The 57,671-nt window shown below is 70.4% G+C and carries 40 protein-coding genes and 1 pseudogene (1 of these 41 running past the window's edge); 9 read left to right on the top strand and 32 right to left on the bottom strand.

The window, feature by feature from the left end; genetic code table 11:
• Window positions 1-525, top strand: the 3' portion of a protein-coding gene (locus AC5Y7V_RS26960) for an alpha/beta fold hydrolase (RefSeq protein ID WP_499883102.1). 309 nt of this gene lie to the left of the window's left edge; only the last 525 of its 834 coding nucleotides appear in the window; the start codon falls outside the window, past its left edge; its stop codon occupies window positions 523-525.
• Between the two features lie 26 nt (window positions 526-551).
• Here the strand turns inward: AC5Y7V_RS26960 and xerD are convergent, their stop codons facing one another.
• The 13 genes from xerD to tyrS form a co-directional block, all read right to left on the bottom strand.
• A complete protein-coding gene (xerD, locus tag AC5Y7V_RS26955) occupies window positions 552-1,490 on the bottom strand; it encodes a site-specific tyrosine recombinase XerD (protein ID WP_085200535.1) in 939 nt (312 codons plus the stop codon).
• Entirely contained in the window at window positions 1,487-2,110 is a 624-nt protein-coding gene (locus AC5Y7V_RS26950) for an NUDIX domain-containing protein (RefSeq protein ID WP_499883101.1), read from the bottom strand. The genes xerD and AC5Y7V_RS26950 overlap by 4 nt, the downstream gene beginning before the upstream one ends.
• Window positions 2,103-3,857: a CTP synthase gene (pyrG, locus tag AC5Y7V_RS26945; protein ID WP_499883100.1), complete on the bottom strand. Its 1,755-nt coding sequence runs from the start codon at window positions 3,855-3,857 to the stop codon at window positions 2,103-2,105. The genes AC5Y7V_RS26950 and pyrG overlap by 8 nt, the downstream gene beginning before the upstream one ends.
• 109 nt (window positions 3,858-3,966) lie before the next feature.
• A complete protein-coding gene (locus AC5Y7V_RS26940) occupies window positions 3,967-4,911 on the bottom strand; it encodes a copper transporter (protein ID WP_499883099.1) in 945 nt (314 codons plus the stop codon).
• A 23-nt stretch (window positions 4,912-4,934) separates the two neighbouring features.
• A complete protein-coding gene (gene steA, locus AC5Y7V_RS26935; RefSeq protein WP_499883098.1) occupies window positions 4,935-6,116 on the bottom strand; it encodes a putative cytokinetic ring protein SteA in 1,182 nt (393 codons plus the stop codon).
• A 185-nt stretch (window positions 6,117-6,301) separates the two neighbouring features.
• Window positions 6,302-8,053 (bottom strand): DNA repair protein RecN, encoded by a 1,752-nt coding sequence (recN, locus tag AC5Y7V_RS26930; protein ID WP_499883097.1) that lies wholly within the window; start codon window positions 8,051-8,053, stop codon window positions 6,302-6,304.
• 7 nt (window positions 8,054-8,060) lie between these two features.
• Window positions 8,061-8,984, bottom strand: coding sequence for an NAD kinase (locus tag AC5Y7V_RS26925; protein ID WP_499883096.1), 924 nt, complete (start codon window positions 8,982-8,984; stop codon window positions 8,061-8,063).
• Window positions 8,981-9,790 (bottom strand): TlyA family RNA methyltransferase, encoded by an 810-nt coding sequence (locus tag AC5Y7V_RS26920; RefSeq protein ID WP_499883095.1) that lies wholly within the window; start codon window positions 9,788-9,790, stop codon window positions 8,981-8,983. Before AC5Y7V_RS26920 ends, AC5Y7V_RS26925 begins: the two co-directional genes overlap by 4 nt.
• An 8-nt stretch (window positions 9,791-9,798) precedes the next feature.
• Window positions 9,799-9,984 (bottom strand): hypothetical protein, encoded by a 186-nt coding sequence (locus AC5Y7V_RS26915; protein ID WP_499883094.1) that lies wholly within the window; start codon window positions 9,982-9,984, stop codon window positions 9,799-9,801.
• A 12-nt stretch (window positions 9,985-9,996) separates the two neighbouring features.
• Complete coding sequence (locus AC5Y7V_RS26910) at window positions 9,997-10,995, bottom strand: HAD-IIA family hydrolase (RefSeq protein WP_499883093.1); 999 nt, start codon at window positions 10,993-10,995, stop codon at window positions 9,997-9,999.
• Window positions 10,996-11,787: a tetratricopeptide repeat protein gene (locus tag AC5Y7V_RS26905; protein WP_499883092.1), complete on the bottom strand. Its 792-nt coding sequence runs from the start codon at window positions 11,785-11,787 to the stop codon at window positions 10,996-10,998.
• Between the two features lie 45 nt (window positions 11,788-11,832).
• Entirely contained in the window at window positions 11,833-12,192 is a 360-nt protein-coding gene (locus tag AC5Y7V_RS26900; RefSeq protein WP_499883167.1) for a DUF732 domain-containing protein, read from the bottom strand.
• 48 nt (window positions 12,193-12,240) lie between these two features.
• Window positions 12,241-13,515 (bottom strand): tyrosine--tRNA ligase, encoded by a 1,275-nt coding sequence (tyrS, locus tag AC5Y7V_RS26895; RefSeq protein WP_499883091.1) that lies wholly within the window; start codon window positions 13,513-13,515, stop codon window positions 12,241-12,243.
• A gap of 77 nt (window positions 13,516-13,592) precedes the next feature.
• Between tyrS and AC5Y7V_RS26890 the strand changes: the two genes are divergently transcribed.
• Window positions 13,593-14,522 carry a bile acid:sodium symporter family protein gene (locus tag AC5Y7V_RS26890; RefSeq protein ID WP_499883166.1) on the top strand — a complete coding sequence of 310 codons (930 nt, stop codon included), beginning with the start codon at window positions 13,593-13,595 and terminating at the stop codon, window positions 14,520-14,522.
• Here the strand turns inward: AC5Y7V_RS26890 and AC5Y7V_RS26885 are convergent.
• Window positions 14,519-15,130: a DNA-3-methyladenine glycosylase gene (locus tag AC5Y7V_RS26885; protein WP_499883090.1), complete on the bottom strand. Its 612-nt coding sequence runs from the start codon at window positions 15,128-15,130 to the stop codon at window positions 14,519-14,521. The two genes, AC5Y7V_RS26890 and AC5Y7V_RS26885, sit on opposite strands and share 4 nt — an antisense overlap.
• Window positions 15,131-15,198: 68 nt before the next feature.
• Between AC5Y7V_RS26885 and AC5Y7V_RS26880 the strand changes: the two genes are divergently transcribed.
• Window positions 15,199-16,473, top strand: a complete 1,275-nt coding sequence (locus AC5Y7V_RS26880) for an ammonium transporter (protein WP_499883089.1) — start codon at window positions 15,199-15,201, stop codon at window positions 16,471-16,473.
• Here AC5Y7V_RS26880 and AC5Y7V_RS26875 read toward each other — a convergent pair.
• Complete coding sequence (locus AC5Y7V_RS26875) at window positions 16,470-18,710, bottom strand: NHL repeat-containing protein (protein WP_499883088.1); 2,241 nt, start codon at window positions 18,708-18,710, stop codon at window positions 16,470-16,472. The genes AC5Y7V_RS26880 and AC5Y7V_RS26875 overlap by 4 nt on opposite strands.
• Window positions 18,711-18,962: 252 nt before the next feature.
• Between AC5Y7V_RS26875 and AC5Y7V_RS26870 the strand changes: the two genes are divergently transcribed.
• The 3 genes from AC5Y7V_RS26870 to AC5Y7V_RS26860 are packed head-to-tail and all read left to right on the top strand — an operon-like array spanning window position 18,963 to window position 21,160.
• Window positions 18,963-19,727 carry an ABC transporter ATP-binding protein gene (locus tag AC5Y7V_RS26870; protein ID WP_499883087.1) on the top strand — a complete coding sequence of 255 codons (765 nt, stop codon included), beginning with the start codon at window positions 18,963-18,965 and terminating at the stop codon, window positions 19,725-19,727.
• Window positions 19,661-20,479 (top strand): ABC transporter permease, encoded by an 819-nt coding sequence (locus tag AC5Y7V_RS26865; RefSeq protein ID WP_499883086.1) that lies wholly within the window; start codon window positions 19,661-19,663, stop codon window positions 20,477-20,479. Before AC5Y7V_RS26870 ends, AC5Y7V_RS26865 begins: the two co-directional genes overlap by 67 nt.
• Before the next feature lie 57 nt (window positions 20,480-20,536).
• Window positions 20,537-21,160 carry a TetR/AcrR family transcriptional regulator gene (locus AC5Y7V_RS26860; protein ID WP_499883085.1) on the top strand — a complete coding sequence of 208 codons (624 nt, stop codon included), beginning with the start codon at window positions 20,537-20,539 and terminating at the stop codon, window positions 21,158-21,160.
• Here AC5Y7V_RS26860 and AC5Y7V_RS26855 read toward each other — a convergent pair.
• From AC5Y7V_RS26855 to AC5Y7V_RS26845, 3 genes are all read right to left on the bottom strand, one after another.
• Window positions 21,126-21,353, bottom strand: coding sequence for a Trm112 family protein (locus AC5Y7V_RS26855; RefSeq protein WP_499883084.1), 228 nt, complete (start codon window positions 21,351-21,353; stop codon window positions 21,126-21,128). The two genes, AC5Y7V_RS26860 and AC5Y7V_RS26855, sit on opposite strands and share 35 nt — an antisense overlap.
• Window positions 21,350-24,319, bottom strand: a complete 2,970-nt coding sequence (locus AC5Y7V_RS26850; RefSeq protein ID WP_499883083.1) for an acyl-CoA synthetase — start codon at window positions 24,317-24,319, stop codon at window positions 21,350-21,352. The genes AC5Y7V_RS26855 and AC5Y7V_RS26850 overlap by 4 nt, the downstream gene beginning before the upstream one ends.
• Before the next feature lie 136 nt (window positions 24,320-24,455).
• On the bottom strand, window positions 24,456-24,797 hold the full coding sequence (locus AC5Y7V_RS26845; protein ID WP_499883082.1) for a hypothetical protein: 342 nt from the start codon (window positions 24,795-24,797) through the stop codon (window positions 24,456-24,458).
• Window positions 24,798-25,219: 422 nt separating this feature from the next.
• Here AC5Y7V_RS26845 and AC5Y7V_RS26840 point away from each other — a divergent pair, with 422 nt between their 5' ends.
• The 3 genes from AC5Y7V_RS26840 to AC5Y7V_RS26830 are packed head-to-tail and all read left to right on the top strand — an operon-like array spanning window position 25,220 to window position 29,037.
• Window positions 25,220-25,933, top strand: coding sequence for a PAS and ANTAR domain-containing protein (locus tag AC5Y7V_RS26840; protein WP_499883081.1), 714 nt, complete (start codon window positions 25,220-25,222; stop codon window positions 25,931-25,933).
• Between the two features lie 7 nt (window positions 25,934-25,940).
• Window positions 25,941-27,707 carry an ABC-F family ATP-binding cassette domain-containing protein gene (locus tag AC5Y7V_RS26835; protein ID WP_499883080.1) on the top strand — a complete coding sequence of 589 codons (1,767 nt, stop codon included), beginning with the start codon at window positions 25,941-25,943 and terminating at the stop codon, window positions 27,705-27,707.
• Window positions 27,708-27,753: 46 nt separating this feature from the next.
• Window positions 27,754-29,037: a cytochrome P450 gene (locus tag AC5Y7V_RS26830; RefSeq protein ID WP_499883165.1), complete on the top strand. Its 1,284-nt coding sequence runs from the start codon at window positions 27,754-27,756 to the stop codon at window positions 29,035-29,037.
• Here AC5Y7V_RS26830 and AC5Y7V_RS26825 read toward each other — a convergent pair.
• The 14 genes and pseudogenes from AC5Y7V_RS26825 to AC5Y7V_RS26760 all read right to left on the bottom strand — a co-directional run.
• Window positions 29,020-30,081: a type III polyketide synthase gene (locus AC5Y7V_RS26825; RefSeq protein WP_499883079.1), complete on the bottom strand. Its 1,062-nt coding sequence runs from the start codon at window positions 30,079-30,081 to the stop codon at window positions 29,020-29,022. The genes AC5Y7V_RS26830 and AC5Y7V_RS26825 overlap by 18 nt on opposite strands.
• Window positions 30,082-30,259: 178 nt before the next feature.
• Window positions 30,260-33,340 (bottom strand): type I polyketide synthase, encoded by a 3,081-nt coding sequence (locus tag AC5Y7V_RS26820; protein WP_499883078.1) that lies wholly within the window; start codon window positions 33,338-33,340, stop codon window positions 30,260-30,262.
• 2 nt (window positions 33,341-33,342) lie between these two features.
• On the bottom strand, window positions 33,343-39,678 hold the full coding sequence (locus AC5Y7V_RS26815; protein WP_499883077.1) for an SDR family NAD(P)-dependent oxidoreductase: 6,336 nt from the start codon (window positions 39,676-39,678) through the stop codon (window positions 33,343-33,345).
• Between the two features lie 15 nt (window positions 39,679-39,693).
• On the bottom strand, window positions 39,694-46,023 hold the full coding sequence (locus tag AC5Y7V_RS26810; protein ID WP_499883076.1) for an SDR family NAD(P)-dependent oxidoreductase: 6,330 nt from the start codon (window positions 46,021-46,023) through the stop codon (window positions 39,694-39,696).
• A gap of 133 nt (window positions 46,024-46,156) precedes the next feature.
• Window positions 46,157-47,218 (bottom strand): type III polyketide synthase, encoded by a 1,062-nt coding sequence (locus AC5Y7V_RS26805; protein WP_499883075.1) that lies wholly within the window; start codon window positions 47,216-47,218, stop codon window positions 46,157-46,159.
• 347 nt (window positions 47,219-47,565) lie between these two features.
• Entirely contained in the window at window positions 47,566-48,978 is a 1,413-nt protein-coding gene (gene argH, locus AC5Y7V_RS26800) for an argininosuccinate lyase (protein WP_499883074.1), read from the bottom strand.
• A gap of 79 nt (window positions 48,979-49,057) precedes the next feature.
• Complete coding sequence (locus AC5Y7V_RS26795) at window positions 49,058-50,257, bottom strand: argininosuccinate synthase (RefSeq protein ID WP_499883073.1); 1,200 nt, start codon at window positions 50,255-50,257, stop codon at window positions 49,058-49,060.
• 12 nt (window positions 50,258-50,269) lie between these two features.
• The gene (locus AC5Y7V_RS26790) at window positions 50,270-50,767 is read right to left on the bottom strand and encodes an arginine repressor (RefSeq protein ID WP_499883164.1); all 498 of its coding nucleotides are present in this window, start codon (window positions 50,765-50,767) and stop codon (window positions 50,270-50,272) included.
• Entirely contained in the window at window positions 50,764-51,690 is a 927-nt protein-coding gene (gene argF / locus AC5Y7V_RS26785) for an ornithine carbamoyltransferase (protein ID WP_499883072.1), read from the bottom strand. The genes AC5Y7V_RS26790 and argF overlap by 4 nt, the downstream gene beginning before the upstream one ends.
• Window positions 51,687-52,853 carry an acetylornithine transaminase gene (locus AC5Y7V_RS26780; RefSeq protein WP_499883163.1) on the bottom strand — a complete coding sequence of 389 codons (1,167 nt, stop codon included), beginning with the start codon at window positions 52,851-52,853 and terminating at the stop codon, window positions 51,687-51,689. Before AC5Y7V_RS26780 ends, argF begins: the two co-directional genes overlap by 4 nt.
• Before the next feature lie 14 nt (window positions 52,854-52,867).
• A complete protein-coding gene (gene argB / locus AC5Y7V_RS26775; RefSeq protein ID WP_499883071.1) occupies window positions 52,868-53,755 on the bottom strand; it encodes an acetylglutamate kinase in 888 nt (295 codons plus the stop codon).
• Window positions 53,752-54,966, bottom strand: a complete 1,215-nt coding sequence (argJ, locus tag AC5Y7V_RS26770) for a bifunctional glutamate N-acetyltransferase/amino-acid acetyltransferase ArgJ (RefSeq protein WP_499883070.1) — start codon at window positions 54,964-54,966, stop codon at window positions 53,752-53,754. Before argJ ends, argB begins: the two co-directional genes overlap by 4 nt.
• A pseudogene (gene argC, locus AC5Y7V_RS26765) lies at window positions 54,963-56,022 on the bottom strand (N-acetyl-gamma-glutamyl-phosphate reductase). Before argC ends, argJ begins: the two are co-directional and overlap by 4 nt.
• Window positions 56,023-56,156: 134 nt before the next feature.
• A partial coding sequence (locus tag AC5Y7V_RS26760) for a hypothetical protein (protein WP_499883069.1) occupies window positions 56,157-57,671 on the bottom strand: 1,515 nt, incomplete at its 5' end.

Genomic DNA, 57,671 nt, shown 5'->3' with positions numbered 1-57,671 from the left:
GCGCACGCGCGCAGCCTGGTGATCGTCGAAGGTCCGCTCTTGGGGATGAAGGAGCTCTTCGCGGCGTTGGGGCTGACGCCCGATGACGGCATGGGCGACGAAGGTCGGCTGGCGGCCGGCGTCTTCCGCGGCGATGCGGCCATGTGGGAGAAACGGCTCCTACTGTCGGGTCCACCCGACTCGGTCCTGCGCGCGGTCGCCGAACGCGCCCGACTTCCCGACGCCAACGGCATCTTCTCGGCCCGTCCCGAACCGCCGACCCTGCTCTGCGCGCAGCGATGTCCTTGGCAGCTCGACCCCGCCGCGGCCTACGCCGGCTTGCGGATCCCGGTGCGAATCCTGCTCGGCGAGCAACCCGGCTATCGTGCAGATCCCGAGCGGTTCAACGCCATTCGACGGGCGGCAGTCGAATCACTGCGCCACAATGAGCACGTTCGGATCGACTGGACGGCCGGCGGGCACCATCTTCCGGTGAACTCGCCGGGCGTGGTGGCCGAGCTGATCCTGGCCGTCGCCGGTCAGTAACTATCAGCAAGCCATCAGCGCGGACGCTATTGGGCCCGCGGGTGCGCCCCGGCCCACACCTCGCGCAGCGCGTGCACGGTGACCAGCGTGTAGATCTGCGTCGTCGTCACCGAGGCGTGCCCGAGTAGCTCCTGCACGACGCGGACGTCCGCGCCCCCCTCGAGCAGGTGGGTCGCAAAGGAATGGCGCAGCATGTGCGGCGACACACCCGATGTGATGCCCGCCCGCTCGGCGGCGTCCTGCAGCACCTGCCACGCGCTTTGCCGCGACAGCCGCCCGCCGCGGGCGTTGAGGAAGATCGCCGGCGTGCCGCGACCACGGCGGGCCAGATCGGGCCGGCCGCGCACCAGGTAGGCGTCCAGCGCCTGCACGGCGGGGCGCCCGATCGGCACCAGCCGCTGCTTACCGCCCTTGCCGCGCAGCAACACCGAGCGGGCCTCGGTGTCGATGTCGTCGACGTCGAGGCCGACGGCCTCGGAAATCCGAGATCCGGTGGAGTACAACAACTCCAGCAGCGCGCGGTTGCGCAGCGTCAGCGGGCCGTCGCTCGGGCTGTCGCCGCCGGCGCCCTCCAGCAGCGCCAGCACCTCGTCGATGGTCAGGCTCTTGGGAAGCCGGCGGCCCGGCGTGGGCGGCCGCACGGCCCGCGCCACGTCCAGCTCGGCCAGGCCCTCGGCGGCGGCGAACCGGTGCAGGCCACGCACCGCGATCAGCGCCCGCGCCGCCGACACGGCGGACAGCGCCGCGGCCCCGGTGTCGGGATCGCCGCGGCGCAACGCCACCAGGAACTCGCTGACGTCGTCCTCACCGACCTTGGCCAGGTCGTGGATCCCGCGGTCGGACAGGTGCTTGCTGTAGCGGCGCAGGTCGCGGCGATAGGAGCTCAGCGTGTTCTTGGCCACGCCGCGCTCGATGGTCAGGTGGTCGAGGTAGCCCTGCAGTTGGGTGTCCAGCGCCGCCGTCATTGCGCGGCCTTTCGCGCGGCGAACGCGGTCGGCTTGTCGGTCCACGGGCTGTCCGGCGGGCGCGTCGTCATGCACTCGGTAGTGACGACGTGCGCGGCCAAAATCCCCGCCACCGCAATGGCATTCACGATCTCGCCCCGAAGCACCTTGTCGACGGCGTCTGCCAGCGGATACCACTGCAGCGTCATGTCGGCCTCTTCGTCGTGCGCCTCGGGCCGGTCCACCTGGGTGAGCCCGGTGGCCAGATAGACGCGCACCGATTCGTCGCTGAAGCCGGGCGTGGAGTCGAGGTCGACGAGCACCCGCCAGGTGTCGGCCTTCAGGCCGGCCTCCTCGTGCAGTTCGCGGGCGGCGGTCAGCTGCGCCGGCTCGCCGCCGACGTCGAGCAACCCGGCGGGCAGCTCCCACAGCCGCCGTCCGAACGCGTGCCGGTACTGATAGACCATCGGGATGTTGCCGTCGTCGTCCATCGCCACCACGGCCACGGCGCCGAAGTGCTCGACGACTTCGCGGGTGACGAGCTTGCCGCCGGGCATCCGGACCTGATCGCGGCGCAGCGCGAAAATCCTTCCGGTGTGCAGCGTTTCGGATGACGCCGTCTCGAAGACGTGCTCAGCCACGGGTCGCGGGCTCGGGTAGCGGCCGCTGAACGCTGTCTCGATGCTGGGTGCCGTTGGGCGAGTGCTGCTCGGGGATCTCCACGGGGAGCTGCTCGCCCGCCTTGTAGTCGAGGGAGGCCTTGACGAACGCGACGAACAGCGGGTGCGGCCGGGTCGGCCTGCTCTTGAGTTCCGGATGCGCCTGGGTGCCGACGATGAACGGGTGCACGTCGGGTGGGTATTCGACGAACTCGACGAGGTGACCGTCGGGCGAGGTGCCCGAGAAGCGCAGGCCGCTTTCGGCGATCTTGTCGCGGTAGGCGTTGTTGACCTCGTAGCGGTGCCGGTGTCGCTCGGACACCTCCGTCGCGCCGTACGCTTGGGCCACAATCGAATCCGGCTCCAGCACCGCAGGGTAGGCCCCGAGCCGCATGGTGCCGCCGAGGTCGGCGTTGCCGGCGACGATGTGCTCCTGGTCGGCCATCGTGGAGATGACGGGATCCGGTGTGCCCGGCTCGAATTCGGCCGAGTTGGCCTCCGTTAGACCGGCCGAGCGGGCGGCCTCGATCACGATGCACTGCAGCCCGAGGCACAGCCCCAGCACCGGCAGCCCGCGCCCCCGGGCGTGCCGGATGGCGCCGATCTTGCCCTCGATGCCGCGAATGCCGAAACCACCGGGTATCAGCACCCCGTGCACGTCGGCCAGCGCGGCCGCGGCCTCGCCGGGATTCGCGCAGTCGTCCGAGGGCACCCACACCATCTCGACCTTGGCCTGGTGCTTGAACCCGCCGGCGCGCAGCGCCTCGGTGACCGACAGGTAGGCGTCGGAAAGCTCCACGTACTTGCCCACCAACGCGATTCGCACCGTCTCGTGCGGCTCGTGCACCCGGCGCAGCAGGTCGTCCCATTCGGTCCAGTCGACGTCGCGGAACGGCAGGTTGAGCCGGCGCACCACGAACGCGTCAAGCTCCTCGCGGTGCAACACCTTCGGGATGTCGTAGATCGACGGCGCGTCCGGGGTGGAGATGACGCCGTCGATGTCGACGTCACACGACAGGGCGATCTTGTTCTTCAGGGGCTCGGGGACGTCGCGGTCGCAGCGCAGGATCAGCGCGTCCGGGGTGATACCGATGCTGCGCAGCGCCGCCACCGAGTGCTGGGTGGGCTTGGTCTTGAGCTCGCCCGAGGGCGCCAGGTAGGGCACCAGCGACACGTGCAGGAAGAACACGTTTTCCCGGCCGAGGTCGTGGCGCACCTGCCGCGCCGCCTCCAGGAAGGGCTGCGACTCGATATCGCCCACGGTGCCGCCGATTTCGGTGATGACGACGTCGGGGCGATGCCCGTCGGCGTCCGGCTCGGCCATGGAACGGATCCGCCGCTTGATCTCGTCGGTGATGTGCGGGATCACCTGGACGGTGTCACCGAGGTACTCGCCGCGCCGTTCCTTGGCGATGACGGTCGAATACACTTGCCCGGTGGTCACATTCGCCGAGCCGGACAGGTCGCGATCCAGGAACCGCTCGTAGTGGCCCACGTCGAGGTCGGTCTCGGCGCCGTCCTCGGTGACGAACACCTCGCCGTGCTGGAACGGGTTCATCGTGCCCGGGTCGACGTTGAGGTAGGGGTCGAGCTTCTGCATCGTGACGTGCAACCCGCGGGCCGTCAGTAGCTGCCCCAGGCTGCTGGCGGTGAGCCCCTTGCCGAGCGAGGAAGCAACCCCACCGCTGACGAAGAGGTGCTTGGTGGCGGTTTGGGGGTGCTTGCGCACTGGCGACCTCCGTGAAGACGGGCAGGGCTTGGATTTAACTAGTTGGGCCTGCCGACCCACGGAAACCCACCCTAACATCCACGACGGTGTGTCGCGGGGAACACGCCCGCTACTGCGGCACCGTGATCGACGTGGCGCCGTGACCGGTGCCGTACTGGCCGACGTGGCCGCCGTTGATCAGGTCGTGCAGGCCCAGGACCGTCGTGATCCGGCCAGGCGCGGCCTCGATGTCGTCGACGGTGCTGATCGCCGACGACATGCCGGCGTCGGCGCGGGCGACCGCAACCGCGGCGCCGCCGGTGGCCGAGCCGTCGCGGCCCGCCAGCAGGGTGCCCGAGCCGTGCGGCGCCAGCGCGGCGGAGAACCGGGCAACGCTGACGCCCTGATTGCCGGCGTCCTGGGGCACCGCGCCGCCGGTGACCACCAGCGCGGCGTTGGCCGCCCCCAGGTGGTCGGCGGGCTGATAGGTGATGAAACCGGTGTCGCGCAGCGATGCCAGCACGGTGTCGCGCTGCGGGTCGTCAATGGGCGGGGTGGCCGGGTTGGCGTTGATCAGCAGGGCGATGCCGAGCAGGTCGCCAGCCTGCGAGCCCTGGTCGACGAGCTTGGTGCTCAGTTGCTGACCGGCGGGCAGGATCGAGGAGTTGACCACCGTCCGCAGCTTCTCCGCGGAGTTGGCGTCGACGAACTCCTGGGTGAGCGAGACCGTTCCAGCGACGGTTCCGCCGGCCTGGCCGATGAATTTCGCGATCGCGGCGACGTCGTCGTCGCGGGCGTCCGGGGTGCGGAACATCACCACCGACTTGCCGCCGAGCGCGTCGTGCACTATCCGGCCGGCCAACTGGTTATCGAAATTGTTTGCCGCGGAGAGCTTTTCGTTCATCGTGTTCTTTTGGTCGTTGAGCCCGCTGATCTGTGTGTACAGGTCGCGTTTCTCGTCACGCAGGCTGGACAGCAGGGTGTCCGACAGGAATCCGGACCCCAGCACGACGCCGACGGCCAGCGCCAAAAAGACCGCGGCCAGGGATAAGGCGTGTTGGCGTAACGAGATCATTTACCGCACCGTTCGTCGAGACCCTATGTGAGCAAGTGCTGTGTCCACAGGGTGAAGTGGTTCCAGTAGTGGGTGATCCAGTGCAGCACCACGCCGTCGGTGCGCGACACCCACAGCGCGACGATGATGGCGATCAGCATCGTCAGGGCCAGCAGCGCGATGGCGCCCCCCGAAATGTGGTTGCGGTACAAGGTCGCAACGGCCTTGGCGTCCACCACCTTCTCCCCCACCCGAAGCCGGGTCAGAAACGTCGAGGGGTTGCTCTGGGTGCGGTTGCGGTCGAAGAACGTCTCGATGTTCGCGGTGTGGCCGGCCGTCACCAGCAACGCGGCGCCGTGGTGATCGGCCAGCAGCAGCGCCAGGTCGACCGCGGATCCGGCGGCCGGGAAGGTCATCGCCCCGACGCCGAGGTCCTGGATGCGCTCCAGGCCGGGCGCGTGGCCGTCGGCGTCGGCGGGCAGCACGACCTGGGCGCCGCACTTGAGGGTGTCGGTGCTGATCTGGTCGGGATCGCCGACGATGATCTGCGGGCGATAGCCGTTCTTGCGCAACACATCCGCGCCGGTGCCGACGCCGATGAGCACCGGCTGGTACTCCTTGATGAACGGCTTGAGGGAGCGCAGCTCGTCCTCGGCGCTGGGCTCGTCGGCCACGATCAGCACGTGCCGCCGGCGCAGGTCGACGTCGATGTCGGGGATGCCGATGCCGTCGATGAGCAGCGGGCTCTCGCTCTTGATGAACTCGATCGTGTTGCCGGCGAATGCCTCTAGGTGGGCGGCCAGGCCGCTCTTGGCCTCGCGCATCAGGTCGGCGATGTCGTGGTCGGTGCGCTCGGTGCCGCGGACCAGCCGGCGGTCACCGGAATACACGCCGCCCTCGTAGAGCCGAATCTTGGCGCCGTCCTTGACCTTCTTGAAGACGTCGGGCCCGGTCTCGTCGATCAGGGTGACCCCGTTGTTGACCAGCACCTCCGGGCCGAGGTTCGGGTAGCGGCCCGACACCGACGGTGACGCGTTGACGACGGCGGCGATGTCGGCCTCCACCAGCGCGTCCGCGGTGATGCGGTCCAGATCCAGGATGTCGAGCACCACGATGTCGCCGGGACACACCCTGCGCAGCAGGCGGTCGATGTTCCGGTCGACCCGGGCGGTGCCGGTGAGGCCCGGCCGGGACGTGTTACGCGAAAGCAGACCTGACATCTTCATGGGGGCGATTCTGTCCGCGAAGCCAGGGTGAGGCGTGGAGGCGCGCCGTAACATGCGCCTCATAAGTTATCTAGCGTCACATTGGTAACAGGCTCACAACGGGTTGGTCGCGTCGAGGGTGCGCAGTTGTACGGGCTGCGCGGCGTGTCGGCGGCCAGACACGCACGCTCGCGGGGAGGAAGACGTCAGCCCTGCTCGGCCTGGGCGGTCTCGAGCAGTTCGCGGGCGTGCGCGCGGGCGCTGTCGGAGTCGCCCAGGCCCGCGAGCATCCGCGCCAGCTCGGCCACCCGGTCGTCGCCGCTAGCCCGGCGCACCACGCTGGTGCCCTTCGGTCCGGCGCTGTGCACCACCAGGTGCACGTCGGCGTACGCGGCGACCTGCGGCAGGTGCGTGACCACGATGACCTGATGGGTGCGGGCCAGCCGCGCCAGCCGCCGCCCAATCTGCACCGCCGCCCGCCCGCCGACGCCGGCGTCGACCTCGTCGAACACCATGGTGGTGCCGGCCGCCGAGGCCGCGAGGACCACCTCCAGGGCCAGCATCACCCGGGACAATTCGCCGCCCGACGCGCTCTTGGCCAGCGGCAGCACCGTCATGCCGCGGTGCGCGGCGAAGCCGAATTCGACCTGGTCGATGCCGTCACCGCCGGCGCGGGCCGCCTCACCCGACGGCAGGATCAGGGTGGCGGGATCGTCCGGGTCGGTCGCGACGTCGGTGAGCACGTCGATGGTGAATTCGGCGTCGGCCATCGCCAGCCCGGACAGCTCCGCCGTCACCGCCTTGGCCAGCCGCTTGGCGGCTTTGCGCCGAACCTTGCCGAGATCGACTGCCGCGTCGGCCAATTCGCGCGCCAGCTCGTCGACGCGGCGCGCCAACGCGGTGATGGCCTCTTCGGAGACGTCGAGCTGCGCCAGCCGTTCGCGCGATTCGCGCGCCCACTGCAGCACCCCGTCGATGTCGGCGGCGTACTTGCGGGTGAGCGTGCGCAGTTGGGCCTGGCGGGCCAGCCTGGATTCCAGCGCGCTGGCGTCGACGGGCAAGTCGTCGAGGAAGCCGCCGAGTTCGTGTGCCGCGTCGTCGACCACCGTCAGCGCCTCGGCGATCTGGCCGGCCAGCGCCCGCAGCGTCGCGTCGTCGGTCGATTCGAGTGCGGCCCTTGCCTTTCCGAGGCTGTCGATGGCGCCGTGGGCGAGGCCGTCGCCGTCGTCGGCGGACAACGCGGCCCGCGCGGTGGCGGCGGCCTCGCGCAGCGTGTCCAGCTCGGACAGCCGCAGGACGTCGGCGACCAGCGCGTCGTCTTCGCCGGGTTGCGGGTCGACGGTGTCGATCTCGTTCAGCGCGAACTGCAAACGGTCGGCCTCCTGCGCGAGTTCGCGGGCCCGATCGCGGCGGTCGATGAGGTCGCGGCGCGCCGTCAGCCAGGCCTCGCGCAGCTTGCGGTACCGCTCCAGCGGCGGGCCGGCCTCGGCGAAGCGGTCCAGCGCGCCGCGTTGTTCCTCGGGCCGCATCAGGCGCAGCTGGTCGTTCTGCCCGTGCAGGGTGAGCAGTTCGGTGGTGAAGTCGCCCAGCGATTTGGCGGGGACGCTGCGCCCGCCCAGGGAGGCGCGCGACGGTCCGTCGCGATTGACCGAGCGCAGCGCGATGACGCTGCCGTCCTCGTCGCGTTCGGCGCCCAGGTCCCCCAGGATCGCGTCCAGCTGCGCGGCCGTCTCGTCATCGAGATCGGTTGTGGTGAAACGGCCCTCGACGACGGCGCGGTCGGCGCCCGAGCGGACCCGGTTCGGGTCGGCGCGGCCTCCGCCCAGCAGGTGCAGCCCCGTCACCACCATCGTCTTGCCGGTGCCGGTCTCGCCGGTCAGCACCGTCAGGCCGCGGCCGAACTCCCCGACCGCGGCGCTGATGGCTCCCAGCGACTCGATGCGTATCTCGGTGAGCACCGGGTCATTACTTTCCGCGCCAACCGGTCACCGGCAACCGGAACTTGCGCACCAGGCGGTCGGTGAACGGCGCGCTGTCCAGCCGCGCCCACTTGACCGGGGTGTCGCAGCGCGTCACCTCGATCCGGCTGCCGGCCGGGATCAGGATTTCGCGGCGGCCGTCGCAGAACACCAGGGCGTCGTGACCGCCCGCCTCGGTTTCGATCGCGATGGTGGCCTCGGGGCTGGTGACCATGGGCCGGCCGAACAGTGCGTGAGCGTTGTTGGGCACCACCAGGATTGCCTCGAGGTCCGGCCACAGCACCGGGCCGCCGGCCGAGAACGCGTAGGCGGTGGAGCCCGTCGGCGTCGACACCAGCACGCCGTCGCAGCCGAACGCCGACACCGGACGGCCGTCGACCTCGAGGACCACCCCGAGCACGCCCAGCCGGGGGCCCTTCTCCAGGCTGACCTCGTTGAGCGCCCACCCGTGTTCAAGGACGGCGCCCTTGTGGCGCACCGCGATATCCAGGGTCAGGCGGTTCTCGACCCGGTAGTCGCGGGCCACCACGTGCTCGAGCACGCGGTCGATCGCCTCGGCTTCGGCCTCGGCCAGAAAGCCGATCCGGCCCAGGTTGACGCCCAGCACCGGAATCCCGGCGTTGCGGGCCAATTCGGCCGCCCGCAGGAAGGTGCCGTCGCCGCCGAGCACCAACACCAGTTCGCAGCCCTCGGCCGCGAGCGGGTCCGCGTCGACGACCTCGATTTCGATGCCCATCGCCCGCATGTCGTCCGGGGACAGGTGCAGCGATCCCCGGTCGACGGCCTCGGCCGACAGCACGCGAAGCGCAATCCCGTTGTCGCCCAGCACTTTCTGAACGCGACGCGCGGTCTCGGTCGCCTCGTCGCGGCCGGTGTGCACCACCAGCAGCACGGTACGTTCAGCGGTCATCGCGGGCCCGCTTCCACCGCGTGCCGCACCGCGTCCTCCAGCCCATCAGCAGATAGCCCCCGATCGGTCTCGGCGCGCAACCACAAAAAGTATTCGACATTGCCCGACGGGCCCGGCAGCGGGCTGGCGGTGACGTCGACGGCCTGCCAGCCCAGCTCCCCCGCGCGGTGCGCGACCCGCAGCACCGCGTCGGCGCGCAGGCCGGGGTCCTGGACGACCCCGCCCGAGCCGACCTGGCCCTTGCCCACCTCAAACTGCGGCTTCACCATGGGAACGATATCCGCGCTGGGCCAAGCGCATCCAATCAGCGCGGGCAACACGGTGGCCAGCGAGATGAACGACAGGTCGGCCACCACCAGGTCGACGGGCCCGCCGATGGCCTCGGGCGTCAATTCGCGGGCGTTGGTGCGCTCGAGGACGATCACCCGGGAATCGCAGCGCAGCGACCAGGCCAGCTGGCCGTAGCCGACGTCCGCGGCCACCACCTCGGCCGCCCCCCGATCCAGCAGCACCTCGGTGAACCCGCCCGTCGACGCGCCGGCGTCCAGGCAGCGGCGGCCCGCGACGGGAATGCCGAAGGCGTCCAGGGCTCCGATGAGTTTGTGCGCCCCGCGCGACACCCAGCCGCGCTCGCCCTCGTCGGCGACGGTCAGGGCCGCGGTGACGTCGACGGCGGTGCCGGGCTTGCGCGCGGGCATGCCGTCGATGCTCACCTTGCCGGCGCCGATCAATTCCGCGGCCTGCTGGCGGGATCGGGCGAGCCCGCGGCGGACGAGCTCGGCGTCAACGCGGGCACGTCGTGCCACGGCCGTACTCAGCCTCTCTCCGCCGACTCCAGCGCGGCCAGCAGCACGTCGTGCGCCTCGGAGAGGCGGCGCGCTATCTCTTCGAGCTCGGCGAGCGACGGCTCGTGTTCGGAGTTCTCCGGATCCCCGATATCGGACAGCTGGGCCACCAGGGCGTCTATTTCAGCGCGAAGCTGATCGGGATCGATATTCATCGCGTACCCACGCTAGTCCAGGGACCAGCGCTGCAGCGCGTCCCGGGCGCGCGCGTCGGCCGCCTCGATGCGCACGGCCCCAGCGTCCGGAGCGCCCCACAGCGCGTCGGCGACGGCGCGGACGATCGACAGCCCGTCCCCCTCGTCGGCGCCGTTGGCGCTGACCGTCACCGCCCGGTCCCCGACCTCGACGTGCCAGCCTGGCTGCGGTCCCACCGCGAGCAGCCCACCGCCCTCGTGCAGCGAGCGCAGGTCGTGGGCGATGTAGGTGGGCCGGCGGGCGGGGTCGGCGAAGACCGCGTCGCGGGCGGTGCTGACCCCGGTGAGCACCATCAGGCTGGGCAGCTTGGCGGCGTTGGCGCCCTCGATGTCGGTGTCCAGCCGGTCGCCGACGACCAGCGGCGCGCGGAAGTCGCCACGCGCCACCGCGTCCTGCAGCAGCCGCGGCGCCGGCTTGCCGGCGACGCGCGGATCGGCGCCGGTGGCGGCCCGCAGCGCTGCCACGAACGAGCCGTTGCCGGGCAGCAGGCCGCGCTCGGTGGGCAGGGTGGGGTCGACGTTCGCGGCCACCCACAGCGCGCCGGCCCGGATGGCCAGGGCCGCCTCGGCGAGGTCCGGCCAGCCGATGGTGGTGGACAGGCCCTGCACGACGGCGACGGGGTCGTCGTCGTAGCGGCGCACCGGGCGCAGCCCGACGGCGGCGATCTCGTTGGCCAGCGCGTCGGTGCCCACGATCAGCACGCGGGACTCGGGCGCCAACTCGTCGGCCAGCAGCTTCGCCGCGCTCTGGGCGCTGGTCACGACGTCGGTCGCGGTGGCGGTGAAGCCGAGCTCGCGCAGGTGCAGCGCCACCTCGTCGGCGCTGCGGGAGGCGTTGTTGGTCACATAGAGCTTGCGGCTTTCGACCTCGTCCAGCGACTGGACGGCGCCCTCGGTGGGCTGGGCGCCGCGGAAGACGGTCCCGTCCAGGTCGACGAGAAAGCAATCATATTGCTGCGCAATGGTTTTCATCTACGCAAGCTCGCCGACGCGCTCTTCGGCGTCGGTGACGCCTTCGATGTCCGCGGCCGCCGAGCGCAGGAACCATTCCAGCGCCTCGGCGTTGCGGCCGAGCGCCAGCAGCGTGTCGGCGTAGGCGTAGAACAACCGTGCCGCCGTCGAGCCGCTGCGGCTCGTGTCCAGCTGCGGCGTGGACAGCACGGTCAGCGCCTGCTCCAGCTGCCCGAGATCGGCGCGCGCGCCGGCGGCGACGATGCGCAACTCGTCGGCGTCGTCGCCGGACAGCTGGGCCGCCTCCTCGCCGCGCGCCAATTCGATCGCCCGCTCCGGACGGCCAAGCCCGCGTTCGCAATCGGCGATCAGCGCGAGCAACGGCGACTTGCTGCCCATCCGGCGGGCGGCGCGCAGTTCGGCAAGCGCCTGGGCCCAGTCGCCGCAGTGGTAGGCGGCGATCCCGACGGCCTCGCGGACCGCGGCGATCCTGCTGGCCCGGGCCCGCGCCGCGCGGGCGTGTTTCAGCGCGGCCTCGGGGTCCTCGTCGAGCAGCTCGCCAGCGGCGACCAGGTGACGCGCCACCGCGTCGGCCGTGGCGCGGTCCAGCGTGCTCAGCTCGCCGCGGATGTCGGGCGCCAGCTGTTTGGCGTCCACGCCGGGCGGGATCGGGGGACCGTCGTGTGTGCCCCGGTCCTCTTTGTCCGCGGTGCGCGGCTGCGCCGGTCGAGCGCGGCCGGGACCCGACCAGGAACCCGCGCGCTCCGTGCGCGGTCCCCGCCTACCGCCGCGCGCCTGCCTGTCGTCGACCACGCTGCACAGGATACGGGCGGCCGTCGAGCGCGCGGTGACGGCCGTTTAGGCCGGCGGCCGGTCCGTCAGCAGCGGGGCCAGCACCGCCGGGCAATAGGTGGCGATCGCGACGATGGTGAACACGCCCGCCGCGTCGGGGGACATTCCGTGTCCGTCGCCGACCGTGGCGATCACGGAGTCGAACGTGCCGCCGGGTTGCACGAGCATCGGGCAGACCGACTTGCCGAGCGCCGTCGCGCTGTCCGGCTGCGAAACCGGGACGCCGGCGTTCGCCAGGGCCCTCAGAAACGCGTTGCCCATCAGGTCGGCGTGCACGGGCGCCGCCAGCACGGCGGTCAGGCCGGCCAGGCCCGCGGCCAGCGCCGCTATCCGGAACAGCCGCGTCGCGTTAGTCACCGTGACCACCCTGGTCATCGACGGTCACGTCGGGGGCACGGCGCGATAAAGGTTTGGCTAGGCGACGCGTTCGATGCCGGCGACGTTGCGTTTGCCGCGGCGCAGCACCAGCCACCTGCCGTGCAGGAAGTCCGACGGCTGGGGCGCCCACTCCTCGCTGTCGACGCGGACGTTGTTCACCGACACCCCGCCCTCACCGATCGTGCGGCGCGCGGCCCCCTTGCTGGCCGACAGTCCGCTGGCCACCAACAGGTCCACGATCCCGTCGGGACTGCCGGGCTTGAGCTCGGCGACCGAGGTCTCGCGCAGCGCGGCCGCCAGGGTCGCCTCGTCCAACCGGTCGAGTTCGCCCTGCCCGAACAGCGCCCGGCTCGCATGCTCGACGGCCTCGGTGGCCGCCTCGCCGTGCACCAGGACGGTCAGCTCGCGGGCCAGCCGGCGCTGGGCGGCGCGCTGCTGCGGCCGCTCGGCCGTCGCCGCTTCCAGCTCGGCCAGCTCGTCGGCGGACAGGAAGGTGAACCAGCGCAGGTAGCGGATCACGTCCGCGTCGGCGGTGTTGATGAAGTACTGGTACCACGCGTACGGGCTGGTCATGTCGGGGTCCAGCCACAGGCTGCCGCCGCCGGTGGACTTGCCGAACTTGGTGCCGTCGGCGGCGGTCACCAGCGGGACCGTCAGCGCGTGCACGGTCGCGCCGAGCTTCTGGCGGACCAGGCGCACACCCGCGATGATGTTGCCCCACTGATCCGAGCCGCCGATCTGCAGCGTGCAGCCGTGCCGCTGGTGCAGTTCGACGTAGTCGTTGGCCTGCAACAGCATGTAGCTGAACTCGGTGTAGGAGATGCCCTCGCCGTCGAGGCGCCGCCGGATGGTGTCGCGGTCCAGCATCACGTTGACCGAAAAGTGCTTGCCGATGTCGCGCAGGAACTCGACGGCCGACAGGCCTTGCGTCCAGTCCAGGTTGTTCACGACGACGGCGCCGGTCGGTGAGGTGTCGAAGTCGACGAAGCGTTCCAGCTGCCCGCGGATGCGCTCGGTCCACGCGGCGACGGTGTCGGCCTCGTTGAGGCTGCGCTCGCCGACGTCGCGGGGGTCGCCGATCATGCCGGTGGCTCCTCCGGCGAGCACGATCGGCCGGTGCCCGGAGCGCTGGAAGCGGCGCAACGCCAGCAGCGGCACCAGGTGCCCGGCGTGCAGGCTCGCCGCGGTCGGGTCGAAGCCGGCGTACACCGTCATCGGCCCGCGCTGCGCTTCGGCGGCCAGCGCGTCGAGGTCGGTGGACTGCGCGATCAGCCCGCGCCAGCCCAGCTCGTCAAGGATCCCGGAAGACATCGCGCACGACTTTAGTCGCTGCGGCGGCCTCGATTCGCTCCTGCGCGGCTATATAAGGCAAGCTAACTACGCGGCGCATCGTCGCGCCATCGCTTTCCCCCGTACGCGCACCAACCCCGCGGAGCGTCATGGACAACCGATACTGGCCGTTGGTCGTCGCGATCATCATGCTCGCCCTCGGGCTGACGCTCACCGTCGCCGACTTCAAGCGGGCCACCACCATGCGCAAACCGCTCGCGGTTGCGCTGCTGTGTCAGTCGCTGCTGCTGCCGACCCTGTGCCTGGTGATCGCCGAGGCGTTCCATCTCGAACCGCACCTGGCGGTCGGCCTGATGCTGATGTCCGCGACCCCCGGCGGCACGATGTCGAACATCCTGAGCCACCTGTTCAACGGCGACCTGGCACTAAACCTCACCCTGACCGCAATCAACGCCGTGCTGTCGATCGTCGCCCTGCCTGCGATCCTGGCGGTGGCGATGACATGGTTCCTCGGCGAAGGCCGGTTCCTCCCCCTACAGCTGGACAAGTTCCTGGCGGTGATCGGCCTGGTGCTGGTGCCCATCGCGATCGGCGTCGCCATCCGCCACCGCTTCCCCGAGCTGGCCCGGCGCATGCAGAAGCCGGTCCGCATCGCGGCGCTCACGCTGCTGGTGCTCGCCATCGTCGCGGCCATCGCCGGAGGGCGAAGCACGCTCTGGCACAACATCGGCCTGCTGAGCGGTGCCGTCGTGGTGTTCTGCGCCGTGAGCCTGACGGTCGGCTACCTGGCGCCGCGCCTGATGCGGCTGGCCCCGCGGCAGGCCGTCGCCGTCAGCCTGGAGGTCGGCATGCACAACGCCGTCGTCGCGATGGGCATCGCGCTGAGCCCGCAGCTGCTCAACAGCGCCGTAATGGCCACGCCGGCCGCGGTATACAGCGCCGTCGCACCGCTACTCGCCGTGACGTTCGTGCTCATCGCGCGCCGCGTGGACCCGGCGTTTCGCGTTGCCTCCCCCGCCACCGTCTAGTCGCTCGTCCCGGGCGCGGGCGCCCGCGGGCTGCGCCGGTAGGCCGATACCTCCGGCCTCCCGGGCAGCCACAGCCGCCACGGCCGGTCGGCGGCCTGGCTGACGCCGACGCGGGGGCCTGACGTGGCGGTCAGCGGGGCGTTCAGTTCCAGGGTCACCGGTCCGTCGGGATCGGATAAATCAATCCCGTTGTCGTCCATGGTGATTCCCAGCGCCGAGCACAGGTTCCCCGGGCCGCGCGCCAGCGCCGCGGTGCGGACCAGCTCGCCGCGGCGGGCGCGCGCGACGTCGACGCCGTCCTCGAGGGCCGCGGCGCGCAGCAGGACGGCCGCCGCGGTCCCGTCGGGCCCGCAGGAGACGTTGGCGCAGACGTGGATCCCGTGACTGCGGTAGGTGTAGAGCCGCCCGGGCGGGCCGAACATCACGGCGTTGCGGCCGGACAGGCCGCGGTACGAGTGGGCCGCGGCGTCGGGCCAGGGACCGTCGGGAACCCCGCCGTAGGCCTCCACTTCGACGACGACGGCCCGCACGCCCCTGCCGGTGAGGGTGGCGCCTAGCAGCCGGTGCGCGGCGGCGACCGGATCCACCGACAGCTCCCCTGCGACCACCCACCGAACCTACCGACACACCCGACATGGCAATATCCCGGCCGAAATTGTGTCGAAGGAGCCCGACAATGCATGCGATCGACCCCGCCGCCACGGCGTGGCTGCTGGCCAGCACCGCATTGGTGCTGCTGATGACCCCCGGCCTGGCGATCTTCTACGGCGGCATGGTGCGCACCACCGGGGTGCTGAACATGATCATGATGAGCTTCATCTCCATCCCGCTGGTCACGGTGGCGTGGCTGTTGCTCGGCTACACCATCGCGTTCTCACCGGACGGGGCGTACGGGCTGGCGGGCAACCTGGATCACCTCGGGATGCTCGGCATCGGCCCCGAAACCGTCCACGGGGCGGTCCCCGAACTGCTGTACGCCACCTTCCAGTTGGCGTTCGCGATCATCACGGCCGCCCTGGTCAGCGGCGCCATCGCGGATCGCGCGCGGTTCGCGGCCTGGATGGCGTTCGCCACCGTCTGGACGATCGTGGTGTATTCGGTTGTCGCGCATTGGGTTTGGGGACCCGGCGGCTGGCTGGCGAAGCTGGGCGTGCTCGACTACGCCGGCGGGCTGGTCGTCGAGATCGTGTCCGGTTCGTCCGCGCTGGCGCTGGCGCTGGTGCTCGGGCCCCGCATCGGCTTCAAGAAGGACGCGATGCGGCCGCACAACCTGCCGTTCGTCCTGCTCGGTGTCGGGCTGCTGTGGTTCGGCTGGTTCGGTTTCAACGCGGGATCGGCGTTGGCCGCCAACGGAACCGCCGCGGCCATCTTCCTCAACACGCTCGTCGCGGGGTGCCTCGGCATGCTCGGCTGGCTGGCGGTGGAACGGATCCGCGACGGCAGGCCCACGACGTTCGGGGCGGCGTCCGGTGTGGTCGCCGGCCTCGTCGCCATCACCCCGTCGTGCGGAACCGTCAACACGCTCGGCGCGGCGGTCGTCGGCCTCGCGGCCGGTGTCGTGTGCTCGTTCGCGGTGGCGGCGAAATTCCGCTTCAACTACGACGATTCGCTCGACGTGGTGGGTGTGCACTTCGTCGGCGGCGTGGTCGGTGTGTCGTTGATCGGGCTGCTCGCGACAGCAGTCATGACTTCCGGGCCACGGGGCCTGTTCTACGGTGGCGGCTTCGCCCAGCTGGGCAAGCAGGCGCTGGCGATCGGCGTGGTGGCGCTCTACGCGTTCACGGCGTCATTCGTGCTGGCGAAGGTCATCGATCGGGTGATGGGCTTCCGGCTAAGCCCCGAAGACGAGGCGACCGGCGTCGACCTCACCCAACACGCCGAGACGGCCTACGCCGAAGGCGTGCATGGACATCAGCCGCTGCGCCGCCCGGGGGCCGGATCGGTCGGCTAACCCGCGGGCAGCTTGAGCACGAGACCGTGAGCGTCATCCGGTCCCATCGGCCATATGCCGAACCAAGATCCACCTCCCACGGCGCGGGAGCCCACATGATCGGTGACGTAGACGTTGGTGCCGCTGGGGTCCACCGCGAGGCCCATGGGGTCCACGAAGGGGGGCGTCCCTTGCAGCGGTGTCCAGTTGTCCGCCCCAGGCGCCAGCTTCAGCACGGTTCTTGACGTGATCATGTACACGTTGCCGGCGGCGTCCACCGCGAGATCCTGCTCCCCGGTGCTGAAAGTGTTGCCGGAGTTGTCGCGTGCTTGCGGCAATGCGGTCCAGGTGTTCGACCCGGGCGCCAGCCTCATCACGCAACTGCGGCTGCTTCGTCCGTGGCTGCAGCTGACGTAGACGTTGCCGGCGGTGTCCACGGCCACGTCACCGGTAAAAGTGTGTCGGTCGAGCTTCGGCAGTATGGTCTCGGTGCGCGAGCCGGCCGCCAGCTTCTCGACCTGACCGTCGGAGTAGTTGACGACGTACACGGTGCCGACCGCGTCCACCGCAACACCATGGGGAGATCGCAGAGTCCTGAACGGCAGCGAGGTCTGGGTGCCCGACCGGGCCTCCAACTTCACCACCCGACCGTTGCCTGAGTCGGCAACGTAGACGTTGCCGGCGGCGTCCACCGCCACGCCGGCGGTGGAACCATCGATCACGCCGTCGTCGAAGAGGTCGAGGCCGGTGAACGGCAGCACCGTTTGGGTGTTCGACCCGGGCGCCAGCTTGAGCACCTGATTGGTGCGCGTCTCGGCGACGTAGACGTTGCCGGCGGCGTCCACGGCCACACCGTGTGGAAGGCGCAGGCCGGTGAACGGCAGCGCAAACGGCCGCTCCTGGTCCGCCTTCAGCTGATCTTCTTTGTTCTGATGACCGCCGTTTATGTTGCCGGCCAGAATCATCATCGCCGGCGCCACGCCGAACATGACCGCGGCGATGACGACGCCATAGATCCAGAGCTTGCGTTTAGGGCGGGCCAGCGGTGCCGCGATCGAGGCCGGGGTCGCGCCGGTTCGGGCCCTGTCCTCCAGTTGCGCGGCCAGGCCGAATTTCTCGACGAGCATCAGCCAATCCGCGTCCGAGACGACAAATTCCGCCTCATCCGCCGGAGTCACGTTTCCGCGCCACGCGAACCGGTAGGTGAGCTTGGTCGTGCCGCTCCAACGGGCCTGTGGGGGGCCGGCGTAGTCGGGGCACGCGATGGTCAGCGGTTGCGAATTACCGACTCGCACAACCAGAACAGCCGTTGTCAACGTACCCATGTAGGGGGCCGAGCGGGTGCTCGCGACCGGCGTCGTGGTCACCTGCGCAAGCGGGGCCGAGGCGACGGGCGCGTTGCTCGCCAGGTCGGTGACCGAGATCGCGTCGTCGCCGACGTCGATGACCAGGGCCGGTTGTGGCGGGTTGGCGTTCATCCTCAGCGCCGTCGCGGTGTTCTTGAACATCCCGAAGAACGAGGTCGAGTACATTCTCGCCGGGTTGGGTGTGAGCAGGCAGCGAATCGGTTGCCCCGGGGCGGCCCCGCGCGCATCGAGCCCGCGCGGCCGGCCGACCGTAGTGAGAAGCTCATCGAACTCCTCGGACCACATCGTCGCGTCCACGCTGTCCACCGGCGCTGCGTCGAGCGGTGTTTCGGGAGCCACGCGATGATCTTGTCCGCCGATGACAAAGCGGTCGCCGCCGCTCCGCAGGTGCAGCGCTGTGCCTTTCGCCGTGCCGCCATACCCCGCGAGAGTCCACGTGCCCAGCTGCGCATCGCCGAACGAAAAGACCTCCCCCGGCCGCGAACTGACGGTCACGCCGCCGCTGCCGACGTCGACGAGGACCGTCTTCTTCCGATTCATCCGCCGCTGGAACAGGCCGAAGGCCGGCATGGCGAGCATCAGGAACGCGAGGAACACCACGAAGCCGCCGACCTTCATCACGTTTTCCGCGCCCACGACGGCGCCAACCAGAAACAGCGCCATATAGGTCAGGCCGAGCCCCGCCATGCCCCCGAACATGAACAGGTAGGTGTACTTCATCATCTGCTTGGTACTGGGCGGGGCGGCGGCCACCTCGAAACGGCGCGACGGGCCCGCGTCGTGCGCGGTCGCCGGAGGCGGTTCGGCGCCGCGGGTCCGCTCGGCAAGCTGATGCTCCAGATCGGCGATGCGTTTCTCCGGGTCGCCGTGATCCGTCAGCAACTTGCCCATGGGGGTTCCTTTCCGCGGTTACGCGGCCGGACGCTAGCGCCGACCATTTGCGAAATTCTTGTGCCTCCCGTCGCTACCGATCCCAGGATCCAAACGCGCCCAGCAAATCGTCTCACCGAGACGCCGCGAAGTTAAGCGGCGCCGCCGAGCGTGCAATCCACGACGCCACGGCGGCGTGTCGCGTCGTGGATTGCACGTTCGGCGGCGAAGTCGGCCTTGACAGCGGCCGCTCGCGAGCGGAGTATTCATCACATGATGAGTTCATCGAGTGATGAATTACTGGCGAGGGGGCACACCCCCGCGGTCAACATCGAGCATCTGCGCGTCGTCCGCGGTAAACGTCCCGCGCTGCACGACTTTTCGGTGACGATCGCCAAGGGCACGATCACCGGCCTGCTCGGCCCGTCCGGCTGCGGCAAGACCACCCTGATGCGGTGCATCGTCGGCACCCAGATCGTCAAGTCGGGCACCGTCACGGTGCTGGGCCGGCCGGCCGGGAGCCCGGCCCTGCGCCGCCGAGTCGGATACATGCCCCAGGACCCGACGATCTACAACGACCTGCGGATCGTGGACAACGTTCGCTACTTCGCCGCGCTGTACGGCTTCGACAACCGCGCCGCCGACGCGGCCATCGAGCGGGTCGGGTTGACCGACCATCGAACCGCCTTCTGCGGCAACCTGTCCGGCGGTCAGCGCACCCGCGCGTCGCTGGCGTGCGCACTGGTCTGCCTCCCCGAGCTGCTCGTGCTCGACGAGCCGACCGTCGGCTTGGACCCCGTGCTGCGCGTCGACCTGTGGGAACAGTTCACCGAGCTCGCCCGCGGCGGCACCACCCTGCTGGTCTCCAGCCACGTGATGGACGAGGCCGACCACTGCGGCGACCTGTTGCTGATGCGCGAAGGCCACCTCGTCGCGCACACCACCCCGACCCGACTACGAGAGGACACCGGATGTCCGTCACTGGAGGACGCGTTTCTGTCCATCATCAGGCGCAGCACGAAGCAAAAGGCGGGTTAGGGCTCAAGGCCTACGCGGCCACGACGACGCGCATCCTGCGTCAGCTGGCCGCCGATCATCGAAGCGTGGCGTTGATCCTGTTCGTGCCGATCCTGGTCATCACGCTGATGTACTTCATGTTCGAGAACGCGCCGCACCGCCCGGGGATGCCGTCGCCGTTCAACAACGCCTGCCTGATACTGCTAGGCCTGTTCCCGCTCTTCGTGATGTTCATCATCACGTCGATCACCATGCAGCGCGAACGGGCGTCCGGGACGCTGGAGCGCATCCTGACCACTCCCCTGCGCCGGCTCGACATGCTGATCGCCTACGGCACCGCGTTCTCGATCGCCGCTGCCGTGCAAGCCATCCTGGCGTGCATCGTGTCGTTCTGGCTCCTCGGCTTCGACACGGCGGGCAGCCCGGTGTGGGTGTTCGTGATCGCGATCGTAAACGCCGTGCTAGGGGTCGGGCTCGGTTTGTTGTGTAGTGCGTTCGCGCGCACCGAGTTTCAGGCCGTCCAGTTCATCCCGCTGGTCATGGTGCCCCAGTTCCTGCTCGCGGGCATCATCGTGCCGCGCGCATTGATGGCGCACTGGTTGCAGTGGATCAGCAACGTGCTGCCGGCGAGCTACGCGCTCGAGGCGCTGCAGCAGGTGGGCGCGCATAGCGAGCTGACCTTCATCGCGGTACGCGACATCGTCGTCGTAATGGGTTTCGCGCTCGCGGCGCTGTGCCTGGCCGCGGCGACGCTGCGGCGGCGGACAAGCTAGTGGCGATCGCAAGCGCGGCGAAGCCGGGCGCAGCGGGTCGCCACGGAGGGTCCTAGCGTGACGGCGACGAACGCGGGGCGCCGGCGCCCCGGGCGCCCGGCCGGCAGCTCCGACACCCGCGACCGGATCCTGACCAGCGCCCGGGAGCTGTTCGCGCGCAACGGGATTGATAGAACGTCGATACGGGCGGTGGCCGCCGCCGCAGGAGTGGACGCCGCCCTGGTGCATCATTACTTCGGCACCAAGCAGGGATTGTTCGCCGCAGCGATTCACATTCCCATCGACCCCATGACGGTTCTCGTGCCCATGCGCGAGGTGCCGGTAGAAGAGCTCGGATTCAAGCTGCCGATGGTGCTGCTGCCGATCTGGGATTCCGAAATGGGCGCGGGTTTGATCGCGACGCTGCGGTCGCTGATTGCCGGTTCCGACGTGAGTCTGGCGCGCTCGTTCCTGCAGGAGGTGGTCGTCGCGGAGGTGGGTTCGCGCGTCGACACGCCACCGGGTACGGGCACGATGCGCGCTCAGTTCGTGGCCTCGCAGTTGATGGGCGTCGTGATGGCGCGCTACATCGTGCAGATCGAACCGTTCGCGTCGCTGCCCGCCGAGGTAATCGCGCGGACCATCGCACCGAACCTGCAGCGCTACCTCACCGGGGATCTGCCGGACGGGCTCGTGCCATGAGCCGTTCGTGCTCGTCGTCGTCGACGTCGCGCGCCTCGTCGATCAGCAGCACCGGGATGCCGTCGTCGATGCGGTAGGCGCGCCGCAGCCGCGGGTTGTAGAGCAGCTCACCATCGCCCGGGTCTATCAAGAGCAGCGGACCCCGGTCGGCCGGGCACACCAGGATGCTGAGCAGGACGTCGTCGAGTGTCATTTGGCGCCGCTCAGCTCGGACCGCGCCCCGGGCGTCAGCTTGCGGAACTCGTTGCTGTTGGCGTCGAAATACCACGCCTGGCGTCCCGACTTGGGGATCCCGGCCGCGCGCAGGGCGCTGACGGTGGGCCGGTAGGTGGCGCTCAGCGTCATCTCCGGGCACACCTGCACGATGTCGGGCCCCACCCCGATGGGGACTTTCGCGACGGCCTCGGTCAGGTCGGCCGCGGTGATGCTGGCCCCGGGCAGCAGCGTCACCGCCGCGACCGCCAGCTGGCGGTCCCCCATCGGCACGTTGTAGGTCACCGCGAGGTCCACCCCGTTGATGCAGCTCAGCGCGTCGGTGACCGGTTCGGCGAACACCGATCCGCGCGCGGTGTGGACGACCGAGCCGCGCCTGCCGGCCAGCCAGTAGTCGCCGTCCCCGTCGCGGTAGAACAGGTACTCGGTGGAGATCCAGGTGTCGGACGGGGCGAACACCCCGCGCTTGACCGACGCGGTGGGGTCGATCGGCCCGCGGGACTGCGCGAGCAGCACCCCGACCTGGACGGGCTCGGCGATCTGCACGAAACCCCGGTCGTCCTCGAGGATCAGGTCGTGCTCCGCGTCGTAGGCCGCGAGCTCGACGCGTCCCACGCCGGGCAGCGGGCGGCCCTTGCTGCCAATCTTGGCTCCGGACACGTTGGCCAGCACGGCCTGTCCGTCGGTGGTGGCGAAGAATTCGACGACGTTGGCGGGCGAGAACGCGTCGAGCACCCGCTCCCACAAACCGGTCGGCATCCCCGAGCCGATGAACAGTCGCACCGGATGGTTGCCGTGCAACACGAAGGCGGGATCGTCGACGACGTCGCGCAGCATCGCCCAGGTGTAGGACACCACCGTGACGCCGTACTGCCGGATCTCCTGGACGAACCGCTTCGGGTCCAGCCCGCGCGACAGCGCGATCCGGGTGCCGCCGACGACCGCACCGCCCAGGCTGACCAGCAGCGCGGACTCGTGGTGCAGCGGCGTCAGGCAGTAGACGGTGTCGCGGCGGTCCAGTGCGGCCGTCGAGGCGGTCCCGAAGGCCGACACCGCCCAGCGGAAGTTGGTGATCTGCTTGGCCACCAACTCGCCGCCGGCTGCGGTGAAGGCGATGAACGCCAGGTCACGGGCCAATCCGGGGTTGGGCCGGTACCAGGCCGGCAGAGCGACCGCGTCCGGGTCGATCTGCTCCATGTCGATGACGTCGCTGTCGTGGGGCAGGTGCAGGTCGCGCGTCTCGCCGCCACCCAGCACCAGGATTTGCCCCGGCAGGTCGCGCGCGGCGTCGAGGTTGGTCGGGTCGGTGAGGATCTCGCTGACGCCGCCGAGCCGCACCGACGCGGCCAGGTCGGCGTCGGACCGCATCACCACGGCGACGGCGCCCAGCCGCGACAGCGCCGCGATGGCGACCAGCGCGCTGGGGCGGGTCTCCATCAGCACGCCGACGCGGTCGCCCTGCCGCACCCCGACCTCGATCAGGCCGCGGACGACGTTGTTGACGCGCCGGTTCACGGCCTCGTAGGTGTGCACGCGCCCGTCGAACAACAGGAACTCGCCCTGCGGGGCGTTTTGCGCCTGCTCCTCGATGATGCGGCCCAGCGAGATGCGGGTGTGGTCGTTGATCTGTCCGAGCCGGACCAGCCGCGGCAACGTGCGGGCGGTCTCGACGGCCAGGGTGCGCATGGACTTGTTGGCGGCGACGACCGTGCCGGCCGCGCCGCGCACCGCGCCCAGCGCCGCCTCGGAGACCTCCCCGAGGCCGTGCGCGATCCGGGAACTCAGCGCGACGCCGCTGTCGGTGTGTTCGACCGGCTGATCGGCCATCAGGTCGATGCCGCTCGGCTTGTCCCCGCCCGTCGACAGCCAGCGCACCCATTCGGCGACGGTGGGCCAGCTCTCCCGCGCCGCGCGGGATCCGACGACCAGACCGAAATGGCCTGTGCGGACCAGACGTTCGTAGACCTCGGCGTTCGGCGCTGCCCGGCGGATGCCGCGCACCGAGGCGGGCTGCCCGATGTCGTCCACCTCGCCGACGAAGGCCAGCACCGGACAGGTGATGTCGGTGAGCGTGACCATCTGGCCGTTGATCGCGAAGCCGCCGGTCATCATGCGGTTGTGCGCGATGAACTGCTTGAGCAGTTCGGAGATGGCCGGGCCGGACCACGCGATCCAGCCCTCGCGCTCCAGAAACCTGCGCTGTTGCTCGCGCGGTAGCAGCGCCTCGCGGTCGTGCAGCTGGCGTACGAAGTCCACCCGGGCCTTGGCCGTCTTGAGCGGGTCCATCAACTGAAAACCCGTGCGCGCCATCCAGCTCGGGATGGCCAGCCGGCTGAAGACATGGTCGGCCATGAAGTTGGCGGCGGGCGCGGCGAAGTTTGCCGGGATGCCCATCGGCAGGGCGGCCAGGGTGTCCACCGGGGACCCGAACGCCACGATGCTGGCGAGGGATTTGGAACGACGGTAGGCGGCGACCTGATAGCACCACATGCCGCCCTGCGAGTACCCGACCAGGTGCACGTCGCTGCCGGTGGCGTCCTTGACCGTGTCGATGGCCTGGCTGAGCGCGACGATGTGGTCGGCCAGGTTGCGGCGCATGCCGCCCTCGACCTTGTCCGGCGACCCGAAGTCGATGACCCAGCAATCCAGCCCGGCGTCGTGCAGGATCCCCACCGCGCCGTCTTCCTTCGTGACGTCCCACATGTCCGCGGACATCATCATCGGGTGGACCATCAGCACGGGCGGGCCGACCGGCGGCTGCCCGGGCCGGCTGTCCGGCGGGAAATACCGGCGCAGCTTGTACATCGGGACGCTCTCGACGGTCTGGGACGGCGACGGCACCGTGCCGGTTTCCAAGCCCCCCAGCCGCAAGACCTCTAACCCGTTCTGTGCCGTGGCCACCAGGCGCTCGACCGGGCGCGTGACCATCGAAAAATTGAGATCCACCGCCGCTCCCTGACTCTTGACAGCCCCGCCATCATGGCACATCGGCCCCCTCGGCGGTTTTGGTCAGCCTGTTTGCCGACGAGGGGCGCACGGGGCGATGTCCGCGCCCTATCCCGGGTTGGCGCGTGCCGCAGCGTCAGTCGTCGGCGTCGTCGGCGTCGTTGGCCCAGCCGCTCCCCGCCATGCGCCTCAGCCGCTCGGCCATCCGGCGATCCTCCCGCGCGTAGTCGCGGTGGCGAGCCGCGTGTCGGCGGTACTCGTCCTTGGAGAGAACGCTGTGTTCGGCCGCTTCCTCGTAGGCCTTCGCGGTCCGCTCGTGGCTGTCCGCCGACTTGTCCATGCTGTGGGCCGCGGATCGCTGCGCCGAGCTCGCGTCCCGCCGCGCCCGTTCCGCTCTCTGCCCGCTGCGGAATGCTTCTTCGGCACCCCACACCTTCAGATAGGGCTCGGCATGAAGCCCATTATTTGCGCTGCCCATCATCCGGTCCTTCCCAGAGGGAGAGGATTGACCCGGTTGGCGGAGTCGAAACGCGGCCCGGACCCCGCCCACCGTCTCGATGGGCCGCGACGAGAAGTTGGTAGCAACGAATTACGTTGCGCCCCAACGCCGGTAGGCGGAGCGACGTCGGCGCCGGCGCGACCGAAATCCGATGGTTTACCCACCTTGAAACCGGGTAGGTTTCCGACCGTTCCCTGGGTACGGCAGACCGTGTCCGTCCGATTTCCCGCGCGCCGCGGCCGTCGCCGCCGCGATTCCCAACCTGCGCCACCCGGAGTACTTCCACGACCACCAACGCATCGAGCACAAGCTGTTCGACAGCGCCGTGAAGTGCGCGCTTGAACGTGCTCGAAAACGGGCATTGATAAGGCAAAACCGCAGGTATTCCGGGGAGACGGGCGATGGCTGTGAACTTCGAAGACGACACCGGTCAGCGTCGCAATGGGCGGGCCGGCGGCCGGCCGCCCGAGGCGGTGATGTCCGACGTGGTCCAGGACCGCGGGCTGGGCGCGCTCGACCTGGTCCTGGGCCCGGGTGAGCCGCAGCGGGTCGGCAGGTTCCGGTTCTTCCTGGACGGCCAGCGCTGGGAATGGTCGGACGCCGTCGCGCGCATGCACGGCTACGAGCCGGGACAGGTCGAGCCCACCACCGAACTATTGCTGCAGCACAAGCACCCCGAGGACCGCGAGCGCGTCGCCGCCGTACTGGACCGCGTCGTCAACGGCAAGCCGTTCAGCAGCCGCCACCGCATCATCGACAGCGCCGGGCACACCCGCTGCGTCGTCGTCGCGGGCGATCGCATGCTCGATGACACCGGCGCGCTGGTCGGCACGTCCGGGTTCTACGTCGACGTCACCGACTCGCTGCACTCCGACATCACCAGCGTCCTGGAGGCGGTGGCCGACGCCCGGGCCCGGATCGAGCAGGCCAAGGGCGTGCTCATGAGCGCCTACGGCATCTCCGCGGATCGCGCGTTCGACATCCTGGCCTGGCGATCCCAGGAAACCAACCTCAAGGTCCGCGACCTCGCCACCCGTTTCCTGGAAGCCGTCGCCGGCAAGGCGTCGCCCGACACGCGGACCCACATCGATCACGCGCTGCTGACCCTCGAATAATTGCCCGGTGGCGCACCTACTGGGAGCCGAGGGCATACGTCTGCAATATCCGACTCAGGTCGTGTTCGAGTCGGTGACGCTGGGAGTCAACGACGGCGCGCGCATCGGCATCGTCGGGCGAAACGGCGACGGCAAGTCCAGCCTGCTGGGCCTGCTGACCGGCCGGCTGCGGCCCGACGCCGGACGGGTCACCCGCCGCAGCGGGCTGCGGGTCAGCGCCCTGAGCCAGGCCGACACCCTGGACCCGGACCGCACGGTGGGCTGGACGCTGGTCGGCGATCAACCCGAGCACCAGTGGGCCGGCGACGCGCGGGTGCGTGACGTGGTCGACGGGCTGGTCTCCGACATCGCCTGGGAGGCGACGGTTTCCACGCTGAGCGGTGGGCAACGGCGGCGGGTGCAGCTGGCGCGGCTGCTGATCGGTGAATGGGACGTGATCGCCCTCGACGAGCCCACCAACCACCTGGACATCGAGGGCATCACCTGGCTGGCCACCCACCTGCGGGAGCGGTGGGCGCGCAACAGCGGCGGGCTGCTGGTGGTGACGCACGACCGCTGGTTCCTCGACGAGGTCGCCACCACGACGTGGGAGGTGCACGACGGGATCGTCGAGCCGTTCGAGGGCGGCTACGCGGCCTATGTGCTGCAGCGCGTGGAACGCGACCGGGTGGCCGCGGCCGCCGAGGCCAAGCGGCAGAACCTGATGCGCAAGGAGCTGGCGTGGCTGCGGCGCGGGCCGCCGGCGCGGACGAGCAAGCCCAAGTTCCGGATCGACGCCGCCAACCAACTGATCGCGGACGTGCCGCCGCTGCGCAACACCGTCGAGCTGGCCAAGCTGGCGACCGCGCGGCTCGGCAAGGTCGTCGTCGACCTGCTCGACGTGTCGGTGTCGTTCGGCGACCGGCCGGTGCTGCGCGACGTCGAATGGCGGATCGCCCCCGGTGAACGCACCGGAATCGTCGGGGCCAACGGCGCCGGGAAGTCGACGCTGCTGGGATTGATCGCCGGCACCGTTGCGCCGGACAGCGGGCGCGTCAAGCGCGGCAAGACCGTGCGGCTCGCGGTGCTGGATCAGCGGGGCGAGGAGCTGGACGCGCTGGCCGGCGACCGGATCGCCGACGTGCTCGGCGGCCTGCGCGGCGGCTACGAGGTCGAGGGCCGCGAGGTCACCCCGGCCCAGCTGCTGGAACGGCTCGGGTTCGGTCGTGGGCAGCTCTCCGCGCGCGTCGGCGACCTGTCCGGCGGTCAGCGGCGGCGGCTGCAGCTGATGCTCACGCTGCTGAGTGAACCGAACGTGCTGCTGCTCGACGAGCCCACCAACGACGTCGACACCGACATGCTCACCGCCGTGGAGGACCTGCTCGACTCGTGGCCGGGCACCCTGATCGTCGTGTCGCACGACCGGTACCTGCTGGAGCGGGTCACCGATCAGCAGTACGCGATCCTCGACGGCCGGCTGCGGCACCTGCCCGGCGGCATCGACGAGTACCTGCGGCTGGCGGCGCATCGACCGGTTGCGCCTGTTGCGGCGTCGGCGTCGCTTTCGGGGATGTCGGGCGCGGAGCGCCGCACCGCCGAGAAGGAGCTGGCCTCCGTCGACCGTCAACTCGCCCGGCTCGCCGAGCGGATCGAGGCCAAGCACCACGAACTCGCCGAGCACGACCAGTCCGATCATGTCGGCCTGTCGCGGCTGACGGGAGAGCTGCGCGGCCTGGAGGGTGAGGTCGCCGCGACGGAGAGCCGCTGGCTGGAGCTATCGGAGCTACTCGAATAATCGGACCATGACCTCCGACTTGCGCGGCCCGCTCACCTATCGGCCGGTGCGTTACCCGCCCGGCGAGGCGTTGTTGGCGCTGTACCGGTGGCGGGGCCCGGTGCTCAACTCCGGCGTCGGCCGGCGCGGCTACACCTACCTGTTGGGCCCCGAGGCAAACAAGTTTGTGTTTGCCAACGCCGACGCGTTCAGCTGGCGGGAGACGTTCGAGAACCTGGCCATTGTCGACGGGCCGACCGCGCTGATCGTCAGTGACGGCGACGACCACCGGCGCCGGCGCAGCGTCGTCGCGCCCGGGCTGCGTCACCGGCAGATCCAGGAGTACGTGCAGACAATGGTCGCCAACGTCGACGCCGTCATCGACGAATGGCGGCCCGGACAGCGCCTGGACATCTATCGGCAGTGCCGTTCGGCGGTCCGGCGCAGCACCGCCGAAAGCCTGTTCGGCCAACGCATGGCGGTCCAATCCGACTTCCTCGGTGAGCAACTGCAGCCCCTGCTGGACCTGACCCACATGCTGCCGCAGGTGGTGACGTTGCAGCGACGGACGCGGGCGCCCGCCTGGCGACGGGCGACGGCGGCCCGCCGACGCATCGACGACCTGGTCGACGCGCAGATCACCGCCGCCCGCGCCGATCCCAGGCCCGACGACCACATGCTGACCATGCTGATCAACGGTCGCGGCGACGAGGGCTACGCGTTGAGCGACAACGAGATTCGCGACGCGGTGATCTCGCTGATCACCGCCGGCTACGAGACCACCAGCGGCGCGCTGGCCTGGGCGATCTACACGCTGCTGTCCCTGCCGGGCGCGTGGGACGCCGCCGCCGACGAGGTGCGCCGGGTGCTCGGCGACCGGCCGCCCGCCGCCGGCGACCTCGACGCGCTGACCTACCTCAACGGCGTCGTGCACGAAACCCTGCGGCTGTACCCGCCCGGCGTCATCTCCGCGCGCAAGGTGATGCGCGACCTCACGTTCGACGGCCACCGCATTCCGGCGGGCCGGATGCTGATCTTCAGCCCGTACGTCACGCACCGCCTGCCCGAGCTGTGGCCGCAGCCAACGGAATTCCGGCCGTCGCGCTGGGATGCCGGCGCGCCGGGCTACCGCAAACCCGCACCGCACGAATTCATTCCGTTCAGCGGCGGCCTGCACCGGTGCATCGGGGCGGTCATGGCCACCACCGAGATGACCGTCATGCTCGCGCGGCTGGTGGCCCGGACCACGCTGCGGCTGCCCGCCCAGCGGATCCGCGCGCACAACCTGGCCGCGCTGTCGCCGGCGCCGGGTCTGACCGTCGACGTCGTCGACCTAGTGCCAGCGCAATAGCACCAGCTCCGAACAGAACCCGGGCCCCATCGCGAGCATCAGCCCGGGGCTGCCGCTGGGCGGCGGCTTGGCGATGGTGTCGCGCAGGATGTGCAGCACCGAGGCCGACGACAGGTTGGCGATTTCGCCCAGTGAGCGCCACGTCAGCTCGAGCGCGTCGGGCCCGAGCTCGAGGGCCCTGGTGATGGCGTCGATGACCTTGGGGCCACCCGGATGGCTGACCCAGGCGCCGATGTCGTCCCTGGTGAGCCCGTGCGTGGCGAGGAATCCGTTGACGTCGTCGGCCAGGTAGCGGTCGATCAACGACGTCAGGTCCGGCGACAGCACCAGCTGCAGCCCCGAGGAGCTGACATTCCAGCCCATGATCTGCAGCGAGTCCGGGTAGAGGCGGCTGCGCGAATCGAGGATGTCGGGCCCGCTCGCGCGAACCTGTTCGGCGCGACGGTCGCCGACGGCCACCACCGCGGCCGCGCCGTCACCGAACAACGCGCTGCCGACCAACCCGGACACGGTCGGTTTGACGGCCGGGTAGGTGAGCGAGCACAGCTCGACAGAGACCAGGACAGCGACGCCGTCGGGCGCGCCGCGCAGGTAGTCGTTCAGCCGGGCCACGCCCGCGGCACCGGCCACGCAACCCAATCCGAACAGCGGCACCCGGCGCACGTCGGGGCGCAGGCCGAGCCGCCCGGCGATCCGCGCGTCGAGCGACGGCACCGCGATGCCGGTGACCGTGGTGGTGGCGATCATGTCGATGTCTTCCGGCTGCAGGCCGGCCTCGTCGAGCGCGCCCAGCAGCGCCTGGCAACCGAGGTCGACGGCGGCGTCGATGAAGATCGCGTTGGCCTCGCCGAAGTCGGTGAGCGTCGGGTAGCGCTCCAACGGCAGGACGAAGTGGCGGCTGTTCACCCTCGCGGCGGCGTGCAGGCGCCGAACGATTTCCTCGTGTTCCTTCAGCCCCGGAAACTCGACGAATTGATCGGTGATCTCGCTCTGGCTATACCGATGCGGCGGCAGCGCACCGACCACGCCCGCAACAACGCTCATGCCCCACCCTTTTTCGTCATGGCCGGTTGAAAGCCACCACTTTCACCCGGGGCTGAGAACTGCTCGTTACCGTGGAAAGTCTAAAGCTTTAAACGCTTGTCGCAAAGAAATTGATATTCAACGTATGTCAAATTACTCGGGTTGTTTAGTCACGTAATCAGTTCCGCCAGTGATGGATTCATCCTGGGGCGTCATTTTCTTTGTCTGCGTCGAGCGCCAGCGCAATTAGCGCGTCGGGGCTCAACGAGTCGATAGCGTCGTCGGTGACGATTGAGTCGGCGAGTGACTTTTCCGGGTCGCCGGCCAGCGCTAATAATTTGTCGAGCAATCCGGTCCGGCGAAGTTCATGAAGCGGAATCTTTCTCAGCGCCGACCAAACCTTTTCGTCATCGGACTGTTCCGGCCCGCCGTGAAGCAATTGTTGAGCGAGATGGTCGGCCAATGCCGCGGGGTTGGGATAGTCGAAGACGAGCGTGCGTGACAACGCCAGCCCGGTATCGGCCTTGAGCCGGTTGCGGAGTTCGACCCCGGTCAGGGAGTCGAACCCGAGATCCTGGAAGGCGCGGTCCGGGTCGACGGCGTGGCTGTCCGAATGTCCCAGAACCGCCGCGGCGTGGGCGCGCACCAGCTCGATCAGCTGGCGCCGGCGCTCGAGGGGCGACAGTTGCCGCAGGCGCTCGGCCGACTCGTCGGGAATGGTCGGTGTCGGCGCGTCCGTACCGTCGCCCAGCCAAAACCTTTGGCGCACAAACCCATACGTCGGCAACTCGACGCGCCGGCCACGACGCAGGACCGCGCTCCAGTCGACCGGCACGCCGGTGGTGAACAGTCGGCCGGCCGCGGTGAGCAGCGACTCGACCTCCGCGCGTTCCTTTGCCAGCGTGACGGTTGCGACGGGATGCTCGGTCGCCAGGGATTGCTCCGCCGCTGCGCTCAGGCCACCGGCGGGACCGATTTCGACGAACACGCCGGCCCCGGATGCCTCGGCGGCGCGCACCCCGTCGGCGAAGCGCACCGGGCGGCGCACATGCTCGGCCCAGTAGCGCGCCGACCCGTAGCCGGGCTCCGCGAGCTGACCGGACACATTGGACACCAACGGTATTCGAGGCTCTTTCGGAGAGATATCGGCGATCGCGGCTTCGAAGGCGTCGATCATGGGCTCCATCAGCGGCGAGTGGAACGCGTGGGAGACCGCCAACCGATGGGAGCGCCGGCCCCGGTCCACCAGGGTCTGGGCGATGGCGGCGACCGGAGCCTCCGCGCCCGAGATCACCACCGCGTCCGGGCCGTTCACCGCCGCGATGGTCACGCCGTCGGTGAGCAGCGGCCCCACCTCGGCCTCGCCGGCGGCGATCGCGACCATCGCGCCGCCGGCGGGCAGCCCGGACATCAACCGCCCCCGCGCCGCCACCACCTTCGCCGCGTCGGGCAGTGTCAGCACGCCCGCGACATGGGCGGCGGTGATCTCGCCCACCGAATGCCCCATCACCGCGGTCGGGACCACACCCCAGTGCCGCAGCAGCGCGACCAGCGCGGTCTGGACGGCGAACAACGCCTGCTGCGCAAACTCGGTGTCGTCCAACGCCTTTGGGTCGCTGCCCCACATCACGTCGCGCAGCCGGTCGTCCAGCGCGGCGGCGGCTTCGTCGAAAGCCTCGGCGAACACCGGGAATCGGGCGTAGAGCTGGACTCCCATGCCTCGCGACTGCGCGCCCTGACCGGGAAACACGAACGCCGTCTTGCCCGGGGCGTGCGCCCGGCCGACGATCGCGTTGGGATGCGGCTCGCCGCGCGCCACTGCGGCGAGCGCCGCCGCCAGGGTCTCGCGGTCGTCGCCCACCAGCGCCGCCCGGTGCTCGAACACCGAGCGCGTCGTCGCCAACGACCACCCCACGTCGTTCGCGTCCAGCCGCGCATCCCCGGTCACGTGGGCAGCGAGCCGCGCGGCCTGGTTGGCCAACGCGCGCTCCGAACGGCCGGACAGCAGCCACGCCGTCGGCCCGTTCTCGCGTTCGGTCCTAAGGGTTGTCGGCTGCGCGGGCGCCTGCTCGACGATCACGTGCGCATTGGTCCCGCCCATGCCGAACGAGGACACCCCCGCCCGGCGCGGTTCCTCCCCGGCCGGCCAGGCGGTCAGCGCCGTGTTGACCCGCAGCCCGAGGCCGTCCAGTTCGATTCTCGGAGTTTCGTAGTTGAGGCTCGCGGGGATGGCGCCGTTCTCGATAGCCAGCACCGTCTTGAGCAAACCCGCGATTCCGGCGGCGCCACCGGCGTGACCGATGTTGGTCTTCACCGACCCCACGGTCAGCGGATGGTGCCGGAGCGTGCCGATCGCCTCCCCCAGCGCGTTCGCCTCCACCGGGTCGCCGATCTCGGTGCCGGTGCCGTGCGCCTCGACATACTGCAACTGCCCCGGCTGCAGGCCCGCGTCGCCGAGGGCGCGGCGGATGACGTCGGCCTGTCCCGCGACCGACGGCGCGGTCTGTCCGGCGGCGGTGTGCCCGGCGTTGCCGACCGCGGTGCCGGAGATGACCGCGCGGATGCGGTCCCCGTCCTCGAGGGCGGCGTGCAACGGCTTCAGCAGCACCAGCCCGCCGCCCTCGCTGCGCACGTACCCGTCGGCGCGGGCGTCGAACGCGTAGGTGTGGCCCGACGCCGACACCGCGCCGAATTCCCGTTCCAGCAAGCCCGTTTCGCTGGCCAGGTTCAGGTGGACGCCGCCCGCGATGGCCAGCTTCGATTCGCCCGACCGCAGGCTTTGCACCGCGGCGTGGACGGCCACCAGCGACGAGGACTGGCCGGAATCGATCGTCATGCTCGGGCCGTACAGACCCAGGGCGTAGGAGATCCGGTTCGCGATCATCGCCCGGCTGATTCCGGCGAAGGAGTGATGGTCGACATGTTCGGCGGTGTCCAGCGTCAGCACGGCGTAGTCGTCGCTCATCGCGCCGAGGTAGACCGTGACTCGTTCGCCGCGCAGGGTTTGCGGGACGAGGAACGCGTCCTCGAGAAGTTCCCAGGCGAGCTCCAGCGCAAGCCGCTGGCGGGGATCCATCGCGGCGGCCTCGCGCGGCGACACGTTGAAGAAGTCCGCGTCGAACTCGGCGACGTTGTCCAGCAGCCCTTCTCGGCGGGTTTGCCCCCCGGCGACGCGAGTGACTTCCAGCCCGTCGCGCAGCACCCGCCAGAGTTCCGCGGGGTGGGCGGCGGACGGGAACCTGCAGGCGAGCCCGATGATCGCTACGTCTGCCGGTCGCACGGTCAGGGGCCGGATTCTTCGTCGAGGATGGCGAACAGTTCGCTCTCGGTGGCGGTTTTGATGTCGTCCTCGAAAAGGTCGTCGTGCGCGGCGGGATCCGATTGAGCGGTGCTCAGGGTCAGCAGCATCTCGATGCGGGCGGTCATGCGTTTCTTGTCTTCGGGATCGCGGTCGGGTTGGTCGATCAGCGCCTGCAATTCGCGGATGACGTCGTTGAAGCGGGCCATCGAATCCGGTTGCTCGGCGCTGGGTCCGGCAGCCAGCTGGGCATCGAGCTGCTCGGCCAGCGCGGCGGGTGTCGGGTAGTCGAAGATGAGCGTCGGCGAAAGGGTCAGTCCCGTCGCGTTTTTGAGCCGGTTGCGCAGCTCGACGGCGGTCAGCGAATCGAACCCGAGATCCTGGAAGGCGCTCTCGCCGTCGATCTCCGTGGTGCTGTGACCGAGCACCGTCGCGGCGTTGCCGCACACCAGATCGACGAGTTCGCGATGGCGCTGCTCGGGGGTCAGGCCGGCCAGCCGCGCCCGCAGGCCCGTCGACGCCATCGCGATCTCGACCTGGTCGACGACGCGGCGGGCGGGACGGTTTGCCAAGCCGCTCAACAGCGGTGGCAGCTGCGCGCCGGCGCGGGCGAGCGCGTCCCGGTCGAGTCGGGTGGCCACGACGACGGGATGTTCGCCCAGCAGGGCGGTGTCGAAGAGTTCGAACGCCTGCTCGGCGGACAACGGGGCCAGCCCCACCCGGCTGATCCGGGCCTTGTCGCGATCGCCGAGATGCTGCGTCATGCCGGAGTCCTGCTCCCAGAGCCCCCAGGCGACCGACAACCCGGGAAGCCCGCGCGCGCGCCGGTGCGCCGCGAGCGCGTCGAGGAAACTGTTGGCCGCCGCGTAGTTGCCCTGGCCCGGAGCGCCCACCACCCCGGCCATCGACGAAAACACCACGAACGCGGCGAGATTCAGATCACGGGTGAGCTCGTGCAGGTTCCACGCCGCATCCGCCTTGGCTCGCAACACCGTATCGATGCGCTCAGGCGTCAATGAGGCGATCACCGCATCGTCGAGCACCCCGGCCGCATGGATCACCGCGCTCAACGGATGCCGCTCGGACAGCCCCGCCAACAACTCCGCCGCCGCCGCGCGATCGCTCACGTCGCAGGACACCACCTGCACCGTGGCGCCCGCCCGCGTCAAGTCGGCCACCAATTCGTCGGCGCCGTCGGCGGTTTGGCCGCGACGGCTGGCCAGGACGATATGCCGAACGCCGTACCGGCTGACCAGATGGCGAGCCACCAGCCCGCCGACCATGCCGGTGCCGCCGGTGACCAACACCGTGCCGCCGGCCAGCCCGACGCCCGGCCGGTCGGGCAGGGTCAGAACCACCTTGCCGATGTGGCGGGCCTGGCTGACGAAACGGTAGGCCTCGACGGCGCGGCGCACGTCCCAGGTCGTCAGGGGCAACCGCCGGAGCGCGCCTTCTTCGAACAGCCCGACCAGCTCGAGCAGCATCTCCTGGATGTGCTGCGGGCCGGCCTCCATCAGATCGAACGCCCGATATTTCACGCCGGGATGCTGCGCCGCGACCGCCTGTGGGTCCCGCAGATCGGTCTTGCCCATCTCGACGAACCGCCCGCCGGACACCAGCAACCGCAGCGACGCGTCGGTGAACTCACCGGCCAGCGAGTTGAGCACCACGTCCACTCCGGCCCCGCCGGTGGTCGCCAGGAACTTCTGCTCGAATTCCAGCGAACGCGAGTCGCCGATGTGGTCCTCGTCAAATCCCATGGCGCGCAGCGTGTCCCACTTGCCGCGACTGGCGGTGACGAAAACTTCAGCGCCCCAGTGCCGGGACAGCTGGACCGCGGCCATGCCGACCCCGCCGGCCGCGGCGTGCACCAGCACCCGCTGCCCGGCCCGCACTCCGGCCAGCGCCGACAACCCGTACAGCGCCGTCAAGAACACCACCGGCACACCCGCGGCGTCGGTCAGCGACCAGCCCTGCGGCACCGGTACCACGAACCGTTGATCGACGACCGCTTCTGAGCCCGCCAGGCCCAGGATCCCCATCACCGCGTCGCCGACGGCCAGGCCGGTCACCTCCGGGCCGACCTCGACGACGACCCCGGCGCCCTCGGCGCCCAGCTGCGCCGCGCCCGGATACATGCCGAGCGCCACCAGTACGTCCCGGAAATTCACGCCGACCGCGGCGACCTCGACGCGCACCTGGCCGGCGGCAAGTTCCGCCCGGGGGCACGGCTGGGCCGCCAGGTCCTCCAGCGTCCCCCAACTTCCGGCGGCCAGTCGCCATGCGCCCGCCGGAACTTCCAGCACCGGGCCCGCGTCCACCGGCGTCAGCCGCGCCTTGTAGCCGACGCCGTTGCGCACCACCAATTGCGGCTCACCACAGCCGATCACCGACTCGACGTCGAGCGACCCGTCGGAATCGACCAAAACCACCCGGCCCGGGTGTTCGGCCTGTGCCGAACGCACCAACCCCCAGACCGCCGCGCCGGACAGGTCCGTGACGTCTTCGCCGGAAAGCCCCACCGCCCCCCGGGTCAACACCACCAACGGGCCACTTCGATCCGCGGCCAGCGACGACTGCAACACCTGCAGCGCCTCCGCGGTGGCCGCGTGCACCGACTCCACGGCATTCCCGCTGCCGGTGGCGCATTCCCACACCTCCGCGGGGCCGACGGTGTCGCCGTCCAACGAAATTGGGGACCACGCGACCTCGAGCAGGCCGCCGCCGCCGGGACGAGCCGCCGCCGCGAGCTGCTCGGCGGACACCGGGCGAACCACCAACTCGCGCACCGACAACACCGGCAGCCCCGCGGCGTCGGCGATCTCCAGCGACATCGCCCCCGGCCCGGCCGGCGCGATCCGTACCCGCACGTGCGCCGCGCCCGCGGCATGCAACGTCACCCCCTGCCAGGAAAACGGCAGCACGATCTGGTCCTGGTCGCCACCGATGCCCAGCGCGTGCAGGCTCGCGTCGAGCAACACCGGATGAATCCCGAATCCTCCCAACACGACCCCGGCGTCCTGCGGCACGCCGACCTCGGCGAAGATCTCGGTCCCGCGCCGCCACACGCTCCGCAGCCCCCGAAACGCCGGGCCGTAGCCGTAACCGCGACCGGCCAACCGCTCGTAGGCCCCGCCGACGTCGACGGCGACCGCGCCCGCCGGCGGCCACGCTGAGGAATCCACGATCGGCCCCACCGGCCTCGTGGTCAGCACCCCATCGGCGTGCAGCACCCACCCCGAATCCGATTGCGGACCAGAGGAATACACCGACACGCTGCGCGAGCCCGACTCGTTGGCGACCCCCACCACCACCTGCACCTGGACCCCGCCGGTTGCCGGCAACACCAGCGGCGCCGACAACGTCAGCTCTTCGATCGCCGAACAGCCGACCTCGTCGCCGGCGCGCAGCACCAACTCGACGAAGCCGGCCCCGGGCAGGAGCACCACACCGCCCACCGCGTGATCGGCCAGCCATGGTTGCGCCGCCAGCGACAACCGGCCCGCCAACACCACCTCGCCCGAGTCGGGCCGCTCGACGACGGCACCCAGCAGGGGGTGGTCGGTCCCGGTCAGCCCCAGCCCGTCGACGTCACGCGAGCCCACCATCTCCGCCGACAGCCAAAACCTGCGGCGCTGGAAGGGGTACGTGGGCAGGTCGACGCGCTGCGGGTCGAGGCCGGCGAACGTCGCGGCCCAATCCACGCGCACCCCGGCGGCGAACACCCGCGCCGCCGCCGTGAGCAGCGACTCGACCTCGGCCCGGTCTTTGGCGACGCTCACCACCGCGAGCGCCTCGGTGGTCAACGACTGCGCCACGGCGGCCGTCAGCGCGTTGCCGGGACCCACTTCGAGGAACACCCCGGCCCCGAGCGTCTCGGCCAGCTGGACGCCGTCGGCGAAGCGCACCGGCGCGCGGACATGCTCGACCCAGTAGTCGGGCGAGCCGTAGCCCGGCCCGGCCAGCTGTCCGGTCACGTTGGATATCAACGAGATCCGCGGCTCGGCCGGCGACACCTGGCCGACCAGCTCCGCGAACCGCTCGATCATGGGCTCCATCAACGACGAATGGAACGCGTGCGAGACCGCCAACCGGTGTATCCGCCTGCCCTGCTGGGCCAGCCGGTCGGCCACCGCGTCCACCGCGGCCTGCTCACCCGAAATCACCACGGCGCCGGGCCCATTGACCGCGGCCACGCTGACACCCTCGGCCAACAGCGGCGCCACCTCGGCTTCGGCGGCGGCCACGGCGACCATCACCCCGCCGGCCGGCAGCTCGCCCATCAACCGGCCCCGCGCGGCCACCAGTTTGGCCGCGTCGGCCAGCGACAACACCCCAGCGACGTGGGCCGCGGCGATCTCCCCGACGGAATGGCCCATCACGACGTCGGGCACCACACCCCAGGACCGCCACAGGGCGGCCAGCGCGACCTCGACGGCGAACAATGCCGGCTGGGCAAACTCGGTGCTTTCCAACAGGTTTGCGTCATCGCCCCACACCACGTGGCGCAGCGGCAACCGCAGGTGGTCATCCAGCGCCTGGGCCGCCTCGTCGAAGGCGTGAGCGAACACCGGGAAGCGCCGGTAGAGCGCCGCGCCCATCCCCAGGCGCTGCGAGCCCTGACCGGGAAACAGCCACACCGTCTTGCCCACCGCCCGCGCGCGCCCGGCCACCGTGTCCGGGCCCGGGTCGCCGGCGGCCAGCTGCACCAGGCTCAGCTGCATGGTCTCGCGGTCGTCACCCACCACCACGGCGCGATGTTCGAATGTGGAGCGCGTCGTGGCCAACGACCATCCGACATCGGTCACGCTCAGAGTCTCGTCGGCGCTGACCCGCGCCAGCAGTCGCTTGGCATAGAACCCTAGCGCCTCGGGCGAACGAGCGGACAGCACCCACGGCGCCACGACGGTGTCCCGGGGCGTATCCCGTTCATCCGCAACGCTTTCCACCGGCGGCGGATCCTCGACGATGACGTGGGCGTTGGTTCCGCTGATCCCGAACGACGACACGCCGGCCCGGCGCGGGCGATCGCCCGCGGGCCAGGGCCGCGGCTCGGTCAACAATGACACCGCCCCCGCCGACCAATCCACATGCGGCGAAGGCTCATCCACGTGCAGCGTCCGGGGCATCACCCCGTGGCGCATCGCCTGCACCATCTTGATCACGCCGGCCACGCCCGCGCCCGCCGATGTGTGACCGATATTGGATTTGATCGACCCGAGCCAGAGCGGCTCGGCCCGGTCTTGGCCGTACGTCGCCAAAAGCGCTTGGGCCTCAATCGGATCCCCGAGCACCGTCCCGGTGCCGTGGCCCTCGACGATGTCCACGTCGGCCGGGCTCAAACCGGCGTTGGCGAGCGCCGCCCGAATCACCCGCTGCTGCGACGGCCCGTTGGGTGCCGTCAAACCGTTGGAGGCGCCGTCCTGGTTGACCGCCGAGCCCCGCAGCACCGCGAGCACCGGATGCCCGAGGCGGCGCGCGTCGCTGAGGCGCTCCAGGACCAGCACCCCCGCCCCCTCCGACCACGCGGTGCCGTCGGCGGCGCCGGCATACACCTTGCACCGGCCGTCGGGCGCCAGCGCCCGTTGCCGGCTGAATTCCACGAACGCGGCCGCGGTGGCCATTACCGTCACGCCGCCGGCCAGCGCCAGGTCGGACTCCCCCGACCGCAGTGACTGCGCCGCCAGGTGCATCGCCACCAACGACGACGAGCACGCCGTATCCACCGACACCGCAGGGCCTTCCAGCCCCAGCACGTACGCCACGCGGCCGGACGTCACGCTCAGGGTCGAGCCGGTGAGCCCGTAGCCCTCCAGCTCCCCCTTCACCTCGCCCCCGTAGCCGGCGTGAATGACCCCGGCGAACACGCCCGTCGCCGAGCCGCGCAACGAGAGCGGGTCAATCCCCGCCCGCTCCAACGCCTCCCAGGAGATCTCCAGCATCAGGCGTTGCTGCGGATCCATCGCCAGTGCCTCGCTCGGGCCGATGCCGAAAAATCCCGCGTCGAAGTCGCCGGCGTCGCGCAGGAAGCACCCGCGGCGCGTGTACATCTTTCCTTTGGCGTCGGGATCCGGATCGAACAGCCCGTCGACGTCCCAGCCCCGATCGGTGGGAAAGTCCGACACCGCGTCGCGGCCCTCGGCCACCATGTCCCACAAGGCTTCCGGCGAATCCACCCCGCCCGCGTAGCGGCAGGCCATCCCCACCACCGCCACGGGCTCCGACTGCTTACCCTCCAATTCCTGCAGGCGGCGCCGCGTCCGCCTGAGGTCGGCGGTGACGCGTTTGAGGTAATCGAGATGCTTTTCGGTGCCCGGCACCGCGTGCTCCTTAAGTTACGAGCCCAGCTCTTCGTCGAGGATGGCGAAGAGTTGGCTTTCGGTCGCGGCGTGGATGTCCTCGTCGTCGGCGTCGTCGAGGCCAGTGTCGGTGAGGGAGGTCAGGAGGTTTTGCAGCCGGATGGCCAGGCGTGTCCGGTCTTCCCGGTTCCAGTCGGTGCGGTTCAGCAGCGCTTGCAGCTCCGCGGCGATGTCGTTGGCGCGGGCCGCCGGGTTGGGCTTCTTAGTCCCGGCGGCCAGGCGGGTGTCGAGGTATTCGCCCAGGGCGCTGGGCGTGGGATGGTCGAAGATGATCGTGGGTGAGAGGGCCAGCCCGGTGGCGGTTTTCAGCCGGTTGCGCAGTTCGACGGCGGTCAGGGAGTCGAAGCCCAGCTCCTGGAACGCCCGTTCGGCGTTGATGTCCGCGGCGGTGGTGCGCCCCAACACGGTGGCGGCGTTGCTGCGCACCAGCTCGACGAGTTCGCGGTGCCGCTGGTCCGGCGTCAATTCTTGCAGCCGCGCGGTCAGCCCGGTCGTCGAGGCGGTCACGGCGGTGTCGTCGATGACGCGGCGCGCGGGACGGGTGGCCAGGCCGTGCAGCAGCGGGGGCAACGCGGCGGCGTTGTCGGACAGCGCGATTCGATCCAGGCACGTGGCCACCACGACGGGCCGCTCGCCCAGCATGGCGGCGTCGAGGCGCTGGAGGGCGTCGATGGTAGACAGCGGCGCGAGGCCGAGCCTGCTCATCCGGTCCTTGTCCGCGTCACCCAGGTGCGCGGTCATCGCCGAGGCCTCTTCCCACAGGCCCCAGGCCACCGACAATCCGGGCAACCCGCGGGCGCGGCGATGGGCGGCCAGCGCGTCCAGGAAGCTGTTGGCCGCCGCGTAATTGCCCTGACCCGGGGTGCCGACAATCCCCGCCATCGACGAAAACAGCACGAACGCCGACAAATCCAGGCCCGCGGTCAGGTCATGCAGGTTCCAGGCCCCGTCGACCTTGGCGCGCAGCACCGCATCGACGCGCTCGGGCGTCAACGACGCGATCAGCCCGTCGTCCAGCGCCCCCGCGGCGTGGAACACCCCGCGCAACGGATGCTCCGCGGGCACCCGGTCCAACAGTGCGGCCACCGCGTCCCGGTCGGCCACGTCGCAGGCCACCACCGAGACCGCGGCGCCGGCCGATCGCAATTCGGCCACCAGCTCGGCGGTCCGTTCGTCGCCACCGCTCCGGCTGACCAGCACGACGTGGGCCACCCCGTATTCGTCGACGAGGTGACGCGCCAGCGCCGAACCGGCCATCCCGGTTCCGCCGGTGATCAGCACGGTGCCGCCGGCCAGTCCCGAAGACAGCGTCGTCAGCACGACCTTGCCGATGTGGCGGGCCTGACTGACGAACCGGTACGCCTCGGCGGCGCGGCGCACGTCGAAAGCCCTTGTCGGCAGCGGCTTCAGGACGCCCTGTTTGAGCAAACCGGTCAGCTCGGCCAGCATGGCCGCGATGCGATCGGGGCTGACCTCGGTCAGGTCGAAGGCCTGGTACCGCACGCCGGGATGCTGAGCGGCGATCGCGTCCGGGTCGCGCAGGTCGGTCTTGCCCATCTCGACGAAGTGCCCGCCGCCGACCAGCAACCGCAGCGACGCGTCGATGAACTCACCGGCCAGCGAGTTCAGCACTACGTCCACGCCGCGGCCGCCGGTGGCGGCGAGAAACTTCTGCTCGAACGAGGGCGTGCGCGAGTCCCCGATGTGGTCGTCGTCGAAACCCATCGCGCGCAGCGTTTCCCACTTACCCTGGCTGGCGGTGGCGAACACCTCGGCCCCCCAATGCCGGGCCAGCTGCACCGCGGCCATGCCGACCCCGCCCGTCGCGGCGTGGATCAGCACCCGCTGGCCGGCCCGCAGCCCCGCCAACACCGACAGCCCGTACAGCGCCGTCAAGAACACCACCGGCACGCCCGCGGCGTCCAGCGTGGACCACCCCGCCGGGACCGCGGTCACCAGCCGCGCGTCGACGACCGCTTCCGAGCCGACGATCCCCAGCAGACCCATCACCCGGTCGCCGACCGCCGGCCCCGACACACCCGGGCCGACTTCGGTGATCACCCCGACGCCCTCGGCACCCAACTGGCCACCGCCGGGGTACATTCCCAACGCCACCAACACATCCCGGAAGTTCACCCCGACCAGGGCCACCGCCACGCGCACCTGTCCGGCGGCCAGTTCCACCGGCGGGCTCGGGCGCACCACCAGGTCCTCCAGCGTCCCGCCGCCGCCGGTGTCCAGCCGCCAGTTGCCCGGGGGCAGCGCCAAGGCCGCGTCGGGCGGCACCGCGGTCAGCCGGGCGGCGTACGCCACCCCGGCGCGGATCACCACTTGCGGTTCCCCGCAACCGATTACCGCGCTCGTGTCCAGCGACCCGTCCGAATCGACCAGCACCACCCGGTCGGGATGCTCGGCCTGCGCCGACCGGACCAGCCCCCACACAGCCGCCCCGGCCAGGTCCGCGACGTCCTCCCCCGGCAACGCGACGGCGCCGCGGGTGAGCACAACCAACACCCCGCGCCCGTCGCCGGCCAGCCAGGACTGCAACACGCCCAACGCCTCGTGGACGGCGTCATGCGCGGCCCGCACCACGTCCGCGCCCGCGCCCGGCTCCCACACCACCACGCCGTCGCCAACCTCGTTCTCGCTCAACGGCATCGGGGACCAGGTGACCTCGAGCAGCCGACCGGCTGCCGGGGCCGCCGCGGCCGACAGCTGGGCGGCCGAGACCGGCCGCAGGTCGAGCCGTCGAACCGACAGCACCGGAAGCCCCATCGCATCCGCCAGCTCGATGGACACCGCCCCGCCGCCGAGCGCCGCGATCCGGACCCGCGCCTTCGATGCGCCCGCCGCGTGCAGACTCACCCGCTGCCAGGCAAACGGCAACACCGTCGGGGCGTCCGCATCGGCCAGGCCCAGCGCGTGCAGCGCGGCGTCCAGCAGCACCGGATGGATCCCGAACCCGTCGACCGTGACGCCGGCCTCCGGCGCGACCGCGACCTCGGCGAAGATCTCATCGTCGCGGCGCCACATGGCCCGCAATCCCCGAAAGGCGGGACCGTACTCGTAGCCCCGCGCCGCCAGGCGCGCGTAGGCGTCGCCCACGTCGACCGCCTCGGCGCCGGCCGGCGGCCAGGTCGACAGATCCGCGTCGGGTGCGGACGCGCGGGCGCCCAACCTGCCCTCGGCATTTAGCGCCCACCCCGAATCCGGCTGCGCGCCCGACGAATACACCGCCACCGGCCGCGAACCCGCGGCATCCGCGGCGCCGACGACCACCTGAATATGCACGGAACCGGCCGCGGGCAGCACCAACGGAGCGGACAGGGTCAGCTCCTCGATCGCCGGGCAGCCGACCTCGTCGCCGGCCCGGGCGGCCAATTCCACGAACCCGGTCCCCGGGAACAGCGTCACCCCGGTGACCCCGTGATCCGCCAGCCACGGGTGGGCGGCAACGGAAAGCCGGCCGGTCAGCACCACCCCGCCGGAGTCGGGCCGTTCCACCACCGCACCCAACAGGCCGTGGTCGGCCGCGGCCAGGCCCAACCGGCCGGTATCGCCCGAGCCCATGAACTGGGCCGGCAACCAAAACCGCTGCCGCTGAAACGCATACGTCGGCAGCTCCACGTTCCGAACGTCGCCCCCGGCGAACGCGGCCCGCCAATCCACCTCCGCCCCGGTGACGTGTGCCTGGCCCGCCGACAGCCAGAACCGGTCCAGTCCGCCGTCGTCGCGGCCCAGTGACGGGACGACGGTCACGTCTTCCGCGGAAGCGACGGTCTCTTCGATAGCGGCGATCAGCACCGGGTGCGGGCTGCACTCGATGAACGTCCGGTATCCGGCGTCGCGCGCGTCGCGCACCGCTCGCTCGAATTCGACCGTCTCGCGGATGTTTCGGAACCAGTACTCGGCGTCCAAGCCCGCGGTGTCCATCAGCTCACCGGTGACGGTCGAGTAGAACGCGGTCGACGACGAGTGGGGCTCGATGTCGGCCAGCGCCTGGGTCAGGGGTTCGCGGATCGCGTCCACCTGCGTCGAGTGCGAGGCGTAGTCGACGTCGATCCGGCGGGCCCGGACGTTGTCGGCTTCGCAGCGCCCGATCAGCCCGTCCAGCGCCTCGACGTCACCGGATACGACGACCGCCGAAACGCCGTTAACCGCAGCGACATTCAACCGATCACCCCAGTGCGCCGTCAGTTCCCGCGCCTGCGGCAGGCCGCACGCCAGCGAGGCCATGCCTCCCTCGCCCGACAACTGCAGCAGGAGCCGGCTTCGCAGCGCCACCACCCGCGCCGCGTCCTCCAGCGACAGCGCCCCGGCCACGTACGCCGCGGCGATCTCGCCCTGCGAGTGGCCGATCACCGCGTCGGGCGTGACGCCCACCGATCGCCACAACTCGGCCAGCGACACCATGACCGCCCACAGCGCCGGCTGCACCACGTCCACCCGATCCAGCCCCGGCGCGCCCGGCGCCGCGCGGACGACGTCGATCAACGACCACTGCACATGCTCGCCGAGCGCCTTGTCGCAGCGGCGCATCTGGTCGGCGAACACCGTTGACTCGTCGAGCAATTGGGTCGCCATGCCGGCCCACTGCGACCCTTGTCCGGGGAACACGAACGCCGTCTTGCCCGCGGCCCGGGTCCGGCCCGTCACCACACCCGCGCCGGGCGAACCGGAAGCCACCCCGGCCAGGCCCGCCAGCAGTGTCTCGCGGTCGGGACCCACCACCACCGCCCGATGCTCGAACGTCGAGCGGCTGTTGGCCAGCGACCACCCGACGTCGGCGGCGCTCAACCCCTCGCGGGCGCCCACCCACGCCGCTAGCCGGGCCGCCTGGTCGGCCAGCGCCCGCTCGGAGCGGCCCGACACCACCCACGGCACGGACGGCGGCTGATCGCGTTGGGCCGCAACGGGTTCCGCCTCGGCGGGCACTTCCTCGACGATGACGTGCGCGTTGGTCCCGCTGATCCCGAACGAGGACACCGCGGCGCGGCGCGGACGATCCCCCGCGGGCCAGGGCCGCGGCTCGGTCAACAACGACACCGCTCCCGCCGACCAATCGACATGCGGCGTGGGCTCATCCACGTGCAGCGTCTTGGGCATCACCCCGTGGCGCATCGCCTGCACCATCTTGATCACCCCGGCCGCACCCGCGCCCGCGGACGTGTGACCCATGTTCGACTTGATCGACCCCAACCACAGCGGCTCGGTGCGGCCCTGGCCGTAGGTTGCCAAGATCGCTTGGGCCTCAATCGGATCCCCGAGCATGGTGCCGGTGCCGTGTCCCTCCACGACGTCCACGTCGGCAGCCTCGAGGCGCGCGCTGGCCAGCGCCGCACGGATCACCCGCTGCTGCGACGGCCCGTTCGGTGTCGCCAGCCCGTTGGAGGCGCCGTCCTGGTTGACCGCCGAGCCCCGCAGCACCGCCAACACCGGATGCCCCAGCCGCCGCGCATCGCTCAGCCGCTCCAGCACCAGCATCCCGGCGCCCTCGGAAAACCCTGTCCCGTCGGCGGCACCCGCGTACGCCTTGCACCGGCCGTCGACCGACAGCGCCCGCTGCCGGCTGAAGTCGACGAACATCGCCGGGGTGGCCATCACCGTCACGCCGCCGGCCAGCGCGAGGTCGCACTCCCCCGACCGCAGCGACCGCGCCGCCAGGTGCATCGCCACCAACGACGACGAGCACGCTGTGTCCACCGACACCGCCGGGCCCTCGAGCCCCAGCGCGTACGCCACCCGGCCCGACGCGATGCTCAGCGTCGTCCCGCGCATCCCGTAGCGCTCCAGGTCTCCCGGCACCCGTCCCGCGCCGCCGTACGAACCGTGGAAGACCCCGGCGAACACGCCGGTCGCCGAACCCCGCAAGCCCAGCGGGTCGATGCCGGCCCGCTCCAGCGCCTCCCACGAGATCTCCAGCAGCAACCGCTGCTGCGGATCCATCGCCAGCGCCTCACTCGGCGCGATCCCGAAGAAAGCGGCGTCGAAACCGGCCACGTCGGCGAGGAACCCGCCCTGGCGTGAATACGACTTGCCGACCGCGTCGGCGTCCGCGTCGAAGAGGTTCGCCAGGTCCCAGCCCCGGTCGGTGGGAAAGTCCGACACCACGTCGCGGCCCTCGGCCACCATCGCCCACAGGCCCTCGGGCGAATCCACCCCGCCCGGGTACCGGCACCCCATGCCCACGATCGCCACCGGCTCGGTGGCCTGGGCCAGGTATTCGCGGTTTTCCCGCTTGAGCTGCTCGTTTTGCTTCAGGGACGCGCGCAGGGCCCTCACGAGCTCTTCGTGAGTGCTGTTCATGAGCCCCGGCCTCTCGGGTTACTCAATCGGGGCCAAGCCGCGCGACGATCATCGCCATATTCTCTCAACGGCCGCTCGTGCCGTCTGCGGATCTCGTCAACTGCGGGCGCCAGGGGTTGCGCCACTCGTGGACTCAATGCCAGCGCAGGAGCACGAGCTCAGAACAGAATCCGGGACCCATCGCGATCATCAGCCCGGGGCTGTCGCTGGGCGGCGGCTTGGCCAGGGTGTCGCGCAGCACGTGCAGCACCGACGCGGACGAGAGGTTGCCGATCTCGCCGAGCGAACGCCAGGTCAGCTCCAGCGCTTCGGGCGGCAGGTCGAGGGTCTTGACGATCGCCTCGATGACCTTGGGACCGCCGGGATGGCTGACCCAGGCGCCCACGTCCGTCGTGGTCAGGCCGTGCGCGCCGAGGAAGCCGGTCACGTCGTCGTACAGGTACTGCTCCACGACTCCGGCGACGTCCTTCGACAGGACCAGCTCGAAGCCGGTGGCGCCGACGTCATAGCCCATCGTGCGCAGCGAGTCGGGGTAGAGGTGGCTGCGCGAATCGACGATGTCGGGGCCCGCGGCGCCGATCTGCTCGGCGCGGCGCTCCCCGACGGCGACCACCGAGCCCGCCCCGTCGGCGAACAGGGCGCTGCCGACCAGGCCGGCCACCGTCGGCTTGTAGCCCGGGTAGGTCATCGAGCAGAGCTCCACCGACACCAGGGCGGCGACGCCGTCCGGCGCCCCCCGCAGGTAGTCGTTCATGCGGGCCACGCCCGCGGCGCCGGCCACGCAGCCCAGGCCGAACAGCGGCACCCGGCGCACGTCGGGGCGTAGGCCGAGCCGCCCGGCGATGCGCGCGTCCAGCGACGGAACCGCGATCCCGGTGACCGTCGTGGTGATCAGCACGTCGAGGTCCTGCGGCTGCAGCCCCGCCTCTTCGAGGGCGCCCGACAGGGCCTCGCAGCCGAGGTCCACCGCGTGCTCGATGAACACCCGGTTGGCCACGCTGAAGTCGGTGAGCGTCGGGTATTTCTCGAGCGGCAAAACCAGGTGGCGGCCGTTGACTTTGGAGCTGGCGTGCAGCTGGCGAACGAGGTCCTCGTATTCGGCGAACTCCGGGATGCTGATAAAGAACTCGGTCAGCTCCCGCTGCGAATAGCGGTGAGGCGGCAGGGCGCCGAAGACACCTGCAATGACGCTCATTGGTCCCACCCTTTTGGAGACGTGTAACTAGGCCGATAGGTTCAGCCAGATCGCTTTTCGAGCTGAAAGCTTAGCCGGGTTTCATAAGTTAGGCAGAAACACGGCGCGGACCTGGGGCGTTAGCGGGCGTCGTCGGCGCCTGCCCGACACAAAGTCGGCGCGGTAGAGGCGGGCACGCCGCCGGCCAAACACCACCACATCCGCGCCGCGGGCACCTGGCCGAAGACATTTGCAGCCAAAAAAGCCGGACAATTCGCCGGGGCCCGCAATTTACCGCTGCGTCAATATAAAGCCGGCTTGCGCCCTTACCAAACGGCAAACGGGTCGAACGGGCAAATGATATCCGGCTAGCGGCGGAGCCGGTCCTTGAGTTCGGCGCAGCTCGCCAGCACGGCATCGAGCTGCTCGGCGACCCGGGTGGGCGCGGTGCCGCCGTGAGAGTCCCGCGAGGCCACCGACCCCTCGATGGTCAGCACGTCGCGGACCTCCGGCGTCAGCTCGGGGCTGATGGCGGCCAGTTCGTCGTCGGTCAGCTCGTCGAGCCCGACGCCGCGTCCCTCGGCGGTCCGCACTGCTGCCCCGGCCGCCTCGTGCGCGGATCGGAAGGGGACGCCCTGCCGGACCAGCCACTCCGCGATGTCGGTGGCCAGCGTGTAGCCAGCCGGCGCCAGGGCCGCCATCCGCTCGACGTCGAAGGTCAGGCTGGCCACCAGCCCGGCCATCGCGGGCAGCAGCAGCTCCAGCTGGGCGACGGCGTCGAACACCGGCTCCTTGTCCTCCTGGAGGTCCCGGTTGTAGGCCAGCGGCTGCGCCTTCAGCGTGGCCAGCAGCCCGGCCAGGTTTCCGATCAGCCGTCCGGCCTTGCCGCGGGCCAGTTCCGCGATGTCGGGGTTCTTCTTCTGCGGCATGATCGAGCTGCCGGTGGACCACGAATCGTGCAGGGTGACGTAGCCGAATTCCGTCGAACTCCAGATGATGATGTCCTCGGCCAGCCGGGACAGGTCGACGGCGATCATGGCGAAGACGAACGCGGCCTCGGCCGCGAAATCCCGGGCCGCGGTGGCGTCGACGGAGTTGTCGGCGGCGGCGGCGAAGCCCAGCTCCGCGGCGATCGCGTCCGGGTCCAGGCCCAGCGACGACCCGGCCAGCGCGCCCGAGCCGTACGGGGAGATCGCCGCGCGCCGGTCGAAGTCGACGATCCGGTCCACGTCGCGCAGGAGCGGCTGGGCGTGCGCGAGCAGGTGGTGTGCCAGCAGGATCGGCTGGGCGGACTGCAGGTGGGTCTTGCCGGGCATGATGGCGCTCGGGTGCGCGGCGGCCTGGGCGGCCAGCGCGGCGACGACTTCGAGCGTTTCGGCGGCGACCCGTCGGGCCGCGTCGCGCAGCCACATCCGAAAGAGCGTGGCCACCTGGTCATTGCGCGACCGCCCGGCGCGCAACCGGCCGCCCAGGTCGGGCCCGACCCGATCGATCAGCCCGCGCTCCAGCGCGGCGTGCACGTCCTCGTCGGTCACCAGCGGCGTGAAGCTGCCGTCGGCCACATCCTCGGCCAGGCTGTCCAGGCCGGCCAACAGCCCGTCGCGCTGCTCCTCGTCGAGCAGCCCCGCGCGGAACAGGATCACCGTGTGCGCGCGCGACGCGACGATGTCGTAGGGCGCCAGCACCCAGTCGAAGTGCGTGGACTTGCTCAGCGCGGCCAGCGCGTCGGACGGCCCGTCGGCGAACCGCCCGCCCCACAGCGACCCCTCGCGAGTGCTCACATGGCCCTCACTTCTGCGCGAGCGACCGCATAGGTACGCAGATTGCGGCGTGTCGTCGTGCAGACACGGTCGCTCGCGGTCACGTGGCCCGGTCCCGGCGGGACGCGATCTTCGACGACAACCCGTGCACATAGACGAAGCCCTTCGCGGCGGACTGGTCGAAGCTGTCGCCCTCGTCGTAGGTGGCCAGGTTGAAGTCGTACAGCGACTCGGCGCTGCGCCGTCCGTTGACCGCGATGTGCCCGCCGTGCAACACCATTCGCACCTCGCCGGTCACGTGCTCCTGGGTCTTGGCAACGAAGCTCTCCAGCGCCTCCTTCAGCGGCGAGTACCAGAGCCCGTCGTACACCAGCTCGGCCCAGCGCTGGTCGGTGTGGCGTTTGAAGCGGCCCAGCTCGCGCTCCAGCGTCACGTGTTCGAGTTCGGTGTGCGCGGTGATCAGCACCATCGCGCCCGGCGCCTCGTAGATCTCGCGGCTCTTGATCCCCACCAGCCGGTCCTCGACGACGTCGAGGCGGCCCACCCCCTGGGACCCGGCCCGCCGGTTGAGTTCCTCGATGGCCTGCAGCATGGACACCCGGTTGCCGTCGATGGACACCGGCACCCCGCGTTCGAACCCGACGATCACCTCGTCGGGCGTGCTCCAGTTCAGCGTCGGGTCTTCGGTGTAGGAGTACACGTCCTTGGTGGGCGCGTTCCAAAGGTGTTCCAGGAAGCCGGTTTCCACCGCCCGGCCCCAGACGTTCTGGTCGATCGAGAACGGTGAGCGTTTGGTGACGTTGATCGGGATGGCGTTCTCCTCGGCGAACGCGATCGCCTTCTCCCGCGTCCAGGCGTAGTCACGGACCGGCGCCAGCACCTCCAAATCCGGTGCCAGCGAACCGAATCCGACCTCGAACCGGACCTGGTCGTTGCCCTTGCCGGTGCACCCGTGCGCGACGATGCTGCCGCCGTGCTCGCGGGCGGCCGCGACCAGGTGCTTGACGATCAGCGGGCGGCTGATCGCGGACACCAGGGGGTAGCGGTCCATGTAGAGCGCATTGTTGAGCACGGTCGGCAGGCAATAGCCCTCGGCGAACTCGTCGCGGGCGTCGACGACGACGGCCTCCACGGCGCCGCAATCCAGGGCCCGCTGGCGGACCACCTCCATGTCCTCGCCGCCCTGGCCGAGGTCGATCGCGACCGCGACCACCTCGCGGCCGGTCTCCTTGCCGATCCAGCTGATCGCCACCGAGGTGTCCAGCCCGCCGGAATACGCCAGGATGACGCGTTCTGACATTGATCTGTCTCCTTACTTGATCTGCTCGAGCATCGTGGCGAGTTCCGCGCCGGTCATCGGCTCGCGGGCAACCACCAGGATGGTGTCATCGCCGGCAACGGTGCCGACTACGTACGGTAGGGCCGCGCGGTCGATCGCGCTGGCCAGATAGTGGGCCGCCCCCGGTGGGGTGCGCAGCACCGCGAGGTTGCCGCTCGCGTCGGTCGACACCAGCAACTCGCCGAGCAGGCGCGACATCCGGTCGGTGCCGCCGGATACCCCGCGCACGGGGCTGCCGTCCTCGGGAACGATGTAGACGCCGACGCCGCCGTCGGCGCCGCGCAGCTTCACCGCGCCCAGCTCTTCGAGGTCGCGCGACAGCGTGGCCTGGGTGACGTCGATGCCCTCGCCGGCCAGCCGGGCCGCCAGTTCGCTTTGGCTGCTGATCGATTCGGACGACAGGATCGCCACGACGCGGGCCTGCCGCCCCGCGCGGGTGGTGGTCTCGGGGGTGGTCTTCGAGCGGGTCATCCGGATCGCTCCAGCAGCCACGCCAGCAGCGCCTTCTGGGCGTGTAGTCGGTTTTCGGCCTCGTCCCACACCGCGCTGGCCGGCCCGTCCATCACCTCGTCGGTGATCTCCTCGCCGCGGTGGGCCGGAAGGCAGTGCAGCACAACGACTTCCGGATCGGCCAGCCCGACAAGCCGCGCGTTGAGCTGGAAAGGCAGAAACGGCCCGACCCGGTCCAGCCCGTCGTTTTCCTGCCCCATCGACGTCCAGGTGTCGGTGACGACGACGTCGGCGCCCTTGGCGGCGGCGTCGGGGTCGGCGGTCACGGTGACCGACGCGCCGGTGGCCTCGGCGCGCCGCTCGGCCGCGGCCACCAGCGCCGGGGCGGGCGCGAAGCCGTCGGGAGCGGCGACGGTGACGTGGATGCCGGCGGTCACCCCGCCCAGGATCAGAGAGTGCGCCATGTTGTTGGCGCCGTCACCGAAGTAGGACAGCCGCAACCCCTTCAGCGACCCCTTGCGTTCGGCGATGGTCTGCAGGTCGGCCAGGACCTGGCACGGGTGGAAGTCGTCGGACAGCGCGTTCACCACGGGCACCGTCGAGCTGGCGGCCATCGCCTCGAGCCGGTCTTGCCCGAAGGTCCGCCAGACGATGGCTTCGACATAGCGGGACAACACCTTTGCGGTGTCGCCCAGTGTCTCGTCGCGCCCCATCTGGGTGCTGCGGGCGTCGACGACGACGGCGTGCCCGCCCAGGTGGGCGATGCCCACTTCGAACGAGAACCGGGTGCGGGTGGAGTTCTTGTCGAAGATGACCGCGACCCCGCGCGGCCCCTCCAGGGGGCGACGGACGAAGGGGTCCTTCTTCAGTTCGGCGGCCAGCTCGAGCACCTCGGCCTGTTCTTCCGGTGACAGGTCGTCGTCACGCAGGAAGTGCCGCGTCATGCCGTCGCTCCGTCCAGGATGCCGGGCAGCGCGGCGATGAAGCCGTCGATCTGGGCCTCGGTGATGATCAGCGGCGGCGCCAGCCGGATGACGTCGGGGGCCGCCGCGTTGACCAGGAATCCGGCCTCGCGCGCCGCCGCCTCGACATCCTTGGCCGCCGGCGCCGAAAGCACGATGCCCCAGAGCAATCCGCGTCCGCGCACGTGGTCGATCAGTGGGTGCCCGATCCGCTCGATGCCGTGGCGCACCGATTTGCCCAGCACCTCGGCGTGCCGGACCAGATCCTCCGCGGCTATCACCCGCAGCACCGCCAGCGCCGCCGCGGTGCAGATCGGGTTGCCGCCGAAGGTGCTGCCGTGCAGGCCGGGGGTGAGCAGTTCGGCGGCCGGCCCGACGGCCAGGCACGCCCCGATGGGCAGCCCGCCGCCGAGCCCCTTGGCCATGGTGACGATGTCGGGGGTGATGCCGTCGTGCTGGTGCGCGAAAAACGCTCCGGTGCGGCCCATCCCGGTCTGCACCTCGTCGAGGACCAGCAGGGCGCCGTGCCGGGCGGTGATGTCCCGCGCGGCGGCCAGGTAGCCCTCGGGCGGGACGACGACGCCGCTCTCCCCCATGATCGGCTCGAGGAACACCGCGGCGGTATCGTCTCCGACCGCCGCCGCCAGCGCGTCGGCGTCGCCGTACGGCACATGGGTGACGTATCCCGGCAGCGGCTCGAACGGCGCCTGCTTGCTCGGCTGGCCCGTCAGCGCCAGGGATCCCATCGTGCGGCCGTGGAAGGCCTCTTGCGCGGCAACCAGTTTCGTGCGACCGGTGAGCCGCGACATTTTGAACGCGACCTCATTGGCCTCGGTGCCAGAGTTGCAGAAGAACACCCGCGCCGGCGCGTCGGCCCCCAGCAGCGCGACCAGTTCCTCGGCCAGCGCGACGCCCGGTTCGGTGGCGTACAGGTTGGAGGTGTGCCCCAGCGTGGCCATCTGGTGGGTGACCGCCTCGATGACGGCCGGGTGCCGATGGCCGAGGACGTTGACGGCGATGCCACCGAGCAGATCCACGTAGGTCTTGCCGTCCACGTCGGTGACGACGGCGCCGTCACCGCTGGCGAGCGCCACGGGCGGGGTGCCGTAGTTGTGCATCATTACGGCGTCCCACCGCTGCCGCATCGCGTCGCTGTTACTCACGCGGCCACCACCTTCGTTCCGGTGCCCGCGTCGGTGAAAAGCTCGACCAGCACGCAGTGTTCGACCCGGCCGTCGATGACGTGCGCGCTCGGCACACCCCCGGTGACGGCCCGCAGGCACGCCTCGACCTTGGGGATCATGCCGGTCTCCAGCGTGGGCAACAGCCGCGACAGTGCCACGGTGTCGATTTCGCTGACCAGCGACTCGCGGTCCGGCCAGCTGGTGTACAGGCCTTCGACATCGGTGAGCATCAACAGCTTTTCGGCTCCCAGGGCTTCGGCCAGCGCCGCGGCGGCGGTGTCGGCGTTGATGTTGTGGACCACGCCCTCGGCGTCGGGGGCCAGGGTCGAGACCACCGGAATTCGCCGCGCCGCAATCAGATCCAGCACGGCTGCGGTGTTGACCAGCTCGACGTCGCCCACCAGCCCGATGTCGGTGGCCACGCCGTCGACCGTGACGCTGCGCCGCACCGCGGTGAACAGTTGCGCGTCCTCGCCGGTGATGCCGACGGCGTAGGGTCCGTGCGCGTTGATCAGGTTCACCAGTTCGCGGCCCACCTGCCCGAACAACACCATCCGCGCCACGTCGAGCACTTCGGGTGTGGTGACCCGAAAGCCGCCCTTGAAGTCGCCTTCGATGCCGAGCCGGCGCAGCATGGCGGTGATTTGCGGCCCGCCGCCGTGCACGACGACGGGATGGATGCCGCAGTTGCGCAGGAACGCCATGTCGGCCGCGAAGGCGCCGCGCAGGATGTCGTCGGTCATGGCGTTGCCGCCGTATTTGATGACGACGATCTTGCCGTGCAACTGCTTGAGCCACGGCAGGGCCTCGGCCAGCACCTGCGCTTTGACTTCGGTGGGCAGCGCGTCGATGTTGAGGCTCATGAGCTGTAGGCCGAGTTCTCTTCGACGTAGCCGTGCGAGAGGTCGGTGGTCCGGACGGCGGCCGAGGCGTCGCCGACGCGCAGGTCGACGGTGATGTCGATGTCGGCGCCCGAGAGGTCCACCGCGCGCGCGCCGGGCACGCCCGTCCCGTCGATGCATACCGCGAACCCGTTGAACGACACCCGGATTCGTTCCGGGTCCAGGACGATCGGGGCCATGCCGACGGCCGCGAGCACCCGGCCCCAGTTGGGATCCGAGCCGAACACCGCCGTCTTGACCAGGCTGTCGCGGGCGATCGCCCGGGCGGCGGTCAGCGCGTCGTCCTCGGAGGCGGCCCCGGTCACGGTCACGGTGACGCGCTTGGTGACGCCCTCGGCGTCGGCCTGCAGCTGGGCGCACAGGTCGTCGCAGACCCGCAGCACCGCGTCGTCGAGCTCGGCTTGGGACGGGGTGATCTCGCTGGCGCCCGAGGCCAGCAGCAGCACGGTGTCGTTGGTCGAGCAGCAGCCGTCGATGTCGAGCCGGTCGAAGGTGCGGGCGGTGGCGTGCCTCAGCGCCCGGTCGAGCGCCTCCGGCTCGACGGCGGCGTCGGTGGTGAGTACGCACAGCATGGTGGCCAATGAGGGGGCCAGCATGCCCGCGCCCTTGGCCATCCCGCCGACCGTCCAGTTGTTGGGATGGTGCAGCGCAATCTGTTTGGGCACGGTGTCGGTGGTCATGATGGCTTGGGCCGCGTCCTCGCCGCCGGTCAGCCCGCCGGCCATCTCGTGCACGATCTCGCGCACCCCGGCGAGCACCTTGTCCATCGGTAGCCGGTCGCCGATCAGCCCCGTGGAGCAGACGGCGACCTCGATGGCGCCGGTCTCGGTGCCCCAGTCCGACAGCGCCGCCGCGACCGCCTCGGCGGTGGCGTGGGTGTCCTGGAAGCCGCCGGGACCCGTGCAGGCGTTGGCGCCGCCGGAGTTGAGGATGACCGCGCGCAACTGGCGGGTGGCCAGCACCTGCTGGCTCCACAGCACGGGCGCGGCCTTGACCTTGTTGCGGGTGAACACCCCGGCGGCCGCGTAGTCGGGCCCTTCGTTGAAGACCAGCGCGAGGTCGCGCGCCCCGGACGCCTTGATCCCGGCGGCGATGCCCGCCGCCCGGAATCCGGCCGGGGCGGTGACACCCTGTTCGCGCAGCAACCGCGCCTCGGCGGCAGTCGAGGTCACGGGGCCACCCCTACCACCGAAAGGCCTTCGGTCTCAGGCCAACCCAGCGCCAGGTTCATCGACTGCACGGCGGCGCCGCCGGTGCCCTTGACCAGGTTGTCGATCGCGACAATCGCCACGAACGTCTCCGCGGCCTCGTCCACCGCCACCGCGAGGTGCGCGGCGTTGCTGCCGATCACCGACCCGGTGCGGGGCAGCTGCCCGTCGGGCATCAGGTAGATGAAAGGTTCCGAGTCGTAAGCCTTTTCGTAGGCGGCTTGCAGCTGCGAGAGTGGCGCTCGGGTGCGCGCGGTGCAGGTGGCCAGGATGCCGCGGGAGGTCGGGATCAGCACCGGGGTGAACGACACGGTGACGTCGCGGCCGGTGACGGCCCCTAGTCCCTGAGCGATTTCGGGGGTGTGCCGGTGCGCGCCGGCGATGTTGTAGGCCCGCGCCGATCCGATGACCTCCGAGCCGAGCAGGTCGGTCTTGGCGGCCCGGCCGGCCCCCGAGGTACCGCTGACGGCGACGACCGTGACCGCCGGCTCGATGAGGTCCTCGGCCATCGCTGGCGACAAGGCAAGCAGGGCCGCCGTCGGGTAGCAGCCGGGAACGGCGATGCGGCGGGCGCCGCGCAGCCGGTCGCGTCCGCCGGGCAGCTCCGGCAGCCCGTACGGCCAGCTGCCGGCGTGGCTCGTTCCGTAGAACCGTTCCCAGGCGGCGGCATCGGTGAGCCGGAAGTCGGCGCCGCAGTCGATGATCAGGGTGTCCGGATCGAGGCGTTCGGCCAGCGCGGCCGAATGGCCGTGCGGCAGGGCCAGAAACACCGCGTCGTGGTCTTTAAGGACACCTTCGTCGGTCGGCTCGACCACGCGGTGGGCCAACGGAGTCAGATGCGGATGGTGCTCACCCAGTGTGCTGCCGGCGCTTGCCGCCGCGGTCAGAGCGCCGATGGTGAGGCGGCCGTCGGCGTAGCCCGGGTGCCCGAGCAGGAGCCGTAGGATTTCCCCGCCTGCGTAGCCGGTGGCGCCGGCAACCGCCACCCTCAATACGTCGGCCATCCCGACGATTCTGCATGGTTATGCAGTCGTTTGCAAATCCATTCTGCGCCTCGGTGGAGGGGCGGTGTGCGCCCAGGAGGCCGCGTCGGGCAAGGCTTCGCTTCGCTTCGGAATGGCGAGGCCTACACGACTCTCCTGGGCGCCACCGGGCTATGCGGCGATCCCGATGCCCAAGCTGGCGTCGATGGCCGCCTGCAGCGAGAGCTCGAGGTCGGTCAGGGCGGTGTTGAGGGACACGACGAGCGAGCCGCCGGTCTGTTCCAACGTGGAGGCCGCACCGGACAGGCCGGCCGCCAGGGAGGTGCCGAGCCCGAGCACGCCGGGAGCGCCCACGCCGAGGGTCGCCGCGAAACCGCCGAAGAGCGCGCCACCGATCTGGGCCGCGGTGTTCTCCCAGATATTCGCCAACGCGTTACCCGTGCCGGCCAACCCGGACAAGCCTGTCGCCAGGCTCCCGCCGAGGGTCTCACCCGCGTGGACCAGGCCCGCGAGGCCGCCGGTGAGGCCGCCCGTCAGGGATCCGGTGGCCTGTAGCAGGCCGTTCAGAGCGGCACCGAGGTTAGCCGACAGAGCCCCATTGATGGTCAGTCCCAGGTTGGGAAGGGACAGCGTCGACAACGCGGCAGCGAAGTTCGCGGCCAGGCTCTCGCCAGTCTGGATCGCCGTGTTGAGGCCCGCTGCGAGGTTGCCGGCGAAGTTCGCCGCCAGCGTCTCACCGGTCTGGATAAACGCGTTGAGGTTGGTGCCCAGGTTCAGGCTTCCCGACAACATCGCGTTCAGCGACGCGCCCAACCCATTCAGCGACGCGCTAATCGAACCACCGATTCCGTTCAGCGCCGCGGTCAACCCCAGACCCAGCGCTCCCAGGTTAGGCAGCGTGAACGGAGGCAGGGCCGGGAAGGTGAAAGGCGGTAGCGCCAGCGCCCCCGACAACACCGCGTTGAGGGCGGCGTTGATGTCGGCCCCAATGTTGGGCAACGTGATCGCCGGCAGACCCGGCAACGGCGGCAACGTGAAGCTCGGCAACCCCGGCAGCGACAGGTTGATCGGCGGCAGCCCCGGCAGCGTCAAGTTCAACGCCGCATTCAGCGCCGCGCTGATGTCCGCCCCAATGTTGGGCAGCGTGATCGCCGGCAACCCCGGCAACGGCGGCAACGTGAAGCTCGGCAAGCCCGGCAGCGACAGGTTGATCGGCGGCAACGTCAACGCCCCCGACAACACCGCATTCAGGGCGGCGTTGATGTCGGCCCCGATGTTGGGCAGCGTGATCGCCGGCAGACCCGGCAGCGGCGGCAACGTGAAGGACGGCAGGCCCGGCAGCGACAAGTTGATCGGCGGCAACGTCAAGGCCCCCGACAACACCGCGTTGAGCGCGGCGTTGATGTCCGCCCCAATGTTGGGCAGCGTGATCGCCGGCAGACCCGGCAGCGGCGGCAACGTGAAGCTCGGCAGACCCGGCAGCGACAGGTTGATCGGCGGTAGCCCCGGCAGTGTCAGGTTCAGCGCCGCGTTGAGCGCCGCGTTGATGTCCGCGCCGATGTTGGGCAACGTGATCGGCGGCAGACCCGGGAACGGCGGCAACGTGAAGGACGGCAAGCCCGGCAGCGACAAGTTGATCGGCGGCAACGTCAAGGCCCCCGACAACACCGCGTTGAGCGCGGCGTT

This window comes from Mycobacterium sp. NGS34, from assembly GCF_059812845.1.
The sequence above is the reverse complement of the archived record's forward strand: the minus strand, read 5'-3'. Positions and strand labels throughout refer to the sequence as shown.

Coding starts and splice junctions, on each gene's coding strand:
- AC5Y7V_RS26805 (WP_499883075.1), bottom strand. CDS start 47,218: ATGAGCGTCATTGCAGGTGTCTTCGGCGCCCTGCCGCCTCACCGCTAT.
- argF (WP_499883072.1), bottom strand. CDS start 51,690: ATGACGCGGCACTTCCTGCGTGACGACGACCTGTCACCGGAAGAACAG.
- AC5Y7V_RS26865 (WP_499883086.1), top strand. CDS start 19,661: ATGTCCGTCACTGGAGGACGCGTTTCTGTCCATCATCAGGCGCAGCAC.
- AC5Y7V_RS26910 (WP_499883093.1), bottom strand. CDS start 10,995: ATGAAAACCATTGCGCAGCAATATGATTGCTTTCTCGTCGACCTGGAC.
- AC5Y7V_RS26855 (WP_499883084.1), bottom strand. CDS start 21,353: ATGACACTCGACGACGTCCTGCTCAGCATCCTGGTGTGCCCGGCCGAC.
- xerD (WP_085200535.1), bottom strand. CDS start 1,490: ATGACGGCGGCGCTGGACACCCAACTGCAGGGCTACCTCGACCACCTG.
- AC5Y7V_RS26925 (WP_499883096.1), bottom strand. CDS start 8,984: ATGACCGCTGAACGTACCGTGCTGCTGGTGGTGCACACCGGCCGCGAC.
- AC5Y7V_RS26795 (WP_499883073.1), bottom strand. CDS start 50,257: ATGTCAGAACGCGTCATCCTGGCGTATTCCGGCGGGCTGGACACCTCG.
- AC5Y7V_RS26845 (WP_499883082.1), bottom strand. CDS start 24,797: ATGGGCAGCGCAAATAATGGGCTTCATGCCGAGCCCTATCTGAAGGTG.
- AC5Y7V_RS26870 (WP_499883087.1), top strand. CDS start 18,963: ATGATGAGTTCATCGAGTGATGAATTACTGGCGAGGGGGCACACCCCC.
- AC5Y7V_RS26875 (WP_499883088.1), bottom strand. CDS start 18,710: ATGGGCAAGTTGCTGACGGATCACGGCGACCCGGAGAAACGCATCGCC.
- AC5Y7V_RS26880 (WP_499883089.1), top strand. CDS start 15,199: ATGCATGCGATCGACCCCGCCGCCACGGCGTGGCTGCTGGCCAGCACC.
- AC5Y7V_RS26915 (WP_499883094.1), bottom strand. CDS start 9,984: ATGAATATCGATCCCGATCAGCTTCGCGCTGAAATAGACGCCCTGGTG.
- AC5Y7V_RS26790 (WP_499883164.1), bottom strand. CDS start 50,767: ATGACCCGCTCGAAGACCACCCCCGAGACCACCACCCGCGCGGGGCGG.
- AC5Y7V_RS26840 (WP_499883081.1), top strand. CDS start 25,220: ATGGCTGTGAACTTCGAAGACGACACCGGTCAGCGTCGCAATGGGCGG.
- argB (WP_499883071.1), bottom strand. CDS start 53,755: ATGAGCCTCAACATCGACGCGCTGCCCACCGAAGTCAAAGCGCAGGTG.
- tyrS (WP_499883091.1), bottom strand. CDS start 13,515: ATGTCTTCCGGGATCCTTGACGAGCTGGGCTGGCGCGGGCTGATCGCG.
- AC5Y7V_RS26810 (WP_499883076.1), bottom strand. CDS start 46,023: ATGAACAGCACTCACGAAGAGCTCGTGAGGGCCCTGCGCGCGTCCCTG.
- AC5Y7V_RS26780 (WP_499883163.1), bottom strand. CDS start 52,853: ATGCGGCAGCGGTGGGACGCCGTAATGATGCACAACTACGGCACCCCG.
- AC5Y7V_RS26940 (WP_499883099.1), bottom strand. CDS start 4,911: ATGATCTCGTTACGCCAACACGCCTTATCCCTGGCCGCGGTCTTTTTG.
- AC5Y7V_RS26825 (WP_499883079.1), bottom strand. CDS start 30,081: ATGAGCGTTGTTGCGGGCGTGGTCGGTGCGCTGCCGCCGCATCGGTAT.
- steA (WP_499883098.1), bottom strand. CDS start 6,116: ATGAAGATGTCAGGTCTGCTTTCGCGTAACACGTCCCGGCCGGGCCTC.